64 protein-coding genes, 1 tRNA gene and 1 pseudogene are annotated in these 54145 nt (G+C 58.3%); 48 read left to right on the top strand and 18 right to left on the bottom strand.

The features are described 5' to 3' along the window. Positions 1-86: 86 nt before the first annotated feature. From AC3A5O_RS20955 to AC3A5O_RS20925, 7 genes are all read left to right on the top strand, one after another. Entirely contained in the window at positions 87-248 is a 162-nt protein-coding gene (locus tag AC3A5O_RS20955) for a hypothetical protein (RefSeq protein WP_163006721.1), read from the top strand. A gap of 126 nt (positions 249-374) precedes the next feature. Continuing rightward, positions 375-1319, top strand: a complete 945-nt coding sequence (locus AC3A5O_RS20950) for a SctD/MshK family protein (protein WP_487753668.1) — start codon at positions 375-377, stop codon at positions 1317-1319. Further along, positions 1316-1678: a hypothetical protein gene (locus AC3A5O_RS20945; protein WP_487753667.1), complete on the top strand. Its 363-nt coding sequence runs from the start codon at positions 1316-1318 to the stop codon at positions 1676-1678. Before AC3A5O_RS20950 ends, AC3A5O_RS20945 begins: the two co-directional genes overlap by 4 nt. Then, a complete protein-coding gene (gene sctY, locus AC3A5O_RS20940) occupies positions 1675-2010 on the top strand; it encodes a type III secretion apparatus assembly chaperone SctY (protein WP_047229706.1) in 336 nt (111 codons plus the stop codon). Before AC3A5O_RS20945 ends, sctY begins: the two co-directional genes overlap by 4 nt. Continuing rightward, on the top strand, positions 2007-4145 hold the full coding sequence (sctV, locus tag AC3A5O_RS20935) for a type III secretion system export apparatus subunit SctV (protein WP_122566026.1): 2139 nt from the start codon (positions 2007-2009) through the stop codon (positions 4143-4145). The genes sctY and sctV overlap by 4 nt, the downstream gene beginning before the upstream one ends. 65 nt (positions 4146-4210) lie before the next feature. Next, positions 4211-5479 carry a type II and III secretion system protein family protein gene (locus tag AC3A5O_RS20930; protein ID WP_487753666.1) on the top strand — a complete coding sequence of 423 codons (1269 nt, stop codon included), beginning with the start codon at positions 4211-4213 and terminating at the stop codon, positions 5477-5479. Positions 5480-5492: 13 nt separating this feature from the next. Further along, on the top strand, positions 5493-5918 hold the full coding sequence (locus AC3A5O_RS20925) for a hypothetical protein (protein ID WP_305467704.1): 426 nt from the start codon (positions 5493-5495) through the stop codon (positions 5916-5918). A gap of 11 nt (positions 5919-5929) precedes the next feature. On the opposite strand, the gene AC3A5O_RS20920 is transcribed toward AC3A5O_RS20925, so the two are convergent. Continuing rightward, positions 5930-6709, bottom strand: a complete 780-nt coding sequence (locus tag AC3A5O_RS20920; protein WP_305490826.1) for a tetratricopeptide repeat protein — start codon at positions 6707-6709, stop codon at positions 5930-5932. A gap of 166 nt (positions 6710-6875) precedes the next feature. On the opposite strand from AC3A5O_RS20920, the gene AC3A5O_RS20915 reads away from it, so the two are divergent. From AC3A5O_RS20915 to AC3A5O_RS20850, 14 genes are all read left to right on the top strand, one after another. Next, positions 6876-7481 carry a type III secretion protein gene (locus AC3A5O_RS20915; protein ID WP_305490825.1) on the top strand — a complete coding sequence of 202 codons (606 nt, stop codon included), beginning with the start codon at positions 6876-6878 and terminating at the stop codon, positions 7479-7481. Between the two features lie 65 nt (positions 7482-7546). Further along, positions 7547-7759, top strand: coding sequence for a hypothetical protein (locus tag AC3A5O_RS20910; RefSeq protein WP_122566021.1), 213 nt, complete (start codon positions 7547-7549; stop codon positions 7757-7759). 9 nt (positions 7760-7768) lie between these two features. Beyond that, positions 7769-8218: a hypothetical protein gene (locus AC3A5O_RS20905; RefSeq protein WP_305490824.1), complete on the top strand. Its 450-nt coding sequence runs from the start codon at positions 7769-7771 to the stop codon at positions 8216-8218. A 4-nt stretch (positions 8219-8222) separates the two neighbouring features. After that, on the top strand, positions 8223-9005 hold the full coding sequence (gene sctJ / locus AC3A5O_RS20900; RefSeq protein ID WP_487753665.1) for a type III secretion system inner membrane ring lipoprotein SctJ: 783 nt from the start codon (positions 8223-8225) through the stop codon (positions 9003-9005). Further along, entirely contained in the window at positions 9002-9643 is a 642-nt protein-coding gene (locus tag AC3A5O_RS20895) for a type III secretion protein (RefSeq protein WP_305467699.1), read from the top strand. Before sctJ ends, AC3A5O_RS20895 begins: the two co-directional genes overlap by 4 nt. Further along, positions 9640-10233 carry a type III secretion system stator protein SctL gene (sctL, locus tag AC3A5O_RS20890; protein ID WP_122566017.1) on the top strand — a complete coding sequence of 198 codons (594 nt, stop codon included), beginning with the start codon at positions 9640-9642 and terminating at the stop codon, positions 10231-10233. Before AC3A5O_RS20895 ends, sctL begins: the two co-directional genes overlap by 4 nt. 5 nt (positions 10234-10238) lie before the next feature. Next, entirely contained in the window at positions 10239-11552 is a 1314-nt protein-coding gene (locus AC3A5O_RS20885) for a FliI/YscN family ATPase (RefSeq protein ID WP_487753691.1), read from the top strand. 16 nt (positions 11553-11568) lie between these two features. Continuing rightward, positions 11569-12045, top strand: a complete 477-nt coding sequence (locus AC3A5O_RS20880; RefSeq protein ID WP_122566015.1) for a hypothetical protein — start codon at positions 11569-11571, stop codon at positions 12043-12045. Then, on the top strand, positions 12042-13100 hold the full coding sequence (gene sctQ, locus AC3A5O_RS20875) for a type III secretion system cytoplasmic ring protein SctQ (RefSeq protein WP_460082800.1): 1059 nt from the start codon (positions 12042-12044) through the stop codon (positions 13098-13100). The genes AC3A5O_RS20880 and sctQ overlap by 4 nt, the downstream gene beginning before the upstream one ends. After that, positions 13097-13756 (top strand): type III secretion system export apparatus subunit SctR, encoded by a 660-nt coding sequence (gene sctR / locus AC3A5O_RS20870; RefSeq protein WP_487753664.1) that lies wholly within the window; start codon positions 13097-13099, stop codon positions 13754-13756. The genes sctQ and sctR overlap by 4 nt, the downstream gene beginning before the upstream one ends. Further along, positions 13756-14025: a type III secretion system export apparatus subunit SctS gene (gene sctS / locus AC3A5O_RS20865; RefSeq protein ID WP_122566013.1), complete on the top strand. Its 270-nt coding sequence runs from the start codon at positions 13756-13758 to the stop codon at positions 14023-14025. The genes sctR and sctS overlap by 1 nt, the downstream gene beginning before the upstream one ends. 5 nt (positions 14026-14030) lie before the next feature. Continuing rightward, entirely contained in the window at positions 14031-14843 is an 813-nt protein-coding gene (gene sctT, locus AC3A5O_RS20860; protein ID WP_122566046.1) for a type III secretion system export apparatus subunit SctT, read from the top strand. Positions 14844-14868: 25 nt separating this feature from the next. Next, on the top strand, positions 14869-15915 hold the full coding sequence (locus tag AC3A5O_RS20855; RefSeq protein ID WP_305467695.1) for an EscU/YscU/HrcU family type III secretion system export apparatus switch protein: 1047 nt from the start codon (positions 14869-14871) through the stop codon (positions 15913-15915). A gap of 174 nt (positions 15916-16089) precedes the next feature. Beyond that, on the top strand, positions 16090-19044 hold the full coding sequence (locus tag AC3A5O_RS20850) for a type III effector HrpK domain-containing protein (protein WP_487753663.1): 2955 nt from the start codon (positions 16090-16092) through the stop codon (positions 19042-19044). Between the two features lie 311 nt (positions 19045-19355). On the opposite strand, the gene AC3A5O_RS20845 is transcribed toward AC3A5O_RS20850, so the two are convergent. Next, complete coding sequence (locus AC3A5O_RS20845) at positions 19356-20639, bottom strand: NAD(P)/FAD-dependent oxidoreductase (RefSeq protein WP_305490818.1); 1284 nt, start codon at positions 20637-20639, stop codon at positions 19356-19358. 183 nt (positions 20640-20822) lie between these two features. Between AC3A5O_RS20845 and AC3A5O_RS20840 the strand changes: the two genes are divergently transcribed. The 3 genes from AC3A5O_RS20840 to AC3A5O_RS20830 all read left to right on the top strand — a co-directional run bounded on the left by AC3A5O_RS20840 (position 20823) and on the right by AC3A5O_RS20830 (position 21501). Beyond that, positions 20823-20899: transfer RNA gene (locus tag AC3A5O_RS20840), tRNA-Val, on the top strand. A 200-nt stretch (positions 20900-21099) separates the two neighbouring features. Beyond that, a complete protein-coding gene (locus tag AC3A5O_RS20835; protein ID WP_487753662.1) occupies positions 21100-21345 on the top strand; it encodes a hypothetical protein in 246 nt (81 codons plus the stop codon). A gap of 30 nt (positions 21346-21375) precedes the next feature. Beyond that, positions 21376-21501: a hypothetical protein gene (locus AC3A5O_RS20830; RefSeq protein ID WP_487753661.1), complete on the top strand. Its 126-nt coding sequence runs from the start codon at positions 21376-21378 to the stop codon at positions 21499-21501. A gap of 862 nt (positions 21502-22363) precedes the next feature. Here AC3A5O_RS20830 and AC3A5O_RS20825 read toward each other — a convergent pair. Together AC3A5O_RS20825 and AC3A5O_RS20820 are read right to left on the bottom strand one after the other, a co-directional pair. Continuing rightward, a complete protein-coding gene (locus AC3A5O_RS20825) occupies positions 22364-22897 on the bottom strand; it encodes a histidine phosphatase family protein (protein WP_487753660.1) in 534 nt (177 codons plus the stop codon). Positions 22898-23093: 196 nt separating this feature from the next. Further along, positions 23094-23420: a DUF2388 domain-containing protein gene (locus tag AC3A5O_RS20820; protein WP_122566004.1), complete on the bottom strand. Its 327-nt coding sequence runs from the start codon at positions 23418-23420 to the stop codon at positions 23094-23096. A gap of 106 nt (positions 23421-23526) precedes the next feature. Between AC3A5O_RS20820 and AC3A5O_RS20815 the strand changes: the two genes are divergently transcribed. Then, positions 23527-23712 (top strand): hypothetical protein, encoded by a 186-nt coding sequence (locus tag AC3A5O_RS20815; protein WP_163006719.1) that lies wholly within the window; start codon positions 23527-23529, stop codon positions 23710-23712. Positions 23713-24100: 388 nt separating this feature from the next. Further along, complete coding sequence (locus AC3A5O_RS20810; RefSeq protein WP_003203821.1) at positions 24101-24373, top strand: hypothetical protein; 273 nt, start codon at positions 24101-24103, stop codon at positions 24371-24373. Positions 24374-24497: 124 nt separating this feature from the next. Here AC3A5O_RS20810 and AC3A5O_RS20805 read toward each other — a convergent pair whose 3' ends face one another. The 3 genes and pseudogenes from AC3A5O_RS20805 to AC3A5O_RS20795 form a co-directional block, all read right to left on the bottom strand. Further along, on the bottom strand, positions 24498-24806 hold the full coding sequence (locus AC3A5O_RS20805; protein ID WP_038858737.1) for an addiction module antidote protein: 309 nt from the start codon (positions 24804-24806) through the stop codon (positions 24498-24500). A 2-nt stretch (positions 24807-24808) separates the two neighbouring features. Then, a pseudogene (locus AC3A5O_RS20800) lies at positions 24809-25101 on the bottom strand (type II toxin-antitoxin system RelE/ParE family toxin). Positions 25102-25383: 282 nt separating this feature from the next. Next, complete coding sequence (locus AC3A5O_RS20795) at positions 25384-25809, bottom strand: hypothetical protein (RefSeq protein ID WP_240998435.1); 426 nt, start codon at positions 25807-25809, stop codon at positions 25384-25386. Positions 25810-26138: 329 nt separating this feature from the next. Between AC3A5O_RS20795 and AC3A5O_RS20790 the strand changes: the two genes are divergently transcribed. The 4 genes from AC3A5O_RS20790 to AC3A5O_RS20775 all read left to right on the top strand — a co-directional run bounded on the left by AC3A5O_RS20790 (position 26139) and on the right by AC3A5O_RS20775 (position 28628). After that, positions 26139-26744: a hypothetical protein gene (locus AC3A5O_RS20790; RefSeq protein WP_487753659.1), complete on the top strand. Its 606-nt coding sequence runs from the start codon at positions 26139-26141 to the stop codon at positions 26742-26744. Positions 26745-27387: 643 nt separating this feature from the next. Then, entirely contained in the window at positions 27388-27933 is a 546-nt protein-coding gene (locus AC3A5O_RS20785) for a hypothetical protein (protein ID WP_460082815.1), read from the top strand. A 61-nt stretch (positions 27934-27994) separates the two neighbouring features. Continuing rightward, the gene (locus AC3A5O_RS20780; RefSeq protein ID WP_122565997.1) at positions 27995-28210 is read left to right on the top strand and encodes a hypothetical protein; all 216 of its coding nucleotides are present in this window, start codon (positions 27995-27997) and stop codon (positions 28208-28210) included. Positions 28211-28427: 217 nt separating this feature from the next. Further along, positions 28428-28628, top strand: coding sequence for a hypothetical protein (locus AC3A5O_RS20775; protein ID WP_122565996.1), 201 nt, complete (start codon positions 28428-28430; stop codon positions 28626-28628). A gap of 164 nt (positions 28629-28792) precedes the next feature. On the opposite strand, the gene AC3A5O_RS20770 is transcribed toward AC3A5O_RS20775, so the two are convergent. The 3 genes from AC3A5O_RS20770 to AC3A5O_RS20760 all read right to left on the bottom strand — a co-directional run bounded on the left by AC3A5O_RS20770 (position 28793) and on the right by AC3A5O_RS20760 (position 31270). Continuing rightward, the gene (locus tag AC3A5O_RS20770) at positions 28793-29962 is read right to left on the bottom strand and encodes a hypothetical protein (protein ID WP_487753658.1); all 1170 of its coding nucleotides are present in this window, start codon (positions 29960-29962) and stop codon (positions 28793-28795) included. A gap of 163 nt (positions 29963-30125) precedes the next feature. After that, positions 30126-30383: a DUF6434 domain-containing protein gene (locus AC3A5O_RS20765; protein ID WP_487753657.1), complete on the bottom strand. Its 258-nt coding sequence runs from the start codon at positions 30381-30383 to the stop codon at positions 30126-30128. 29 nt (positions 30384-30412) lie between these two features. Then, on the bottom strand, positions 30413-31270 hold the full coding sequence (locus AC3A5O_RS20760) for an AraC family transcriptional regulator (protein ID WP_487753656.1): 858 nt from the start codon (positions 31268-31270) through the stop codon (positions 30413-30415). Positions 31271-31479: 209 nt separating this feature from the next. Here AC3A5O_RS20760 and AC3A5O_RS20755 point away from each other — a divergent pair, with 209 nt between their 5' ends. Beyond that, the gene (locus tag AC3A5O_RS20755; RefSeq protein ID WP_305481857.1) at positions 31480-31986 is read left to right on the top strand and encodes a P-loop nucleotide/nucleoside kinase family protein; all 507 of its coding nucleotides are present in this window, start codon (positions 31480-31482) and stop codon (positions 31984-31986) included. 157 nt (positions 31987-32143) lie between these two features. Beyond that, positions 32144-32356: a hypothetical protein gene (locus AC3A5O_RS20750; RefSeq protein WP_122568436.1), complete on the top strand. Its 213-nt coding sequence runs from the start codon at positions 32144-32146 to the stop codon at positions 32354-32356. Positions 32357-32446: 90 nt separating this feature from the next. Here the strand turns inward: AC3A5O_RS20750 and AC3A5O_RS20745 are convergent, their stop codons facing one another. Next, complete coding sequence (locus AC3A5O_RS20745) at positions 32447-33385, bottom strand: LysR substrate-binding domain-containing protein (protein ID WP_122568437.1); 939 nt, start codon at positions 33383-33385, stop codon at positions 32447-32449. A gap of 107 nt (positions 33386-33492) precedes the next feature. On the opposite strand from AC3A5O_RS20745, the gene AC3A5O_RS20740 reads away from it, so the two are divergent. Then, positions 33493-33942, top strand: coding sequence for a PACE efflux transporter (locus AC3A5O_RS20740; protein WP_122568438.1), 450 nt, complete (start codon positions 33493-33495; stop codon positions 33940-33942). Positions 33943-33972: 30 nt separating this feature from the next. On the opposite strand, the gene AC3A5O_RS20735 is transcribed toward AC3A5O_RS20740, so the two are convergent. After that, on the bottom strand, positions 33973-34416 hold the full coding sequence (locus AC3A5O_RS20735) for a hypothetical protein (RefSeq protein ID WP_305467687.1): 444 nt from the start codon (positions 34414-34416) through the stop codon (positions 33973-33975). A 181-nt stretch (positions 34417-34597) separates the two neighbouring features. Here AC3A5O_RS20735 and AC3A5O_RS20730 point away from each other — a divergent pair, with 181 nt between their 5' ends. The 3 genes from AC3A5O_RS20730 (at position 34598) to AC3A5O_RS20720 (ending at position 36315) form a co-directional block, all read left to right on the top strand. Beyond that, complete coding sequence (locus AC3A5O_RS20730) at positions 34598-35008, top strand: hypothetical protein (protein WP_122568440.1); 411 nt, start codon at positions 34598-34600, stop codon at positions 35006-35008. A gap of 49 nt (positions 35009-35057) precedes the next feature. After that, the gene (locus tag AC3A5O_RS20725) at positions 35058-35426 is read left to right on the top strand and encodes a hypothetical protein (protein ID WP_305467685.1); all 369 of its coding nucleotides are present in this window, start codon (positions 35058-35060) and stop codon (positions 35424-35426) included. 217 nt (positions 35427-35643) lie between these two features. Next, a complete protein-coding gene (locus tag AC3A5O_RS20720; RefSeq protein ID WP_122568441.1) occupies positions 35644-36315 on the top strand; it encodes a hypothetical protein in 672 nt (223 codons plus the stop codon). 811 nt (positions 36316-37126) lie between these two features. Here the strand turns inward: AC3A5O_RS20720 and AC3A5O_RS20715 are convergent. Further along, entirely contained in the window at positions 37127-37903 is a 777-nt protein-coding gene (locus tag AC3A5O_RS20715; protein WP_122568535.1) for an APH(3')-II family aminoglycoside O-phosphotransferase, read from the bottom strand. Between the two features lie 266 nt (positions 37904-38169). On the opposite strand from AC3A5O_RS20715, the gene AC3A5O_RS20710 reads away from it, so the two are divergent. Then, positions 38170-38322 carry a hypothetical protein gene (locus AC3A5O_RS20710; RefSeq protein WP_305467683.1) on the top strand — a complete coding sequence of 51 codons (153 nt, stop codon included), beginning with the start codon at positions 38170-38172 and terminating at the stop codon, positions 38320-38322. 93 nt (positions 38323-38415) lie between these two features. Here the strand turns inward: AC3A5O_RS20710 and AC3A5O_RS20705 are convergent, their stop codons facing one another. Together AC3A5O_RS20705 and AC3A5O_RS20700 are read right to left on the bottom strand one after the other, a co-directional pair. Beyond that, a complete protein-coding gene (locus AC3A5O_RS20705) occupies positions 38416-38844 on the bottom strand; it encodes a DUF2628 domain-containing protein (RefSeq protein WP_305481856.1) in 429 nt (142 codons plus the stop codon). A 239-nt stretch (positions 38845-39083) separates the two neighbouring features. Next, positions 39084-39998, bottom strand: a complete 915-nt coding sequence (locus AC3A5O_RS20700) for a LysR family transcriptional regulator (RefSeq protein WP_122568444.1) — start codon at positions 39996-39998, stop codon at positions 39084-39086. Between the two features lie 109 nt (positions 39999-40107). Between AC3A5O_RS20700 and AC3A5O_RS20695 the strand changes: the two genes are divergently transcribed. The 4 genes from AC3A5O_RS20695 to AC3A5O_RS20680 all read left to right on the top strand — a co-directional run bounded on the left by AC3A5O_RS20695 (position 40108) and on the right by AC3A5O_RS20680 (position 43152). Beyond that, complete coding sequence (locus AC3A5O_RS20695; RefSeq protein WP_305467678.1) at positions 40108-41193, top strand: TauD/TfdA family dioxygenase; 1086 nt, start codon at positions 40108-40110, stop codon at positions 41191-41193. Positions 41194-41197: 4 nt separating this feature from the next. After that, positions 41198-41962 carry a sulfite exporter TauE/SafE family protein gene (locus AC3A5O_RS20690; protein ID WP_487753655.1) on the top strand — a complete coding sequence of 255 codons (765 nt, stop codon included), beginning with the start codon at positions 41198-41200 and terminating at the stop codon, positions 41960-41962. Positions 41963-42136: 174 nt separating this feature from the next. Further along, complete coding sequence (locus AC3A5O_RS20685) at positions 42137-42847, top strand: AzlC family ABC transporter permease (RefSeq protein WP_122568447.1); 711 nt, start codon at positions 42137-42139, stop codon at positions 42845-42847. Next, a complete protein-coding gene (locus AC3A5O_RS20680; protein ID WP_122568448.1) occupies positions 42844-43152 on the top strand; it encodes an AzlD family protein in 309 nt (102 codons plus the stop codon). Before AC3A5O_RS20685 ends, AC3A5O_RS20680 begins: the two co-directional genes overlap by 4 nt. A 53-nt stretch (positions 43153-43205) precedes the next feature. Here the strand turns inward: AC3A5O_RS20680 and AC3A5O_RS20675 are convergent, their stop codons facing one another. Together AC3A5O_RS20675 and AC3A5O_RS20670 are read right to left on the bottom strand one after the other, a co-directional pair. Beyond that, entirely contained in the window at positions 43206-43412 is a 207-nt protein-coding gene (locus tag AC3A5O_RS20675; RefSeq protein ID WP_122568449.1) for a hypothetical protein, read from the bottom strand. Between the two features lie 233 nt (positions 43413-43645). Then, entirely contained in the window at positions 43646-44857 is a 1212-nt protein-coding gene (locus tag AC3A5O_RS20670) for an MFS transporter (RefSeq protein ID WP_487753654.1), read from the bottom strand. A gap of 129 nt (positions 44858-44986) precedes the next feature. Between AC3A5O_RS20670 and AC3A5O_RS20665 the strand changes: the two genes are divergently transcribed. Further along, positions 44987-45496 carry an anti-virulence regulator CigR family protein gene (locus AC3A5O_RS20665; RefSeq protein WP_122568451.1) on the top strand — a complete coding sequence of 170 codons (510 nt, stop codon included), beginning with the start codon at positions 44987-44989 and terminating at the stop codon, positions 45494-45496. A gap of 232 nt (positions 45497-45728) precedes the next feature. Here AC3A5O_RS20665 and AC3A5O_RS20660 read toward each other — a convergent pair whose 3' ends face one another. Continuing rightward, positions 45729-47573, bottom strand: coding sequence for a sigma-54-dependent Fis family transcriptional regulator (locus AC3A5O_RS20660; protein ID WP_305467673.1), 1845 nt, complete (start codon positions 47571-47573; stop codon positions 45729-45731). Between the two features lie 397 nt (positions 47574-47970). Here AC3A5O_RS20660 and AC3A5O_RS20655 point away from each other — a divergent pair, with 397 nt between their 5' ends. From AC3A5O_RS20655 to AC3A5O_RS20630, 6 genes are read left to right on the top strand one after another with little or no spacing between them, the layout of a single operon-like run. Further along, positions 47971-49065, top strand: coding sequence for an ABC transporter ATP-binding protein (locus AC3A5O_RS20655; protein ID WP_122568453.1), 1095 nt, complete (start codon positions 47971-47973; stop codon positions 49063-49065). Further along, positions 49065-50174 carry an ABC transporter ATP-binding protein gene (locus AC3A5O_RS20650; RefSeq protein WP_305467671.1) on the top strand — a complete coding sequence of 370 codons (1110 nt, stop codon included), beginning with the start codon at positions 49065-49067 and terminating at the stop codon, positions 50172-50174. The genes AC3A5O_RS20655 and AC3A5O_RS20650 overlap by 1 nt, the downstream gene beginning before the upstream one ends. Then, positions 50171-51037: a carbohydrate ABC transporter permease gene (locus AC3A5O_RS20645; protein WP_030142069.1), complete on the top strand. Its 867-nt coding sequence runs from the start codon at positions 50171-50173 to the stop codon at positions 51035-51037. The genes AC3A5O_RS20650 and AC3A5O_RS20645 overlap by 4 nt, the downstream gene beginning before the upstream one ends. A 10-nt stretch (positions 51038-51047) precedes the next feature. Next, the gene (locus AC3A5O_RS20640; protein WP_014337490.1) at positions 51048-51848 is read left to right on the top strand and encodes a carbohydrate ABC transporter permease; all 801 of its coding nucleotides are present in this window, start codon (positions 51048-51050) and stop codon (positions 51846-51848) included. A gap of 10 nt (positions 51849-51858) precedes the next feature. Beyond that, positions 51859-52131, top strand: a complete 273-nt coding sequence (locus AC3A5O_RS20635; protein WP_053184018.1) for a DUF2160 domain-containing protein — start codon at positions 51859-51861, stop codon at positions 52129-52131. A 46-nt stretch (positions 52132-52177) separates the two neighbouring features. Further along, positions 52178-53920, top strand: a complete 1743-nt coding sequence (locus AC3A5O_RS20630) for an ABC transporter substrate-binding protein (RefSeq protein WP_122568455.1) — start codon at positions 52178-52180, stop codon at positions 53918-53920. The last annotated feature ends 225 nt before the right edge of the window (positions 53921-54145 follow it).

Genomic DNA, 54145 nt, shown 5'->3' with positions numbered 1-54145 from the left:
ACTGTAATGTTTGACCCTTACTCTTCGCTTGGCAACATTAGTTGGCCGCTTGGCGGCTCAAATATTCTTATGTTAGGAGAAACAGCATGAGCACGACTCCCCCAGTAAGTTCCGGCAACGCTGACTCGGCTATCGCTAAGATGGAAGCCACCTTCAACATGGCGATCGAGAAATCGGCCAAGATCACCGAGCTGTCCACGGCCAAGAAAGCTGAGCTCGACGCTACCAAACAACGGCCTCAGAACTGATGCCGTCATGCAGGCGGCCCGACGGCTGCCTGCATGCTTGTTGGTTGCGGTGCTAGATCTTGAAAAACGACAGCTTACTTGTGCCTCACAGGTGTCTGTCCGCACGCCTCATTCCGGTAATACACCATGACAGCCCTGACTTTCTTCGCCACGGCTCCAGTCGTCGCTGCCACGGGTAAAGCTCTGCCAGTGCTGGGTATCACCCACGGTCTGCATCAGGGGGTTTGCCTGTCCCTGGACAAGCCCGTCTACATGCTGGGCAGCGCCGCCAATGCTGATCTATTGCTCAGCGACGCAGGCATTGCCGAGCGTCACGTGGCGCTACGTTTCACCGAAGGCCAGGTGGCCGTTGAGGCCATTGGCGGCGATGTGTTCGTGCGTGGTCGCCGCGCCCGGGAAATTCTAATTCCCGCAGGCAAGGGGCATCGAGCGCACCTGCCTGTGGATATCCGCATCGGCGAGGCCCGCCTGACCCTCAGCCACGGCACCGCGAGCGTGGAGCCGATAGCGGCTGCGGTCACATCGCCCCCACAGCGTAGGACGCGGTGGTTCATCGCGCTGCTGCTGATGTTCCTGTGCGTGGGCGCTTTTGCTTTTCGGGATGAATCGGTTGCGCCGTTGGCGTTGAGCACCGCCGCCAAGGTCGCTCCGCCGACCGTGCACCCTGAATCGACGAAGACCGTCGCGCAGGCCAAGGCTTGGCTCGAACAGCAGCTTGGCGCGTTGGGCCTTCACCACATCAAGGTCGGCGAGGTCGATGGTCAACTCAGTGCCCATGGTTTTTACGGTCCAACCCAGAAGAGCCAGTGGCTGGGCCTGCAACAAGCCTTCGATAGCCGCTTTGGCCAGAAGGTCCTGTTGCTCCCCGATGTGGTGGCACGTCACGAAATCGCCAAGCCCCGCGTACGTTTTCAGGCGGTGTGGTTCGGCGATAACCCGTACGTGATCAACGACAACGGTGAGCGCCTGTATCCAGGGGCCGCCCTGAGCGATAACTGGATGCTCGAACGCATCGAGAACCATGAGGTGGTTCTCGCCCGCGGTGAAGAAAGGTTCACGTTGACCTTATGAGAATCGACCCTGGTGCTCCCTTACCGGCAACCGCCGAAAGAACCCCCGCGGTAGAAAGCCTCCAGCCGGCCAAGGCGCGCCAAGATGGACGCTTCGATGCAGTGCTGGGCAAGCGCGCGGTGTCGGCGCGTCGTTCGCTGCGGGCCGACATTGAGCAGTCGGGCGTCGTCGAGGGCATGACCGCAGAGTTGTTCGGCAGTCGCCGCTCAATGGAGATTCTCGAATACGTCTTGGCCAATGTGATCCCCATCCTCGATGCCGAGCCCGAAATCAAAGCGTTGGCCCATGAGCTCATCAGCGAAGAAATCGACCTGCGTCGCTTGTTCGAAGAACAACGTGCCCAGGTGGTCGAGTCATGAATCGCCAGGAGCAAGACTGCGTCGATCTGCTCAAGGGCATGGGCGAGCTGTATCGCCGCAGTGGCCAGTCGCAGCGTGCCTTGGTGCTGCTGTTGATCGCCGTCCAGATGACGCCCGCCGACACCGCGCTGCTGCGCAATCTGGTCATGGCCTTTACCGACAGCGGCCAGGCCGAGCGTGCCCTGTCGGCGCTGGACCGCCTGCTCGAACTGGAAGGCGAGTCCAGCGGCCTGTTGCTGTTGCGCAGTCGTGCGCTGTGGAGCGGTGGGCGCAAGGATGAGGCGCGCCAGTGCTTCAAACGATATCTTACCGCCCGCAGGGCCGCGCAATGATGTTCCTCGACCGCCTCAACGCCTTGGCCCGCATGGCCGCCCAGCGCAGCGACGTGATTGTCGTCGCCTTCATGCTGATGGCCATCGTGATGATGATTATTCCGCTACCCACTTGGCTGGTGGATACACTCATCGGCTTGAACATCTCGCTGAGCATCCTGATCCTCATCGTCGCCTTTTACATCAAGCACTCGGTGGAGTTCTCGGCGCTGCCGCCGCTGATTCTGCTAAGCACCCTGTTTCGCCTGTCCCTGTCGATCACCACCACGCGACTGATCCTGCTCGATGGCAACGCCGGTCACATCGTCAAGGCGTTCGGCGATTTCGTCATCGCCGGCCAGGTCGTGGTCGGTCTGGTGGTGTTTTTGATCATCACCGTGGCCCAGTTCGTGGTGATCACCAAAGGTGCCGAGCGCGTGGCCGAGGTCGCGGCACGTTTCACCCTGGATGCGATGCCAGGCAAGCAGATGAGCATCGACAATGACTTGCGCAACGGTGACATCGATCAGCATGAAGCCCGCCGACGCCGCTCGCGTCTGGAGCGGGAAAGCCAGATGTTCGGTGCGATGGATGGCGCCATGAAATTCGTCAAGGGCGATGCGATTGCCAGCCTGGTCATCCTGGCGGTCAACCTGCTGGGTGGCATGATGATCGGCATGGTCGAGCGCAATATGTCGTTTGCCGATGCGGCGCACACTTACTCGTTGCTGACCGTCGGTGACGGCCTGATCGCGCAAATCCCGGCGCTGTTGATCTCGGTCGCGGCCGGTATGGTGGTCACCCGGGTCAACAGTGGCACGACCGAAGGCAACCTGGGCAACGAGATCTTCCACCAGTTGGGATACAGCCCCCAGGCGTTGGGCTTGACCGCGTTTATCCTGCTGGGCGTGGCGCTGTTGCCGGGCTTTCCGGCCATCGTATTCATCGGGCTGTCGGCGTTGCTGGGCGTTGCGGCGTTCATGATCTATCGCCGCGACGAAGCGCTCCGGGAAGAGGTGGTCGAAGGCGTCAGCGAAGTCGCGACGCCCGAAGACGAACCGCTCGAACAGTACGCAACCCTGGCTAAGCCACTAGACAGCCGCGTGCTGCTGAGTATCGGCCTGGCGTTGGCCCAGGCTGCGCCCGAACTGCCGTTGCGCCAACGCATCGAAGCCTTGTGCCATGAGATTCGCGGCGACCTGGGTATCGAGGTGCCGGTGCCGGACATCTACATCGACCGCAGCCTGCCTGCCAACGGCTTTTCGGTCGAACTCGAAGGCGTGCCCATCAGCGAGGGCGAGATACCGGTTGATTGCCTGATGCTCAAGGACGATCTGGTGCACGTCCAACTGTTGGACATTCATGCGTTGGAGGCGCCGTCGCCGTTGCACAGTCGCCCGGCGCAATGGATCGAGCGCACTCACCAGCCGCTGCTTGAGCAGGCCGGTATCGGTTTTCTCAGCGCCGCTGAAGTCCTGCGGGCCATCCTCGAACGCAACCTGCGTCGCAATGCCGCGACCTTTCTGGGCATTCAGGAAACCCGCAGGATTCTGGAGCGCATGGAAGCCAGCTATGACGAGTTGGTCAAGGAAGTCTCGCGCAACGTGCCCTTGCAGCGTTTGGCTGAAACCCTGCGCTTGTTGATCGCCGAGGGTGTGTCGATTCGCAACCAGCGCGCCTTGCTCGAAGCCATGGTCGAGTGGGGCGCCCGCGAGCCGGATGCGGCGCGCCTGGCCGACCACTTGCGCGCCAGTCTGGCGCGGCAGATCAGCCATCAGTACGCCGATCGCAACCGGGTCATCACGGCCTTCGTGCTGACCCCTGCGGTGGAGGAACAACTGCGTGCTTACCTGCGCCGTGCCGACAACCCGCGCGAGTTGCTCAACGAACATGCCAGCCGTTCATTGCTGATCCAGTTACGTGCCGTTTGCAAGGACTTGGCCGAGGGTGATCGCACTGTCCTGCTGGTGCATCCCGAGTTGCGTCGCAGCCTGCGTCGACTGGTGGTGCGGGGCGAGTTGGAGCTGGCGGTGTTGTCATTTCGCGAGCTGGCCGGCGAATACAACCTGCAGGCCATCGGTTCCATCAGCCTGACCGAAACGACCGGCCGCCGGACAGCCGACGACGCTTCCCTTACTTCAATGGCGACTGCTTGATGATGTGTTTTACGCTGTTTCGCGTCCCTGTCTGCGTCGGCTTCTGGATCGCTGCCGCGTCATCCATGCTGCTGCCGCAGCTGGCCAGCGCAGAGTCCATCGCCCCGGGCAGCCAGGTCACGCTGGACCTGGCCCAGGGCGAAGGGCGGATCCTGCGTTTCCAGGATCCGGTCGAGTCGGTGCTGGTCGCAGAGCCTGGTATCGCTGACCTGCGGGTGGTTTCGCCTGGCGTGATCTACGTGTTCGGCAAGGCGCCCGGACAAACCAACCTGATTGCCTTGGGCGCCGAGGGTGAGGAACTGGCCAGCCTGAGCCTGGCGATCAACAGCGGCACCCAGGCCGTGACGCGGTCCCTGAAAGACCTGCACCCCGCAAGCAATGTCCAGGTGACCGCTGCCGGCAATCGTATGTTGGCCAAGGGCGTGGTCCAGAGTGTCGATGAAGCCACCGACCTCAACAGCCTGCTCACCAGCGACGGCCAAGGCTTGGGCTCGGCCCTCAACACCGCCTCCTACGCGGGCTCGGCCCAGGTGAACCTGCGGGTGCGCTTCGCCGAAGTCTCGCGGTCGGAGTTGTTGCGCTACGGCGTGAATTGGAATGCCCTGTTCGACAACGGTACCTTTTCCTTTGGTCTGTTGACGGGCGGAGCCCTGGCCTCCAGCGCGGCTTCTGGTGCCTCCAATGTGGTCAGCGCCGGGCTGGCCTCGGGCAATGTCAACATCGATGCGATGCTCGAAGCATTGCAAAGTAACGGCATCCTGGAAATCCTCGCCGAACCCAACATCACCGCCATGACCGGCCAGACAGCCAGCTTCCTGGCCGGAGGCGAGGTCGCGGTGCCGGTTCCGGTCAACCGCGACACCGTAGGGATCGAATACAAACCCTTCGGTGTCTCGCTGCTGTTCAACCCGACCTTGCTACCCAACGGTCGCATCGCCCTGCAAGTGCGCCCGGAAGTCAGCAGCCTGATGGGCTCCAGCACTGTGGACGTGAGCGGCTACCAGGTGCCGTCGTTCCGCGTGCGGCGTGCCGATACCCGCGTCGAGGTCGGCAGTGGCCAGACTTTCGCCATTGCCGGGTTGTTTCAGCGCGAGAGCACCCAGGACATCGAGAAAGTGCCGATGCTGGGCGAGATGCCCATCCTCGGCAATCTGTTCCGCTCCAAGCGCTTCCAGCGCAACGAAACCGAACTGGTGATTCTGATCACGCCGTACCTGGTGGAACCGGTTCGCACCCGCAGCGTGGCCACGCCGCTCGATGCCCAGCCCGAGGGCGCGACCCATGCGTCTGGTGGGCCGCGCAACAGCGACATGTTCGGTTTCTACATCAATTGAGCCAGGAGCGAGCATGAACCCTCCATCGTCCCATCTGTCTCTGGTCGCTCTGACGTTCGGCGCGCTCGTGCTGCTGAGCGCCTGCAAGACCCAGCTTGAACCGGTGAGTTATTCACCCGACTACCAGGCGTTCACCCACGCCGATGGTCGCATTGAGTGGGCGCCGGTGGCTTGCCTTGAGCCACCGGTCGAAGACAGCTTTTATACCGATCAAGCGCGCTATGTACGCCTGCTGCCGCCCGGTTGTGCGAATAACCGGACGCTGCTGCAGATGGTTGAGCAACGTTCGGATGTGATCGAGGGGCGGGCTACCGGCCCAACCATGGCCGCGCCGGTGGGGCGGGCGGCCCAGGTTTACATCGAAGGTTATGACCGTGAGGAGCTGCGTCGCCGTCTGGCCGAACAGCAGGCCAAGGCCGACAAGCAGGCGGGCCAATGAACGCGTTTGGCTCAGCGGCTGCCGACCAACCCCAGCTCCCGGGCCTGCATCGCAGGGTCCTGAATGGCCTTGATGCGTCGGGCCTCGGTCAGCAACCGGGTGTATTGCTTGGGCGTGATGTCTTCCAGGTTCTGAGTCTTGAGGTCCTCTTCGCGGCCGGCCAGCACCATGACCAGCAGGGCGTTGCGTTGATGACTGGCTTGGACGCGGGGCGAGTCGCTAACTTCCTTGATGGTTCGCAGCGCCTGTTGCGGCTGGCCGCCCAACGCGTAGGCCAGTGCCAGGTTGCATTGCGTGTCCAGGTTGGTGGGCGCCAGGGCCAGGCTTTGGATGAATGCCACCTGGGCCGCGGATGGCTTGCCCCGCAGCATTTGCGCCACACCCTGGCGATTGAACGCTTCGGGGTGGTTGCCCGCGCTGGCCTGGGTCAGGGAAGTGACTGCGCGCTCCAGTTTGCCCTGACGCAGTTGGGCGGTGCCCACGCCGAGCAACGCCGCGGCATTGTCGGGCTGACGTTCCAACGCTTGCTGGTAGGCGAGCTCGGCGGCCCGCGCATCGCCGTTGGCCAGGCGCGCCTCACCCAGTTTCAACCACGCCTCGATCCGGGCGTCCGGTTCCTGGATGGCTTTTTCGTACAACGCGGCGGCGGATCCCACATCACCGCGCTTTTGCAGGTCGCCGGCCAGTTGCATGTAGCGCTGGTAGCTGCCATCGGAGACCGGTGGGTGGGCGCAGGAGGCCAGGGTGATGCTGGCAAACAACAACGATGTGCAGGCAAAACGATTTGGCATGAACAGGGCTCTTTCGGCGATTTTTGCAGTGGGCAAAACCAAGGAGTGTTGAGCACTCAGGCGGAACAGGGTGACCGACGTTTAAGTCATCTTCTTGACATCATCCATAAGAGTGCCCGTTTTTTGTTCGGGGCGTGCCCTCAGGCCGGCGGCGGGGAGCGCTTCCATGCGTAAGGTCTCGCGGGCGGCGATCGGCGTGGCGCTGGTGTTTATCGCGCTTAACCTGCTGGCCGCCGATCGAACGCAAGTCGACGATGCCAACCCGCAGCCGGACTGGTTCGTTCGGCCCTATGCCTATGTGCTGGTCGAGCAGGACGTGCGCGCCGCGCTGCAAGAGTTTGGCCGAAATATGGACCTGAGCGTCGTCATGTCGGACAAGGTACGCGGCAAATCGCGCAGCCGGATACGTGCCGAGTCCGCCGGCGATTTCCTGACGGCGCTGTGCGACTTCAACGGCCTGACGTGGTACTTCGACGGCAATGTGCTTTACCTCTCCGCCGACTCCGAAACCGATACGCGACGCTTTAAGGCCCAGGGCCGGGAGTTGGAGCAGTTGCAGGATTACGTCACCAGCCGGGATGTCTACGGCACGCATATGTCGGTGCGCACCGGACCCGATGGCGATGAGTTGCTCGTTTCCGGGCCGCCGGCCTGGCTGGCCATGATCGAGCAGCACTTCGACCAACCGCTTACGTCGACCCCGACGCCGATGGCGACGACTCGCGAGCGCGGCGTGCGTGTGTTCAGGGGCGGTGCGGTGACACAAGAGTGAAAGCACTCGCCTGTAGGCTCCATTAACCGATCGATCTTCCATCAACCCCGTCAAGGAGAACCACCATGTCAGTCACCCCCATCAGCGAAAATTCCGCTGTCACTGCCAACTCCGAAGCGCAGTTCAACGCAGCGGTGGACAACGCCAAGAGCGAGCTGAGCGATGGAGAACTCACCGAGGCCCTGATCACCCAGGCCGTCACGATTGGTGGCCAGTTCATCATCATGCCTCGTGCCCAGGAAATCCTGAACGAAGCCCAGTCGGACGATGACGAGTAGGCCCACGCCATGACGGTAAGTCTCGGAACAACAGCCACGGCGGCGCTGCCGCCGTCAGGAGGGCAGGTCGATTTGCAGGCCTCCCAGAACTTGTTCGAACACATGACAAACAGCGCCAAGGGCATGCCTGCCGGCGCCAGTCCGCACCAGATCGGCGAAGGCTTGATGGAGCGCCTGAATGGCTTCATCGACCGTTCGCAAAACTTCGCCAAGCGTGCCGATGCGCTGACCAACGGGCCGACGGCTGGCAACGCTGTGGCGCCCTCCGGTACGCAACGGATCGCGTCACTTCCTGAGGGCGCGGCGGGCGAGTCGGGAAAAAAGGTCGGCGATCAGCAGGTCGACCAGATCGTCCAATCGCTGGGCCGCATGTTCGATTACTCCATTGAAACTCAGATGGTCGTTCGTGGCGCGACGCAGATTTCCGGCGCAGCCAACACGCTCTTGAAAGGTCAATAAAGCCATGTCCCGCCGTTGCCATGCCGTGCGTCTGATGATTGTCCTTGCCTTTGCCAGCATGCTGCAGGGCTGCGATATCGACCTGTACACCAACCTCAGCGAGCGCGAGGCCAATGCCATGGTCGCGGTGCTGCTGCGCGAAGGTGTGCCGGCCTCGCGCAAGGTCCAGGAAAACGGCCAACTCACCTTGGTGGTGGACGAAAAACGCTTTGCCGAGGCCATGAGCCTGCTCGACGAAGCCGGCTTGCCGGGCCAGACCTTTTCCAACATGGGCGCCGTGTTCAAAAGTGGTGGCCTGGTGTCTTCCCCCGTGCAGGAACGGGCCCAGATGGTCTATGCGCTCAGTGAAGAGCTCTCGCACAGCGTCTCGCTGATCGACGGTGTGGTCTCCGCCCGGGTACATGTGGTGCTACCCGACAATGACCTGCTCAAACGGGTGATTTCCCCGTCGTCGGCTTCAGTGCTGGTGCGCTACGACCCCAATACCGACATCAACGCCCTGATCCCGCAGATCAAGACCCTGGTGGCCAACGGCATCTCCGGCTTGAGCTACGAAGGGGTGTCGGTCACGGTAATCAAGGCCACCACCGGCAGCGGTCGGGCCACCGCACAGCCGCGCCTGGCCAGCTTCCTGGGCATATGGATGCTTGAAGACAACCTGCCCCGTGCCTGGATGCTGTTCGGCGTTCTGCTGCTGGTCGCGCTGTCGATGGTCGGTGTGTTGGGCTGGCAGCACTGGCAACGACGCGCCTCCCGTGCCTTGTATGAGCTGGAGGACGTGAAATGAGTGCCGACGCGTTGCAGCAGTGGCACAACTTGATCGAACAGCCGCTGGATTTCGTCGGCACGCCGCCTCTTGCGGCGTGCTTCCCCGACGACCTCGGCAGTGCGCAGCTGAGTGCATTGCGCCAACAGCCGCGCTTCCAGGCGCGATTGATACGCCTGTTGCTCAGCCGCCATGCGCTGCAGGCTCCCGGTCACCTGCCGCTGCCCGATGTGGACGATCTGCCGGTGCTGACGCTGTCTCCCGAGGCCTTCAAGCGCCTGCCGCGTCTGTGTGGCGCGATTGTGCATAGCACCACCCTGAGCCGCGAGATCCGTGGCGATGTGGTCAACCAGTTGCGCGATTCGCTGGGCAGTGACGTGTTTGCCCTGGCCCTGGCAAACCGGGCCCTGGGCGGCGGCGCCGATTTGCTGCGCCAGCCGGCTGAACTGCTTGAAGCCATCGACCATGATGGCGGCCGCTGCATCGCCGTTTGGCTGAGCGCCCAGCCAGTGCCACTTCAGCCCTGGCTGCGCCTGCGGTTTGCCGAGCTGCCGGATGAGAGCGCACCGATAGGCTCCACGTCGGCAGCCAATGCCCAGGCCATCGTGCGCAGCGCCGCCTCGAACCTTCAACAGCTTGACGAGCAGGGGACCCGATGAGAGCGCTTCCGACCCGTCCTGCCGCCCGTATTCTGCGTGCCGAACAGGCAGACCTGTGGATAGACGGCTACGCCTTCCTGCAGGCCGCCCGTGACGAGGCTGAGGCCATCAGGCAAGACAGTGAGCAGTGGTTGCAACAAGCCCACGCCGAAGGCTTTGAAAGCGGACGCCGGGAGGGGGCCGAACAGGTCAGCGCACTGCTGGGCGAAACGTCGTTGAGGATCGATGCCTGGCTGGCCGGGCTGGAAACGTCCCTGGCCGATCTGGCGTTGGGCATTGTGCGCGAAATACTCGATGACATGGACGATGCCGAGCGCGTGATGCGCTGCGCCCGCAAGGCATTGGGGGCGTTCCGCCAGGACCAGGCCCTGACCCTGTTCGTCTCCCGCCAGGACGCCGAAGCGGTGCGTCAGCAGCTCAAACTGCAAGAGGATGGCTTGCCGGCGATTGCCGTGGAGCCAGACGATCGATTGCAAGGCGGTCAGGCACGGCTGAGCAGTCCGGTGGGTTCGGTCGAGCTGGGGCTTGAAGCCCAGTTGCTCAACCTGCGCCGTAACCTGCTGCCGTACGCCGACGAGGCACAGCCGTGACCACTATCCCCCACGACCTGCTGCCGCGCCTGGCCGAGCGTCTGGCCAATGCCCGACCGCGTCCCATGAAGGGCACCATCCGCAGCATCCGTGGGGTGCTGCTGCGCGCCAGCGTCGCCGGTGTGCACATCGGTGAACTGTGCCAGTTGCGCGAACCCGGCAGCGGCCGCAGCCTGGCTGCCGAAGTCATTGGCTTTGAAGATGACGAAGCGATCCTTTCGCCCATCGGCTCGATGGACGGCCTGTCGACTCGCACCGAAATCATCGCCACCGGCGAGACCCTGGGGGTGAGCGTCGGCGATGCGCAGCTGGGCCGAGTGATCAGCCCCATGGGCGAATTTCTCGATGGCAGCCCGCCGCTGGGCGTGTTGCAACGCTACCCCTTGCATGCCGAACCCCCAGCGCCGTTCAGTCGCCAACTGATCGCCCATCCGATGTCCTTGGGGGTGCGCAGCATCGACGGCCTGCTGACCTTGGCCCAGGGCCAGCGCATGGGTATTTTCGGTGAGCCGGGGGTGGGTAAGTCGTCACTGCTGGCGAGCATCGTGCGCAATACCAATGCCGATGTCATCGTGATCGCCCTGATCGGTGAGCGCGGCCGTGAAGTGCGCGAACTGCTGGATGTGCAGTTGGGCGCCGAGGCCCGGGCGCGTACCGTTGCCGTGGTCGCCACCTCCGACCGTCCGGCCGCCGAGCGGGTACGCGCCGCCTTTGTTGCCACGGCACTGGCCGAATACCACCGCGACCAGGGCCGCAACGTACTGCTGTTGATGGACAGCCTGACCCGCTTTGCCCGGGCCCAGCGGGAAATCGGCCTGGCGGTGGGCGAGCCGCCGACCCGACGCGGCTACCCACCCTCCTTTTTCTCCGCCTTGCCGCGCTTGCTTGAACGCGCCGGCCCCGGCGAGACCGGCAGCATCACCGGGTTGTATACCGTGCTCACCGAAGGCGATGCCTCGATGGACCCGGTGGCCGAAGAAACCCGCTCAATCCTCGATGGGCACATCGTGCTCAGCGCCGAACTGGCGCAACGCAACTTTTTCCCGGCGGTGGATGTGCTGCAAAGCCGTAGCCGGTTGATGGACCAGGTGTGTGACGACGAGCAACGCCACCTGGCCATGCGCATGCGCGAGCTGATGGCGCGGCGCAACGAGATCGAAATGCTGATCCGGGTCGGCGAATACGCCGCCGGGAGCGACCTACTGGCCGACGAGGCGATTGAGCGGCATGAGGCCATTGAGGCGTTCTTGCGCCAAGGAGCCAACGAGCCAAGCAGCCCCGATGAAACCCTGCGACACATGCGCAGGGTGATGGCTTGATAACCATGGAGGTCTTATGAAAACCAGTGACATGCGCAGCCTTCAAGCGTTGCGCCAATTGCGTGAGCAACGTGCGTCCAGCCAACTGGTCGCTCAGCAGCGACGCTGCCGGGAAACCAACGTGGCACTGGATGACGCCAAGGAAAAACTGCGCCTGCACCGTGAGACCCTGGCCCGTGAAGCTGAGCGTATCTACGGCTCGATCAGCGAAGGCATGTCGATCAGTGACTGGCGTATGGCCCAGGAGCACCTGGAGGCGCTGTACGAGGGCGGACAGCGACAGCTGGAAGTGAGCGTCAGTGAAGTGGCGCGCACCTTGGAAATCCACGAGCATCAGCGCGAAGTGTTCCGGGTTGCCCATGTGGCTCGACAGCGCCAGGCGCAGGCCTGCGACACCTTGCTCGAAGGCCGCGAGCGTGTCGAGCGCCTTATCGACGAACACCGGTTGGAAGCCGACGAAATTCCTCGCGCTGCCCTCGGAGGCCGTGCGTGAGCTGTCACCAACCCCCACTCTGGACACCTTTTGCCGAGTCATTGGCGCCTGTCGATCCCCAATGGGTGGACCTGCACAACCGCCTGCATCGTAGCCGCGAAACCTGGAAGGGCGAATGTGCAGGTCAGGCCATTGCTGTGCGCTGGGGTTGCGTTGCCGAAGCTGACGTCACGGCGGTTGAGCTGTTGCTGGGGCTGGGCGAGGAGGGCGACGCGTCGGCCATCAGGCTGCACCTGCCAGCGCAGGCACTGCACGCCCTGGGTATGCCCGTCGCCCTGGACTTTCAAACCTTGCCTGGCGCGATGCTGCTGGAGCTGGCCCTGCTGAGCCTGATCGAACCGTTGGAGCGCCTGACCGGGCAATCGATGCGTTTCATTGACCACGCCGACCCGGCTCACGCCGCCCTGGCCGCGCAACCTTGCCCGTTGCGCCTGGCCACTCAAGTCCAGCTCGATGGCTCGTCCATGCCCGTTGCGCTGCACTTGAGCGCTAACGCTGGCGAGCGGGTCGCGCAGTGGCTCGGTCGATATGCGCCGCCGGCTCCCCATGCGCTGACAGACCTGCGCCTGTGGCTGGTGGTCGAGGCCGGCGAAGCCGAGCTGAGCGTCGGCGAGCTGCGCAGCCTCAACCCGGGCGACGTGGTGATGCTCGACCCTTGGCCCATGGGCCAAGTGCGGCTGGTGGTGGCCCATCGTCTGCACACCCGGGCCCGCCAGGACGGCACCAGGCTGACGCTGCTTGAAACACCGATGATCATCAATTTTTCCAAGGAATTTTCCGTGAACGAAGCACCCTCCATGAGTGAAACCCCTGACGGGCGAAATCTGGATTCGCGCCTGGACGAACTGCCACTGAAAATGGTTTGCCAGGCCGGCAGCGTCGAGTTGACCCTGGCGCAACTGCGCGAACTGGGGGAGGGCAGCCTGCTGTCGTTCACCGAGCAACGCCAGGACAACGTCGACCTGATGATCAACGGGCGTCGCGTCGGCCTGGGGCAATTGGTCAGGATCGGTCCAGGCCTGGGCGTGCGTGTGTTGAGCATCGCCGCGTCATGAACGGCTACCAGCCAAACCTGATTGAAATCATTGTTGTCGTCGCCACCATCGGTCTTATCCCGCTGGCAGTGGTGACCCTGACCGGTTTCATGAAAATCTCCGTGGTGCTGTTTCTGATTCGCAACGCTCTGGGCGTGCAACAGACGCCGCCCAACATGGTGCTGTACGGCATCGCCCTGATCCTGTCGGTCTATGTCACTACGCCGTTGCTGGGCGACATGTACCGGCAGGTGCAGGGCCGCGATCTCAACATCGAGAGCATCGAGCAGTTGACCGCGTTCGGTGATGCACTGAGGCCGCCATTGCAGGCGCACCTTTCGCGCTTCGCCAACGAAAGCGAGCGTGGTTTTTTCATCCAGGCCACGGAGACCATCTGGTCCCCTGAAGCCCGGGCCGATCTGCGCGAAGATGACTTGGTGGTACTGGTGCCGGCGTTCGTCAGCTCCGAGCTGACCCGTGCTTTCGAAATCGGTTTCCTGCTGTACGTCCCCTTTCTGGTGGTGGACTTGCTGGTGGCGAACGTATTGATGGCCATGGGCATGTCCATGGTCTCACCTACGTTGATTTCAATACCGCTGAAGCTCTTTCTGTTCGTCGCCTTGAGCGGCTGGTCGCGCTTGATGCATGGCTTGATTCTTAGCTACGGGGGTACCTGATGGGCCAGGATGTATTTCTTTCGTTGATGAATCAGGCGCTGATGACGGTGCTGCTGTTGTCCGCCCCGGCACTGGCTGTTGCGATCATCGTCGGTCTGGGAGTGGGGTTGCTGCAGGCACTGACCCAGATCCAGGACCAGACCCTGCCGCAGGCGGTCAAGCTGGTGGCAGTGCTGCTGACGATCGTGTTCGTGGGGCCGCTGCTGGCCAGCCAGGTGCTTGAGCTGGGTAACCAGGTGCTCGACAACTTCCCGTTGTGGACGCGCTGAATGGCATGAATACCGAGCTTGCCAACCAGTTCATCGAAGTCGCCTACCCGGTCATCAGCTCGGCGGCGCTGTCTGCCAGCCGCGCCATGGGCGTGGTGGTGATCACCCCAGCCTTCAACCGCCTGGGCCTGACCGGCATGATCCGCAGCTGCGTCGCGGTATCCATTTCCATCCCCATGTTTGTTCCGGTGTATGGCGCTTTCACGGCACTGCCAGAGCATGGTGGGTTTTTCCTGGCCGGCCTACTGATCAAGGAATTTCTGATCGGTATCCTCATCGGGCTGCTGTTCGGCATTCCGTTCTGGGCGGCGGAAGTCGCGGGCGAGTTGGTCGATCTGCAACGCGGCTCGACCATGGCCCAGTTGGTCGATCCCTTGTCGTCGGCAGAGTCCAGTGTCATGGCCACCTTGCTGACGGTGATGTTGATCGCCCTGTTCTTCATGTCCAGCGGCTTCATCATGATGGTCGACGGCTATTACCACAGCTATCTGTTATGGCCGGTGACCGAGTTCACACCGTTGTTTGCCAGCTCGGCGTTGATGGCGGTGCTGCAGATTCTCGACCAGGTGACCCGCATCGGCGTCATCATGGTCGGGCCGCTGATCATCTGCATGCTGGTCACGGACCTGATGCTCGCCTACTTGTCGCGCATGGCGCCCAACCTGCACATTTTCGATCTGTCGCTGCCGGTGAAAAATCTGTTCTTCACTGTGTTGATGGTGGTCTACATCAGCTTCCTGATTCCGGTGATGATCGAGCAACTCGGCGAATTCCGCGGTACGGTGGAGCTCCTGAAGACGCTGGCCGATTCGGTATGACTTCCCTGTTTCGGGCGAAGCGTCCATGAGCGATAGCAGCGAAGAGAAATCACAGCCGGCCACCAGCAAGAAGCTCAGCGAGGCGCGCAAGAAAGGCCAGGTGTCCAAGAGTCAGGACCTGGTCTCGGGCATGGTCATCCTGTTTTGCACGCTCTGCATCTCGATCATGGTGCCCAAGGCCCAGGCACAGATCACCGCGTTGCTGGACCTGATCGCGCTGATCTACATCGAACCTTTTCACACCGTCTGGCCACGGGTGCTGGACATCGCGGGGCAGTTGCTGATCAACCTCACCCTGCCGGTGGTGGCCGTGACGGTGGGGGCGGTGATCCTGACCAACATCATCAGCATGCGCGGCGTGGTGTTCTCGGTCGAACCCCTCAAACCGGACATCAAACGTATCAATCCGATCGACGGCTTCAAGCGCATTTTTTCGATGCGCAGTTTCGTCGAATTCCTCAAAGGCGTGATCAAGGTCGTACTGCTGGGGCTGGCGTTCTACGTGATCGGGCGCGGAGCTTTGCAGGCGCTGATGGAGTCCTCGCGCTGCGGCGCCGGTTGCATCGAATCAACCTTCTACCTGGTCCTCAAGCCTCTGGTGTTCACCGTGCTAGCTGCCTTTCTGCTGGTCGGGGCGGCAGACGTGATGATGCAACGCTGGCTGTTCGGCCGTGACATGAAAATGACCCGCAGCGAACAGAAGCGTGAGCGCAAGGACAGTGACGGCGATCCGCTGATCAAGCAGGAACGCCAGCGCCAACGTCGGGAAATGCAAGCCCTGGCCACCAAGCTGGGCGTGGGGCGTGCATCGTTGATGGTCGGCTCCGACCCTGGTTGGGTGGTGGGTATACGTTACGTACGCGGTGAAACCCCGGTGCCGGTGGTGGTGTGCAAGGCCGAACTCGAAGAGGCGGCGCAGATGCTCGTGCAGGCCAGGGGCCTGGGGATCGCCCATAGCCTTGATGCCGTCCTGGCCAAGGACATCGCCCGACGAGCAGTACCGGGGGACCCTGTGCCGGATAATACCTTCCAGGCTGTGGCGGATATCCTGGTGGCCGCGCGGTTGATTTAAGAGTGGCTGCCGGGTGGTGCGGTACAACGAGGCAAGTGTCATGAAATGGAGAGCAGCGCTGCTTTATAGGGGTTGTAGGGCCAGTTGTCTGCCTGGGTACATCCCCCTGTAACGTTCAACGGTAATAGTTGATTCCCCTAGCGCTATCGGTGCCATGATCAGGAGGATGTCCCCTTGCGAATCGACAGCAATGCACGCCCCACAGATACCCAATTCCCTGATTCTGAAGCGGGTCAGCGCTTCGAGAAAATTCTTGGCGCGGCCCGCAAGCAAGTCAGCGATAAAACGCCTGACCCACGCGGTGCGGCAGACAAAGAGGCTTCGCCGTCCCAGCCTGACAAGGTGCTCCAGGCGTTGCGAGAAGCGGGCGGCACCATAGCTGAAGCGCTGAAGCCGCCTTATGGACGCACGCTGCGCGACGACGAAACCGTGCCGCTCCAGGATCTCGAGATTTTCATGGGATGGTGGACAGATGGCGAGGTGACGGCATACTCGGCTCGGGACAAGGAGGGCAATGAATTCACCATCAGCAAAGAGGCGACGCCTGATTACTTCGCCAAGGTTGATGCGTTGCAAAAGGGCAACGACGAAGGCTTTTTGTTGCGCGCAGATGGCGCGCTTCTATCAGCAGAAGCACTGGCGAGCGCAGAAATCTTGCCCCCGGATGAACACACTGGCTTTATCCGCCTGACGATCAACGGCGAAAAGATCAATGTCTCGAAGGATGTGACGCCCGACCTCTACAACCAATTGGTCTGGAAACAGGAAGGCTACCAGAGCAAGTTCTACGAGCAGAACAGTGAGGTCATCGATACGATCCGTGATCGATGGGACGACTGGAACGCCTCCGACAGCATTGTCAGTGACAAGGATTTGAGGAAGTACGCGGCCGATGAAAATCGAAGCGCGGAAGATCGCGAGGCGGCGCAGTTCCTGCTCGATAACAAAGGATTTTTTGACCTGCTTGATACCAAGGCACACAACAACAAGGCCGACGGCAAAATCAGCAGCAACGACCTGAATGCATGGCTACGACCTGTTGCCTCTAAAGCCGAAGATATCGGCGCCTATAACGACTTTCTGAAAGCCTCCCCGAATGCTGACGCAACCTCCCTGGAACTTGCGAAGCATTCGGCGCTGCTGCTGGAGAACTTCGACGAGATCAGCGAGCGGACCGATAGCGGTAAACACCTGACGCGTGAGGCCCTGCAGAAATACCTGGATGAAAACCCGAACATCAGTGATGACTTGAAGCAAGCCCTGACTTTTTGGTCGCAGGCGGGTGCGTTCGAAACGCTTGAAACCAGTGGGAAACCATTGGAGAGCAAACCCGATGGTAAGCTCGACAAGCGCGACATCCAGAACTGGCTGAAGACCTCCAGCCCCAAGACCGCAGGGGACGCTCTGCTGTTCATCAACCAGATAGCGAATGCCAGCGGGGTCTCCGGCATTGATACCGGTGACCTGGGTAAGGACGTCTTCGAAAACCCTGGCAACTATTCCGCCGAACAGCGGGCTGCGGTGTTACAGGATCTGCTCAAGGCGCGACAGTTGATCATCGACGGTGCGGCTGCCGGTCTGTGGAGTGATGATTACGGTAAGGTTTCCATCGCCAACGCTGTGCGCAGCCATCCAGATCCCAACAAGCTGCTTGCCGATGTCAATAGCCACATTGACCAGCTACAAAGTGATCCCGAGGTGGTCAAGTTTCTTAATGAAACCACCTCGACGCAGATGGCCAATCTATTTGAGGCAGTACCTGGGTTAAAGGACTCGGTGCAAAAAAACTACGAAGACATCAAGTCCGGTGCAGCTCTTGATGCGCTATGGGACAAGCATACGAAAGACGGCAGCACTGACCAACAGGCGGTGCTGGCCGAATACTTCTCCAGTGCAACGCTTTATCAGGAAGCGCTCGGCATCAATGATCGGGCAGAGATTCAAAAGGGCGTCGGCGCCTCTCAGCATGCCCAAGCGTTCCAGGATTATTACGAGCACTCGCTTGCTTCCGGGACACGACTGGAAGAACTGATGCAAACCGGCACCTTCGAAGAAGCGGTCAGCACTTTCTCCGCGGAGGTCGCGCTCTACAACGCGGCACTGGACCCTACCGTCACCGCACGTTTCGACACGCAGTTGAACGACAATTTCAGCAGGATCGGGCGCGACAACGCCATGAAAGACGGCACCTTTGATGACCTCAAGCAAGCCTTGGGTATCAATGGCGGCGACGAACTTGACGAGGCAAAAGTCAGGACGATGGCCGAGACGCTTATCCAGTCCAATCCGGAGCTCGTGACCAACCCGGATGGTACCGTCGCAACGGCCGACCAGATCGTCGCGGGCATCCGTTCTAATTGGGACATCCTGCGCCAAGGCACCAAGTCGCTTGCGGAATTGAAGTCGTCCTGGCTCAACCCCGACCTCAAGAACTTGTCCGACAAAGGCGTACTGCATGGCGTTAGCGGCATCTTCATGGCTGGCGTTACGATCGCCAAAGGCGCTCAGAATGGCGCAAACCTGACCGAACGAAACATCATAGACATCACCACTGGATCGGTCATGACGACGACCCTGCTCACCGAGGGTGGTGCCAAGAACCTGAAAAGCTATCTGAAAAACATAGGCAACGCTGATCTTGATCCCAACATCAAAGCCTTTTTCGACGACCCCATAAAATCTCTCACCAGCATCGCCGACAAATTTGAAAGCGGTGCCAAGGGTATCGGCGGTTTGGCCGGCATGGTTGCGGGTGCGTACGGAATCTTTGATGGCGTTCAGTCGATTCGCAAGGGCGACCCCGTCAGTGGTGGTATCAGCATCACTTCAGGCGCACTGGCGTCATTGTCAGGCCTGGCATCCGCGATTGAGGGCGGCGCAGGCCTTTTTGGCCATCTGGCAGTCAGGGCGGCGATGGCCCCGCTGGCTGGAGTCCTAGGCACCGTGGCGGCGGGCGTCGGCGCGGTTGCCCTGTTGCTCCCGGGCCTTATTGCGGAGGGCAAACGGCAGACGCAGCAAGACCACTTTGGTGATCTGCTCGGCGACTATCTGACGCAGTACGAAATCGATGGCGTGCAGGGCGGTGATTTCAGTGACATTCCCGATGAGGACTGGCCGCAAACCGACTAAAGCCTGTTCCCAGGCTTGCCCGGTGAGCCCTTGCCCTCCATCGGAACCCGTGTCGGATGGAGGGCTCAGCCCAACTAAAGTGCACACCATGTTTGGCTTTGCAGGGCTGGGCAGATGACTTGGTCGAAGGGAGACTCACTTTTTCCCCTCGCACGTTAAGTGTTATCAGGAATCGAGAGGAGTACTCCCCCGACGGCAGCAGGACTCAGTTCTTGCCTTTAATAGTGGATTCCAGCATTTCCCTGCTGCGTCTGTGGCATACCCGCGGAAGATCGGTAATGCGCAACCAACCGCGGGTGGCCAATGCCATCTTAGAACCCGAGCCTATCCCGCAGCCCGTAATACCAAGCCCCCATCGCCGCAAACGGTGTACGCAACAACTGACCGCCAGGGAAGGGGTAGTGCGGCAGGTCTGCAAACGCATCAAAACGCTCAGCCTGACCGCGCAGCGCCTCGGCCAGGACCTTGCCCGCCAGGTGCGTATACGTCACGCCATGGCCGCTGCAGCCCTGGGAATAATAAATGTTATCCCCCAGCCGCCCGACCTGCGGAAGACGCGACAGTGTCAGCAGGAAGTTTCCGGTCCAGGCGTAATCGATCTTCACATCCTTGAGCTGCGGGAAGGCCTTGAGCATCTTCGGCCGAATGATCGCCTCAATGTTCGCCGGATCCCTTGCGCCATACACCACGCCACCGCCGAAGATCAGCCGCTTGTCCCCCGTCAGCCGGTAGTAATCGAGCAAGTAATTGCAGTCTTCAACGCAATAATCCTGAGGCAACAGGCTGCGAGCCAACTCATCGCCCAAGGGCTCGGTAGCGATCACCTGGGTGCCACAAGGCATGGACTTGGCCGCCAGCTCCGGCACCAGATTGCCCAAGTAGGCATTGCCGGCCACGATAATGAACTTGGCCCTGACCTTGCCCTGCGGCGTATGCACAACCGGGCTGGCGCCACGCTCGATGCGCACCGCCGGCGATTGCTCATAAATCACCCCACCCAGGGACTCCACCGCCGCCGCTTCGCCCAGCGCGAGGTTGAGCGGATGAATATGCCCGCCACTCATATCGAGCATGCCGCCCACATACTCATCACAAGCCACCACTTCGCGAATACGCCGCTGATCCAGCAACTCCAGCTGGGTATGCCCGAAACGCTCCCATAAACGCTTCTGCGACTCCAGGTGGCCCATCTGTTTAGTGGTGAGGGCAGCGAATACACCGCCGTCCTTCAAGTCGCACTGAATCTGATACTTCTCCACCCGCTCGCGAATAATCCGCCCGCCCTCGAACGCCATGTTGCCCAGCAACTGCGCCTGCTGAGGACCGACACTGCGTTCGATTACATCAATGTCGCGGCTATAACTGTTAACGATCTGCCCACCGTTGCGACCCGAAGCACCAAAGCCGACCTTAGCTGCCTCCAGCACGGTGACCTTGAAACCGTTCTCCAGCAAAAACAGCGCAGAAGACAGCCCGGTGTAACCGGCCCCGATCACGCACACATCAGTCTCGACATCGTCCTGCAGAGCCGGGCGCGCCGGAACCGGGTTGGCCGATGCGGCGTAATAGGACGCTGGGTAGGATGTGTTCGTCATTCTGGAACCTCTGTTTTATATTTTTTACGAATGCAGCGATCCTACCCGAGATAAAAATCGGCCGCCAGCCACCTCCAAATCTTCGTTGCCCCGGTGAAATTAAATATTTTGCATATTCATAGGGTTAGGTGAAAAAAAGGTGTTGACACCCCTCCGGAATTCCGTAGAATGCCGCCTCACAGCAGGCACGTAGCTCAGTTGGTTAGAGCACCACCTTGACATGGTGGGGGTCGTTGGTTCGAGTCCAATCGCGCCTACCAAACAAAATCCGCTCTGCTGGGCGGTCTAGAAGGGTCAACCGAGAGGTTGGCCCTTTTTTGCGTCTGGGGTTTGCAAAGCTGCGACGTAGGAGGTTTCTGAAAATCTCTTCAAAGGCACTAATCTGGCCCCAAGTCCCTCGCCGGAGGTTTTTTATCGCATTACGCTCTGAGCGTTTTCAGGAAAGAGGCTTGGTAAGGCGATGGATAGGCTTATCGGTGGCGTTAATGTGCAGTTTCTTGTGAAACGTGTTGTTGCCGATCTGAGCAAGCTCGATACCGACATGAGTCAATGCACCAAGATTTTATGCGAGAAAAACGTTCCCGAACGTTATCTGGAAGGCCACCCTTTTGGCCTGGTGGCAGATAACCTGAGGTTTGCAGAGAAGAAGCTCCGTGAAGTTGACGCTCCGCTTGGGCGCGAAAAAGAGCTCAATACGCTGCTTTGAGCTGTAGCGAAGGCACGCTCGGTTGCGGCGATGAATGATTCCCTGATACGCCAACGCACCATCGTTCCGAATATCATCGAGAGCGATATCGACTTGGAAGGGCTGAAAGCTCTGACGGCCCGCAACACACAGCGTCTGATCGATCAAGTCGGATAGTGGCGATGATAACCTACGAGTTCTTCTATAAATGATAATTGGATACAGTTATGAAAAGCTGTTTGAGGACGCTCGGAGCTAGCCTCGCTAACAGAATAGTGATTCCCGCCGCTTGGGTATCGGGGCTTGCGATGATAGGACTCTTGTGGGGCATGATAGAGTTTTCGCCCGGTAAGCTTACAGTCGAAGGACGTCAGCTCTTCCTGGCTTCTGTTTCTATTTTTTGCCTCGCCATATGGTACTTGATATGGCGCAAGAGACGAGCAAAAGCACTTGTAGCATCTATCAACCTAAAAGAAGGTTTGAGTTTTGATGATACTCAGTTGCTCGGCTTTCCAAGCCCTCTATTTTTTGCCTTTGACCCTTCCAACAAGAAACTCGCTCAATGCCAAAGCGCCACCGGCGATTATCAAGTTCGAGATTTCACGTGGGTAACAGGCTGGCAGTGTGAGTGGAAACAGATTGACACCAGGGTGTCGGGCGGGGTTCTTCAAATAGTCGATGGGGCGGGCATGAGTGTTCCAGCCGACGAGATTCGGCGTAGATTCATAGGATTCTCACTGGTTTTGACGGTTGCCGATACAAGTCATCCTCCCCTCCGTTTTCCAATGAACCGGAGCGTAGCTGAAGGGTGGTGTGCCCGGTGCAATGTACTTTTCAAGTGCTAAACACAAAGCATCACACCGGGGGTAACAGGGACAGACCACGATTGTGGGAAGAGCCAGGTACAAGTGAGTTCAGTTCTTGGTCTGTTCTCCGGTTTCCCCGTACGGCACTGATCTTCAGTTCCACGAAGAAGACATACCTGACTGGTTTATGAATACGTATGTAGACAAAATTATAGGCGCCAGCGATAGGTGCATCACACTAGAGGCAGCGAGCCTCTCAGAGTGACGGTATCAAGCGTTGGAATTTCGAAGTCCTCCAGGACCAGCATGTTCCCGTTTGAGAGCTGCCATTGGTAAAAATCTGAAAAGTCCCCTTTAGCCAACGCGCGGATTACCTTCGCAACGAAGCCGTGCGCGACGAGCAAAATAGTTTTTGACGGGTATTTCGATCCCAGTTCAACCAAACCGTCCCGCACTCGCTTCACAACATCAGAGATCGACTCGCCACCGGTTGGCCCGGCATCCCAACGTCGGGTGATATTTTGTGACCAAAGCTGTGGATATCGCTCTCTAGCGTCAGCTTGAGTCAAACCCTCAAAAACCCCGACATCCCGCTCTCGGAAGCACTCCATTATCTCGGGCGGGAGCTTCAGCCCTTCGTTAAGAATGTTCGCAGTTTCTACGTAAGCGTCCGCCAAACACACCTTGCGCAATTGGCCGGGCGACCATCTAACGAGAAAAAAGGGGACAGATTTATTTTTTTGCTTCGCTGTGCTGCGAGCTTCCATCGAATGGATTCGCTTGGATCAACTAGCTGCTGGCTAGAAAATAAATCCGTCCCATTTCCCCCTAAAGATATTTTTTTGCTTCGCTGCGCTGCGAGCTTCTATCGAATGGATTCGCTTGGATCAACTGGCAGCCGAGCTCGAATCAAGATCTGTCCCTAATTCACATGGGAGTGTTGATGCGTCAGTCTGGTCCAATTCAATACTTAGCTACGATTGCGTGGGCCAGTTGCATGTCATTCATCAGCGGTGAGTTGTAGGCCGAGCGATAGTAGCGAGACGCCTGCTCAAACTGTGCTCCGCGGATCTCACCATCAGAGCCTATGAATGCGAGAGCATCGTCCTTCGCTTTTTTCATTATTGCTGGGCCGTTGACTGTAAGTGCCGTTGTTGCGCCGAGGATCATGGTCGGAGCAAGTGTAGTTACGGTCAGCGCGCGCTCCACTGGATTTTCGACATACCACGCCGTCGCGTCAGCACTGATCGTTACAGTGATGATGGTTGTCAGCGCCTTCCAGAGATCCATTCTTCGTTGCTTCCATTGCGATCAAAGGGCGCCAACATAGCAGAGTAGGGTACTGCCATAAACAAGAAGCACAGCACTGGGCCGGGCTTCTAAGCTTGCAGGTGACATGCCGCCAGTCGTTCGTGAGCTGGTCGTTCGTCATGTCGCCTTCGGCGCCACAATAAACGTGGTCGGGCATATCCTGGTCAGCCTCGGTGCCGCCATCCCACGGGTAGAGGTGAATCGCGCGCTTGCTCATGGCGTCACCTCGCGCCGTGCCCACCAGCAGACCGGACCGTCGTCAGTATCGTGAATCGCCAGGCAGAACCAGCCGTCGCCTTCAGGCCGATGCGGCTCCCAGTGTCGGCATATTCCAAGAAAAGGGGACGGATTTATTTTTGCCCCGTGTCTCTGAGAGTGCCCATCAATGGATTCGCTTGGGTCAACTGGCAGCCGGCTAATGGGTGTCCCCTTTTCCATGTCTATAAGTCCCTTCGCTATGCCTTATGAACGCTCAACCGTGCGCCGCCCGCGGCATTGACGCAAATTCCTACGCAAACCTCGGAAACCAGCGCATTGCGGCATCTGGATGGGCGGCTTATTGTCTCTCTGTCGCCCAGATGGCGATTCGGGTTTGGCGACTCGATTGAATGAAGCGCAGAAGCTCCTGCTCCTAAATCAATTGAATGAAGGTACTGCTCATGACCCGATACATGCCCATCACCGGCATCGACTGCATCCCCGCAACCCTGCTCATCGACACCGAAGCGCCTCTGGACGTCCTTTTCGAAACCGCCGATTACCGCATCCGCACTGTGACCCAAGTCTTGGAAAATATCGCGTTCCGCTCGGACATCAGCTCAGACACGGTGGTACTGACTGATTTTTGTAAATTGCTGACCACATCGTTACGCGATGGTTGTGATGTCATGGATGTGATTGGAAGACGATTGCGGGCGCAGGCGGCGGAATAATGAAGACGGGCGACTTATGAGCCGCCCGTTTCATAAGAGGAGAACGGGACCGACTACGATTATGAGACGGTCGATTACAAGTGAACTCAAAATCGTGGTGTGTCCCCGGTATCTAATCCGATCGTCAGGCAGGTGAATGATTAGCCGCATGCCCAGGCTGAGCATGAAGATCAATGCCTAGCGCATGAATGACCTTGAGTACGGTATCAAATCTCGGCTTTGATCCGGGTGCGAACGCCTTGTACAAGCTTTCTCGCCCCATGCCAGAGTCCTTAGCGATTTGCGCCATGCCTCGGGCCTTGGCGACATAGCCGATCGCTCGGAGAAACTCCTCGCTATCACCATCAGCTAGCACCTGAGAAAGGTACTCACTGATTGCTTCGTCGCTATCGAGTAGTGCCGCCATGTCAAATGTCGTCAGGTGTTGGCTCATGTTCAAATCTCTTTGGCCAATTTCTTCGCTCGCCGGATATCAGCACTCTGTGAAGACTTGTCACCACCCGCCAGTAGCACGATGACCACTCCACCGCGCATGGTGAATAGACCCGGTAGCCAGCGCCTACATCCACACGCAACTCTGAAATACCATCACCGACAGGTTTCACATCGCCCAGGTTACCTGCTGCGGCGCGATCAATGCGGCGGGCAATAGCGATTTTTGCTCGCAGATCACGGACCGATGAATGCCAAGCAGTGAACGTCTGCGTTTGCTGGATGAGATAATTCATGAGTGGACCGTATCCAGTTGGATACTGGAGGTCAAGATGCTGATGCTGGTCGTCCCCCTGTATTCTCGATCCGGGGGGGCTGGGGGGAAACGAGGACAGACCACGATCTGATGATGAGTGAACTCAAAACCGTGGTCTCTCCCCAGTCTTTGCGTAGCAGCAAAAAGGAATCAGTGGGATGTATTCGAGGGCTTGTTACGGACTGCGCGGAAACGTCGAGAGGGCGGGTACGGCACGCATAAAAAAGCCCGCGAGAGAGGCGGGCTTATTCAGGGCTGACCTTCAAAGGCAATCGGACTTGTCTATCTGAAAGTCTGTGATCGGAGCACTGCTTGAGTCATTGATCGTGTATTTGATCAAGAGCCCTGACTTCACGAACTGTCCTAGACCTTTTTCATCGCAGGATACTGAGGCCGCAAGGGCCTTTTTGTCTTTCGTAAATGCGTCGGAATCGATTTCATCTTTCGAGGTTTTTGTAAGTGTGTAGGAGATACGCATGATCCCGTCGTTATAGGTTACCGAATCAAGACGTGTGTCATCGATCATCTTCGGGGACTGGGCATTCATGATGAGCGCGGTCCCTTTAAGCTGGCGTTCTCGCTCCTCCTTTTTGTCTTCCGAAGCAGACCGTGCATGCCAGAGTTGAAGCAGTACAAAGAGTGAGATCATTGCTGAAAAAAATAGGATGGGGCCGCGGTATTGCTTCAATTGGAATATCCATATCAAACTGCTATCAGTTATTTGACCATGCCGTTCCCCTCATCTCAAGCTGGAAAAAATGCTGATGATTCGTGTGGGTAAAAAAGGGATCGTGGTCTGTCCTCAGCGCCGCCCTGTTCCCTCACAGGGCGTGCACTGGGCACGCTCGATGACCCGTGTGGCAATTGCCGGACACGTCAGCAGCTCCGCGAGCAGTCGCCAGAAGAAATTGAGCATTGGTAATCCTGACCTGATAGCGTTGCGTGAACGGGTCATGGATGGGGACAGCGAATGGGCAAAGCATGTGTTCCGATGTCTATTCGGAATGAGGACCCTTAATGCCGTACAACTACACAAACGGTCGCTACCTGGTCTTCAAAGGCCGGGGCAGTGATGGGGCGCCCTTTGGCCGGATTCACCAGGACGGAAAAGTTCGAAACCTCCTGGGTGAGCCGCTGTACTACATAGACATGGACGAACGTGCGTTCATTTCGGGCGATTTTGTCTTTCAGGGTGAAATACAAAAATGTCGCGACACGTTTTGTGTGCTCAGCGACAAAACGCTTTTCACATTTTCCGAGATGAAGGTTAAACCACTGGGAAACGAGACCGAGGAGCAGGCGCTTCACAGGGAGTTCAAAAGAAGGGCGCTAAGTTTGGCAGGGCAGATCGTTCAGGCGAAGAGTGAGATGGTGCAGGCACGCTTGGATATGACCTGGTCCAATTTAAACCCTTGCCGTCGTTTCGGTGCCTTCTTCACGAGCCGAGCCCGCAGGGAGCGAGCATCGCTAGGGTGGCCTTACAGTGGGCTGGAAAGTGATCATGAGTTCAAATCGGGTCTGTCCCCGTCTCCTCATCCTCGCTCGCGACAATGGTTTTGTGGGCTGCGGATGCAAGGAAAGCGCGGGCAGACCACGATTATGAGGCGATTCGATTACACGTGAATTCAAATCGCGGTCTGCCCTCAGCTTTCTGGTTTCCGCCGATCGAGGTGGGTTCTATAGCGGCACTTGCAGGAAGTCCTCGTCGTAGCTCGCGCTGGGAAAACATCCAGTCAATCTATACTCCGCGTTTTGCCCGGACACTCGCCAAATTAATTGGGACTTAAATGAAAAAGGTAGTTTTGGCTCTCTCGCTGGTCACCCTAGTAGCCTGCATGCCTTATCAATCAGTCAGCTCGCCAGATCCAAATTGGATGCGTCTGGGTGGAGAAAAGCCTGAGGGCTATCCAAGGACGTTTGTTGAGAACCTGAGCGGCCATTGCGCTCTGGTTACCGAGTCATGGACTGATGGAAGAATCAACGGTCGTCTTCTGTGGACCAAGAAGCAGTCTCGAAAAGCTATTACCTGCCCATAGGCGCCTGTGTAGGGGCTGATTTCGCGCCGGGAAGAACGGACAAGACACGACTGTGAGACCGCCAAATAATGTACGCAATATCGCGGGCTGTCCCAGTTTTTGCTGACCCCACCCTTGGCTCGTAGCAGCGAAGTAATGGTGCTAAATTCTGCGCGTCCAGCGTGTGGGCCCATCTGGCTCGGCGGGATATTAACGCCTCTCTCAACCGATTTTGTGGATATGGAAATTCAATGAACACACCCAAGCTTTCGATTGCGCTGTCCTGTGCTGTTGCTGTTTTGATGTTGAGCGGATGCGCTGCCTCTGTAAAAAGCGGCGGGACTGAAACGCTCGTCATTCAGGAGTCAGCCAAGCAGAACCTGGTCGTGAACTTTGAAGGAAATAGCAAGGTTCAACAAAATGAGGACTGGCCTCGCTTGAAGCGGGAGTGGAATGATGCCCTGCAAGTCGAAGCGACTCGCGCCGGCTACAGCCTTACAGAGACTCAGGCATCAAGCCAAGCGGGCAAGGACGGTGTCGGTATCAAGATCAACGTGACCAATTTCCGTTACCTGACCCCAGGCGCTCGCTACGGAGCGGGGGTCATGGTGGGGAATGCGTGGGTCAATTCCAGTGCAGATTACTCGGACTTGAAATCAGGCCGCCTGATTGGAACTCGAACGTATGACACCTCGTCGTCTGCTTGGGAAGGTGTCATGTCGGCCATGACCCAAGAGCAGGTTCAGGCTATTTCTCAGAAAATCATAAGTGACATCAAGGGCGCAAAGGCCAAGTAATGCGATCTTGGTTAACCGGCGTCATGAGTAGATGAATAAAGCGGGTTGCGGAAGAGCACGGATGACTCAATGGAAAACACAGGGATTCTGGAGCAGGGCGTGGATCTATACGCTGTTGCTATTTCTCATAGGGTTTATCACTGATTCCGATGCGACCTGGTTGGGCGACGGCTCATCCAAGCCCAAGCGGGTCTTCAGCCTTGGCTTCATCGCGTTCTGTGCGTTGGTGGCTGTGTTTGAGCTGATAGTGCTGAATCACTTCTATGGTGTGAAGTAGGTGAGGCGAGGGTTAAAGGATTGAGGGGAGGCGGGGCAGATCACGATGATGAGGCGAACTGATTACAGATGAACTCAAAATCGTGATTTGTCCCCAGTTCTCTCACTGATTGGGGGGCATCGGCGGCGGAATAGGTATGGAACCCTGCATAGCGTTCTGCCGTGCGATGCATTCGCATCGAAGCCGATGAAGCAACGCGCCCGAGGACGATTAATCAATGCCCAAGAAACTTCAGGAAAGCAAAACAGCGACGGCTGCTGACATTGAGCGCTCTATCCAGGCACTGAACAAAATGGCTGAACGCCTCTGGGGTGATGGTCGGGAGGCTGAGGCGAAAGCCCTGCTCGATGCCTTGGATGCTTTAAACAGGGCGCTCGACAGGATCAGGGTTGGGGAGAGCCGCAGGGTTCTTCATTAATGCTTGAAGGGAAATGGGGGCGCTCACGATGTGACACGGACCTATTACAAGGGGCCCAAATCGTGGTCTGTCCCCGGTTTACTCTTACAAGGGGCCCAAATCGTGGTCTGTCCCCGGTTTACTCCCCGGTTTACTCCCGGTTTACTGACGCTCCAGTCCAATTTTTAAAGCCTGAATCCAGTGACAACCTGCTGGGTGGGGGCACTGGATGACGTCCCATAACACTCTTGCCAAGCAGCGTTAAATTCATTGATTAAACTATAGGTTCCAAGCTCATAGACATCTATGGAGTCCGGGTCGGTCTTGGACTTTCTCATGGGTTGAACAATCATGCCCCGCACTGGAATGCCTGGATTAATCAGGGCAAGCAAGATTTTATTAACCAACGCTTTCTTTGCGTATACGTCTGAAGTTGATGTGCTTGCCAGGTTTCCGTTGCTTCCAAGCAGGCCGAGCAAGCAATAAAAGACCCAGCGTGTAGACATTTGTCGACCATAACTGGCATCGCCGAGATGGGCGTCCACACTTCCTTTACATTCGACAATGAGGTACTCCTCCACCGCGCCTGTTCGCAAATTTCGCTTGACCCATATTTGGTCTATCCCATTGGTTCGCCCTGATGAGGCTTTGCCAATTTTCAGCTGATAGTGGGTACCCATAACGGTTACCATTAGTTTGGCAGCGCCATATTCTCCTCTGTTCTCCGATGCGTAGTGTTTGGCATTTGAATCTCTTAAATTTGTATAATGGTTGTTAAGTCTATTGCCAGACTTTACGTCGTTTTTGCGAAATTTTAACCAGCCGGAAACCTCAGAATACGCGGCCGGATCTTTAGATAACGCATGCACGCACTGTTTTATATTTGGATGGTTAGGGCCGAGTAGATGAAGGTTTTTGGCGATGTAATCGCCAGCACTCTTTGATACGGGGTTGGAGAAGTTGAAGTTTGGCTGAATAGAGCTGCCCGAGGTGAAATATGCATCGGCGTTCAAGGCATTCTTTATTTGTTGAACATCATCCGTGTCGAGGAGAACTAATTGATCGGTACGCCAAGAAGCGTATTGAGCGTGAGGGTTGTAGGGGACGCAGTGCCTGTTTTGGAGCTGATTTATTGCCACGCTCTCTTGGCGCGAAGAACTCAGGTAGAACCCACCTAATTGACCGAGCGAGGTAAACGGATAGCCGCCACTATGGATGGCTGGGGACGGATTGCTCGATTTAGGTCCGCCAAAAAATACGGTATTGCGTTCTTGTATGATAACGTTGTTTGGTGCAAGTGATAGTATTGTGCTGTTTAAGATTTCACTCGGATCATAGCTGTTAAGATAGTTCATCGGATTCCATCCCGAAATTTAATTTTGCATTTTAATATAGTCGAGAAAACGTAGTCGTCAAATCGCAATCCGATTGTCGGGAGATATTTGAGCGCGCATTCCGAACAGATGAATCAAGAAGCTCAGGCATTGGAATTTGTGAGGGCTGGGTCTGTTCCCGGTTTCAAGTGGCCCCCGTTTGAGCATCTACAGTGTTTGGCCTGTGTTCAATGCCATCACCATTCCGCTGCCGCCACTCATCGACAACTTCTCGCAGTGTTTTAGGTACGCCATCACGTATCCAGGCCATAAAGCCTCTATCAAATTTAAACTTCGCGCCGCAGTGCTCCACCATGAATCTGCGGACGTTCTGTGTGTTTCGGTAATGCTTGCAAACTGGCGTCTCTCTTGTGAGCTGATCGCTGTGCCAATTAAAACTCATGGGGCAGGCTCCATGCTGAGTGGTCTGATTCATGAGTCCATGGCATGGGATGCTTGGCGTTTTGCAAGCGGTATCCACACGTCCACGTAACCCGTCCCTCGGGAAGGTTCGAAATCCGGACTGTACTGCTCGAACTCAGGCGCGTCGGCAAGTTCGTATTCGGATTCAGGCAACCAGTGATTGAAAATGGTGAAGAACGTCTGATGGATCGTCGAGATATGGCCTTGGTGTCGAAACACCACATAGTCTTGCCGTGGCACCCTGAAATACCGAAAAGCCGGAGGCAGAGCGTCGACGCAGGACACCTCTGTGCCAGCAATGTACTCAAAACTACCGTCCAGTTCAGGATTGCAGCACAAGCCATAGCTCCAGTTGTTTACCTGATCGGGTACCTGTCCCAAGTAGGGGGAGAACGCTTGCCATAAGCCGACGATGCCTTCGTTCTTATCGAAGGTAAAACGCTCCCCCAGACCTGCGATGAAAAATGCTGCTTTCGTTTCAAAGCGAGGTTCAGAGAGTGTTGTGAGCTTCCTTTCTTTCATACGTAATGGCTCCACCAGCGAGAGATGTACGTCCTCGTGCCCACGCACCTGCTTCGGAGTGAAGCCAAACAGATCGCAGAAGGCGCGCGTAAAAGCTTCATGGGAGCTGTAGCCTGCATCCAGCGCTACTTGCAGGATATCCGGCGCACCTCGACGCAAGGTCAGTGCTGCTTGGCTCAAACGCCGTGCGCGGATGTAACGCATCACCGACCAGCCCGTCGACAGTGCAAACAAACGGGCCAAGGCAAAGGGAGACAGGTTGCAATGGCGCGCGACACGTCCCAGATCGAGTTGGGATCCCAGCTCCAACTCGATGTACCACAGGGCCCTTTCGATACTCAGCATGACGAATCTCCATGAATGCTGAAGCGACGTTATCAAATGAATGGGGACAGCATTTGATCGTTCTTGCGGTTTCTGCTTTCCATGCTGGAGCGTATGAACGACCCTCACGTCTCTTCGCTATGGTTTACGAAGGCTCATTGGTGCCTATCAAGAACGAGTCATAAGGCTACTGCCTACACTGGATTAACTCACTTATCGAAGGACACCGAATGCTCATCGTCTTCAGCGGCCTTCCCGGCACCGGAAAAACGACTATCGCCAATGATCTCGCCGCTACAACAGGCGCCGTGTATCTGCGGATCGATACGATTGAGCAGGCGATTCGAAACTCGGGCGCGCTTGCGCACGATGTGGGGCGCAGTGGCTATATGGTTGCCAATGAGCTCGCCCTGAGTAATCTTCGTTTGGGTCGCACAGTCATCGTTGATTGTGTCAATCCCGTCCTCGAAAGCCGAATCGCGTGGAGCGAAGTTGCCTCACGGGCGGGTAGTCGGTTGGCAAATATCCAAGTGATCTGCTCCGATAAACATGAACATCAGTGCCGGGTAGAAACCAGGAGAGGTGACATTCCTGGGCTGACGCCACCCACCTGGCAGTCTGTACTGGATCATGAATATGAGCCGTGGGATGAAGTTCCGTTTTGCGTAGACACAGCCCTGGTCTCTTCAATGCAAGCGGTCTCGATGATCATCAACCGATTCCTGCCTAATGAGTAGCGCAATTCCAAGGACAGACCCCAGCAGGTTGTGAGCATCGCCTCGTAAAGAATTGACCGGCGGTCCGACCCTTTGGAATTACTGCCGCCCGGGGGACTCAACTCATCGAGGAATATGTATTCCCCAATGGCGGTGAACACCGCCCGAGGTAAATGGAATGACGTCGTTCGAAGAATTCAGGGCCACATCCCATGAGCTTCTCAAAGAGCTGGATGCCGCAACGATAAAAATGATGATGCTGGTTTCTGCGAAAGAGGTATCCGGTCCTTCTTGGGAGGATGCTACCCAGCGGCATCATGACGCTGTAGATGCTTGGCATGCCTTTCTCAATATCCCTACGAATTTCTCGGCGAATCCGCCTCTTCCCTGAGGGCGCGGAAGGAAGAGGGCGGATCGAGCTTCGTTGTTCTTCTGTACGGAAGAGGCTACAGGGATCAGTTAGGCTCGTACGGCCACAGATTCAGGGGATAGATTTCCCTTCTTGGTTCGGGGTGAGGCGGGCAGGCGCATCCGGTTCTGCGATGCGCCGCCCCAACAACCACTCACTAAACACCCGCACCTCCACCTGCCGCTCCCGCCCCGGCACGCACACCACCGTATACCGCGCACCCGCCAAGCGGACCTCAGGGCGATAATCAACCAACTGCCCATTCGCAACAGCCTCAGCAACCAGCACATTGCTGGCGAGCACCAGCCCGTGCCCGGCGATTGCCGCCTGCAGGGCATGCTGCTCTTCGTCATAACGCCGGAAACGCGCGTTCTCCAGCCAGTCGAGGGTGTCGGCCTTGGCGCACCATGCCGGCCAGTCAACCGCTACGTTCGCGCTACTCAGCCACGGCACGTCGATCAGTTCGATAGGTGAGCTCGCTGTGGGCGGTTGCCACCCGGGGCGGCAGTAAACGCCGAAGTGCTCATCCAGCAAAGGCTGTTCGAACAGCTGTGGGTCCGGCCTGAACAGGGCGCGGATTGCCAGGTCGATGCTGGCGTCTCGTCGCAGGTCGACCACGTCGTTGCTGCTGTGCAGGCTGACGTCGATCTCCGGGTGCAACCGATGAAAGTCCCCGAGTCGGGGTATCAGCCACAGGCTGGCGAACGCTGGCGTTGTGCTCACCACCAGGGACTGCGCGGTACACGATGGCGACAGTATTTGCAGACCCTGCTGGATATCGAGCAGAGCGCGGTGCATGTAAGGGTGAAGGCGCTCGCCGTCGGCGCTCAGGCGCACGTTTTGGCTGGAGCGCTCGAACAGACGCACGCCAAGGAAGGCTTCAAGGCTTTTGACCTGATGGGAGATCGCCGCCGGGCTGATGTTCAGTTCCTGGGCCGCCGCCTTGAAGCTGCCCAGCCGTGCGGCGGACTCGAAGCCGCGCAAGGCGGTGAGGGGCAGTTTGGCGAACATGGCGGGTAGGTTACTCAGGTTGAGCGTGGCTCAATTTAGCTCAATTGTGCGCAGGGGCTCAACTTGCCAGGCTGTGGTCTCCCAACCCCCTCTTAAGGAACCTGCCGATGCAAGGCACGCCCCGTAAAATCCTCCAGGCCATCCTCTACGAAGCCGGCGGTGTGCTGTTCGTGGCACCGGCGCTGGCACTGACCTACGAACAAGGGATGGGCTATTCAACCCTGCTGTCGCTGGTGATTTCTGCCGTCGCGCTGGCCTGGAATATGCTTTTCAACGGTCTGTTCGAGTGGTGGGAGCGCCGCCAACCCAGCCGTCAGCGCAACTGGCAGCGACGGTTGCTTCACTCCCTGGGATTTGAAGGCGGCTTGACGTTGATTCTTACCCCGGTGATTGGGGCCTGGTTGGGCATCAGCTTGTGGCTGGCGCTGGTGACTAATCTGGGGCTGTTCGTATTTTTCTTTTTTTACGCGCTGGTTTTTCAATGGGTGTTCGATCGAGTGTTTGATGTTCCGCTTTCGGCGCAGGCTGATCAGGGTTCTGTCTCTAGCGCCCGCTGAGGCAGGCGCATGATTTGCCCTGGCGAAACGTTATCGGGGATCCAGGCAGGCACCTGCCTGGCTCTCTCTTATGGTTTTTCGAGTCGCTAATAGCACCAGCCATAAAAAAGAGGACAGCCATACGTAGAATCCGTAGCTGTAGCCCGTGACGGTCACTCGTCCGTCTCCATCATTCCACATGCTCGTGTACAGGTACGACGATAGACCGAGGAGGGTGGCGCACAAGGCGCTGATCAGGCGTCGTCTCGCACTCTTGTGTGAGAAAAATGCCACGATGAAGAAGGGATTGGCCAACCAAGCAGCACTATCACCCAGTAGTGCTAGAAACCCGAAGCAAAGAGCTTCGTAGCCGTAGGTGACGCTCTCAAATTCCCATACTTCGTTTCGCGTGTTGATGGCTGGCAGCATGAGGCTGACGGCAAAAAGGGCCAGGCTCAAGTCTCGAGCTTCTAATCGAAGTGGGTGGAATTTCATCAGCTCTCCCTGCTGTATAAAAGTCATCGTCTGGCAAAGGCTACTCCAAGGACGCCCTTGCTTACATCAGAGCCAGGGACCGTTCACCAGGCGAGCCATTCCTGGCCGAAAGTCGTTACAATTTGGCTCGACGCGGGGTATTCGCAACGCGCTGCATTTCATTTGAATAAGGAAGTATTACGTGAAACGGAGTTTCTCCCTGGCTCTTGTCATCCTGGCTGCCACTCTCGGTGGCTGCGCCGCCAACAAGCCGGCCAATGATCCATCCTTGATTGGTTCATGGAAAGGCCTGCGGACAGAAAACGGCAAATGCCAGTTCCTCTCCTGGAAAAATGACTTCAAGCCCGACGGTCGTTTCACCATCACCTTTTTCCGGGATGCCCAGCAGACTCAGCCGATTCAAGCCGAACATGGCACCTGGTCAGCTGCCAATGGCAAGAACGAATTGAGAACCGATGGCGTGCGTATGCCAGATGTCTATACGTACAAGTTGATCGATGCCGACACGGTGCATTACGTCAGTGTGGCGTCAGACCCTTCCGGCGATTGCCAGGAAGATTATGACTTCACAGAGCGCCGCATTCGCGGTTGAACCCATTTTTGGGCACCTCGTTTAAATCAGCATTCTAGAGGGATCTCTTATGCACTCATTTTTCGCCAAGACTTTTGGCGGTCTTACGACCAGCTACTACATCCGCCAGTTTCTTTTTGGGCTGGTGTTCACCGTGATGATCATCTCTCTGGCGGCCAACGGCCCTGGTGGAATCGACGCGAAGCCTGGGCTGATCGTATTGGCGATCATCAACACATTACTATATCCGTATTCTCGATTCGTCTACGAAAGCGTTGTCGGCTACATCATGGGCAACAATGTTTTTTTCGTGAACGCACTGTTCATGCTGATCGTGAAGGTTTTCACCATGGCCATGTGCTGGTCGTTCGCGATTTTCGTAGCACCGGTTGGGTTGGCGTACCTGTTCTGGCGCAACAGCCGTTCGGCCGTTGAATAGGTCAATAGCTCAACGCGTTTGCAATTGAAAATTGGCGTGAACAGGGCAAACCTGAACAGACCACGATTATAGGTAAACTTTAATCGTGGTTTTTGCGCATTTCCCTCTTGATGGTCTGTTCGAGTGGTAGGAGCGCAAACAGCTCGGGCGAAGGCCGCAGTTCTCCCAGATAGTGGCGATTAAGTGGCATGATTAGCGCTCACCTAAGGAGAGGCGCATGCAATTTTTACAAAAGGAAAAACGCCATTACTTGACTGACGAGTTCATCGGCACGGACCAGGGGTGTGGCATATTCATACCAGCCAACAAAGCGCTCTACAGCTTCGTGCGAGAAAATCCCAGCCATACCGATCATGCGCAGGTGGCTTCAAAGGCGCTGATCATCGGTCGCAGTCTGGCGGCATCGGTCGAGCGCCGCACCAAGGATGAGGAGGATGGCTATGAGGGCTCCACAGGAGGCTTCTATTCGCGGTTGGCTAAATCTATTTGCAGCTCAGACGTAGGGTTGGAAGCGTCCCTTCTTCCAGTCGGGGAAAGGCTGGCCGGATCTGTCTGTACCGCCGTGGATAAGGTGCATTCCCGGCTCTGCGAGGCCATCAGTGCCGTCACGAACAAGGACGCGAGCAGCTTCGCTTCGAAGTATTTGCATTTTCATTATCCGACGTTGTTTCCAATGGTTGATTCGCGAGCCAGGGAAGCGCTGAAGTGGATCGTGGATGAGGAGGGGCTGGTTTTCGCTCCGACCACGGCGGGCATGTCAAAAAACTACGCGACCTACGTAGGCTTCTACATACGCGTTCGTAGCCTGTTTGAAGAGGAACTTGGCCGGGAAATCAGCCTCAGGCAGATGGATAATATTCTGCTTAATCGCTACGACAATTGGGTTTAGGAGACAGCATGATACGGACTGTGGTCGTTGCGTTCGCAATCGCGATTCTGAGCGGGTGCACGACGGGGCCCGCCTGGAAGATATCCAGTGAGAGTGAAGTATTCCCCAAAAGAACCAGTTTGATTGTCACAACTGGAAATTACACAGCGGGTAACTCGTTTCTTAATACTTCGAACATATTTCCAGTTGTACGTAAAGAGGGCGAAGAGATCTACGTCGGACTGATGTCCAATGGAGATGTTCGGATTCCGATCGTAACGGCTCAAATATGGATTGATCAGAACGAGGTATGGACAATCTCGTCTCAGGAGACCCCTATGATCTTGGGGAAGCCATCTCTGGAATATGTGTTGAGGCCACGTTCGGAGCTCACAAGGCAAGCCCAGGCGCAGGGTTTGAATATTCACAAAATATTGGGTGGTTGCGCAGTGACTGGAGGGGACAGAGCCAAGGCAATTCTTAAACAGATGCTCCAGGGCAGCGTTTTAAGATTCAGGACGATTGGTATCGATAAAAACGTATCTCCGACCCAGGAGGTAGTCTTGGACGAGTCGTTTTCTCAATCGCTCGGATGGGCTGGGATTGATCAGAAGAGTTTATAAACCTCTGCATTGCGTCTGGCGTGGGCTGTATCTAGCGTCAGCACTAGCGGTCCCGATGGTCATTAGCCGATTCCAATCGAATGCGTAGACCGGAAATAAAAGGGGATGGATTCTAGTGCTGTGCTGACGCGTTTCTTGAAGGGAGAGCGGTTTTGCTTGGATCAGTTGAGACTGCCTGGGAAATAAATCCGCCCCCCTTGTTACAGGTGCTAGAAGAACTCATCCAGAAGCCGATAAAAATAAATTCGGTCCTGATCGACTTCCAGCACTGCGTATCGCCGCAGAAATGGCGCTACCCATTGTTCTCCCAGTTCCTCGGCAATGTCCCGAGTTGTCAACGCCAGGTCCTGATATCGATCCGCAACGCCCAGCCGACCGCAATCAATGAAACCCGTAAAACGACCGTTGTCGACAATGATATTGGGCAGGCAAGCGTCGCCGTGGGTCACGACGAGGTTTTGTTCGGCTGGTTGGCGGTTTAGCAATTTTTCAAAGAGTAAGTCGGGGGCGAGTCCCTGGTGCTCTTCGTCCAATTCCTCCTGATCGACAAGCCCGGCTTCCATTCGGGCTCGGGCCTTGGCAATGCGATGGCTGGGGCTATGGTCGAAGGGGCAATCGACCGGGTCGAGTTGATGGAGTTGGCGCAGGGCGTCGGCCATGATGTTGACCTTGACCACCGCGTCGATGGGGGCCGACAGCAGGTCAACCCCCGGCACCGCGCTTAACAACAGCCAGTCCCTGTCCGTGTCGTGGGCTTCATCGAGGACATGGGCGCAAGGGGTGCCGGTAGAGGCCAGCCAACGCAGTCTAGCCGCTTCGTCGCGTAGCTCGCTTAACGGTCCGGCGGGTTCTGTCTTGATGAACAGGGCGGGTGCGCCGAAAGCATTCAGGCGAAAGACTGCGGCATCCGAACAGCCGACGGTCATTTGCTGCCAGCTGTGATGCTTGAAGCGCTGCCGCCAGCTGCTCGGGAGTTTCGCGATCATTTCTTCGTGTAGCGGGGTGGTGGTGGATTCGTCCTTGGTGTTCACCACAGCTCCTTGGAGGGTCTGGACCGACCGTTATGAAACCACACATTGGCCCGCCGGGGCAGGGTGTCATTGGTCGGCGACTGGTCTAGACCGGGGGTTGTACGGGGATAAAGGGTTGTCACGCAGGTTGATGACGACTACCCTGAAAATGTTCGGATTGTTACGAGAGATTTCGAGCGTGGCGATTTTCGGTCCACCCACTTAAGGACGAGGTGAGCACAATGTTTTCTCATGAAGGTACTGCAATAGAAGTGTTGCTCTTCATTTTTGGCTTTGCCGGGTTTGCCCTGGCTTTGTGGTTTGTTCATGCCTATTTCGAGCGAAAGGCTAGGGATGGTGTAAAAAAACAACATTTAGGTCATCGGGATAGTTGAGCATCGGCTGATTTTGCTCAAATTCCACCTTCAGAAACAACAAGCCCGCACACTCATGACGAGGCGCGGGCTGTTGATGACCCAAGCCTGCAATCAGAGACGCATGCCTTTGAACGGGTTCCAGCCTTGCTCGCCTTTCACTTCCTTGAGGTAGTACGCGTAGTTGGCCATGAGTGCATACATCATCGACATGGCGATGCTCAGGCCAGTGCTCAATGGCCGAGGAAACTCCATGCCGATGATGGCGAAAATCACGCTCAATGCGATGTGGATCGCCAGAAAAATACCAAACAGGGCCAGGTTTTTCTTCCACAGACCCAGGACGAACAGGTAGATAGGGCCGAAGAAAAACGCAATCACGTTGGCGTTGATGAGGATCTTCTTCTTGACGCCAGGCAACGTCTTGACGGCTTCCTTGTAGCGCGGGTCGTTTGGCGCACCGTAGGTGTCAAAGAAGTCGAAGCGCTCCTGCCATTTGGCGCTGTATTTACCGGTGCTTTGTACTTGTTCAGTCGTGCTCATTTTGCAAGGCTCCTGCTTTCCATAAGTAACTTTTCTTTCTTCCAAGAAATCCTGTGCTCTGTTTCTAGCGCATTGATTGCTTTGATCTTTGACGAAGGGCTCGAATGAGTCCCTGAAGTGCTTATTTTGCCGTTTTATGGCCCTTGGTGTGGAACATTCCGCACTGGCCCGCTTGAGCGGTCGTCTGGTCTGTGACGTGCTTCACTCTATTTTTTCAATTGGGGGGCGCCGGCCGAGCTTCAGGAGCGACTGACGCTGTCACCGTAGACACGGATCATGTCCAGCAGGTTCTTGACCCGCAACGGCAGGTTGCCGGCTGGATAGACCGCATGCATGCGCGGGTCTTCACCCGTGCTGGAGGTCAGCTTGTACTCGGGAAACACCCGCGCCAGGCGTCCCGCCGCCACTTCCGGCTCCGCCAGCCAGTCGGCCAGACGGGCAATCCCGGCACCGGCCAGCGCAGCCTGGAACACCGCCGCGCCGGAACTGAAACGAAACTTGGGGTGCACGCGAAAGCTGCCGGCCTGGCCCGGCCCACGAAAATTCCATTCCTTGAGAATCCGCGGCGCCGTGTGCAGGATCAATGCGTGCTGTTCCAGCGCCTCGATGGACGCTGGCAGCCCGCATCGCTCCAGATAGCCAGGGCTGGCGTAGAGGTAGCGCGAATAGCTCCACAGCGGGTAGCCGATCAGGTCGCTGGATTGTGGAAAGGCGCCGCGAATCGAAAAGTCCAGCTTGCCCTTGACCGGATCGACCGCTGCATCGGTGAAGATCACATCCACGCTGACATCGGGATAACGCTGGCTGTACTGGGCGATCAACCCGGGGACCACTGTGTGGGCCAAGGATTCCGGTGCGGAAAAGCGGATCCAGCCGGTGGCCAGGCCGTTGAGCCCGGCCAGATCCTCGTCCGCCTCACGTTGCAGATCGAGCATTCTGTAGGAGTGGGGCAGTAGCCGCTCGCCGGCCTCGGTCAGCGTCACGGCATTGGCCGAGCGATTGAACAGCTTGACCCCGCTACGTTCTTCCAGCCCTTGAATGGCGCGGGTCAGCGAGCTAGGGGAGCGCCCCAGGCTCCGGGCTGCGACGACAAAGCTGCGCTTGCGGGCCACCGTCGCAAAGGCTTCAAGATCAGCCAACATATCCAGTGCCATCGGCCACCTCATTGCACTTTTCACAATATGACATTGCAACACAAAAAAGCCCCTTCCGTTAGCCTTCCCGCTCTCACCACAAGGACGTAGCTAAATAGGAGCGATGGATATGTCAACGCTGGATGAAACACTTAGAAAAGCAACCGCCCTTGCGGGCGAAGCGACCCACGAATGGCTGGTGCCAAAAGCCCCCCTCTCGACAGAACTGCCTTTGGTCGAATTACAGATTTCCTACGAAGAAAAAAGAAAACTCCACGCCGAACTCAAGCATTTCGCAATCGGCGACAGCGCCTGCGGCCTGCGGCAGATGCCGGCCCTCGGACGCTGCCTGGAACAACTGCTGGCTCCGGAAAAATCCCGCTTGCTGCGTGACTTCCAGCACTGCGACGAGGTGGCGCTGGTGATCCGTGGCCTGCCGGTCGATGCGCAGTTGCCGGCGACGCCCTACGGCGGCGACCCGGATATTGCCGAACTGCCGGTGGTCGCAGGGGCGATCCTCGCGGTACTCGCCGTGCTCGGCACCTGCCCGGTGGGTTACCAGGGAGAGAGCGAGGACAGCGTATTTCGCCATGTCTCGCCCAGGCAGCAGCGGGAAACCGAGAAGAGTTCTTACGGCTCGCTCCTGGACCTGGGCATGCATGTCGACAACCCACACCTGCCGCTCAGCTGCGAGGCCGTGCAGCAGTTGTCCGCCTGTCCCGAGTACCTGAGCCTGACCGGCTTGCGCTGCGAACTGACGGTGCCGACACGGATCGTCGCGATTGCCGACGTGCTCAACATGCTGCCGGACTTCGTCGAGCAGGAGCTGCTGCGCCCGAGCTTTTCGGTACGCCGGCCGGACTCGTTCGACCACCAGGGCAAGGTCCTGGAACATGTCCCGCTGCTCTACCGGCCCAGCAGCGGCGGCCTGCACTGTCGCTACAACATGGCCAGCGTCAGCGCTCACTGCGAGCACTCGCGACTGGCCCTGCAACTGTTCGCCGCCGCCGCCAGTCACCCTGACGTGGTCCGCTCGGTACTGCTGCAGCCCGGCGACATGCTGATCTTCAAGAACCAGCAGACCTTGCACGCGCGCGATGGCTTCGCGCCGCGCTACGACGGTCTGGACCGCTGGATGCTGCGGGTCTTCGGCGTCAACGACCGCAAGCGTCTGCTCCCGATCTCAACCACCCACCCCTTTATCGCCAGAGCCTGATTCAATGTTCGATATCGTCCTGCTATGTGTCTTCGCCTTCGCCGCCGGTCTGATCGATGCGGCCGTCGGCGGCGGCGGCCTGATCCAGATCCCGGCACTGTTCAATGTGCTACCCAGCGCCCAGCCCGCCGCCCTGCTCGGAACCAACAAGGTCGCGGCGGCCTGCGGCACGGCCTTTGCCGCACGCTCGTTCGTGCGCAAGGTGGTGATCGACTGGAGCCTGGTAGTTCCTGCCGCCGGCGCGGCTTTTGTCATGGCCTTCGCTGGCGCGGCGACGGTATCGGTCGTGCCGCAGGCACTGATGCGCCCGGCGGTATTGGTGCTAATCATGCTGATGGCGATCTACACCTTCTGGAAAAAGGACTTCGGCAGCCTGCACAAGCCCATGCACATCGGCACCAAGGAGAAGCTGCTGGCGGTACTGGTCGGTGGTGCCATCGGCTTCTACGACGGTTTGTTCGGACCGGGCACCGGCAGCTTCCTGATCTTCCTGTTCATTCGCTGCTTCGCCTTCGACTTCCTGCACGCCTCGGCATCGGCCAAGCTGGTGAATATCGCCACCAATGTCGCAGCGCTGCTGTTCTTTATACCGAGCGGCAACGTTCTCTACTTGGTAGCGCTGCCGATGGCGCTGTTCAATATCCTCGGCGCGCTGACTGGCACCTGGCTGGCGGTGCGCAAGGGAGTGCCCTTTGTCCGCGCGCTGTTCCTGGTGCTGCTGGTGATCCTGATCAGCAAGCTGTCCTATGACCTGATCCTCCAAGGCTGATCTGGAAGGACTATGCAAGGATTTGACGTTTACCCACTTTGGCGGTTTGCCACGCGCAATCTCTAAGGCTCGGCGGGTTGAGTTGCCCATTGACCCGCCAAAAAGTGTTCGACAAGCAGATTCAGCCCCATACTCTCGGTTTTTGCACCGCAGATATTCAGAAGAGGCCCTGTTTTGTCGAATGTTGAATCCCACCTGCACGCGCTGACGTTGAATCACATCTACGACGGTTTCAAGCAACTGATCCCCATCTCTCTTTTCGTCGTCGTGTTCGGCGTTGCTTTCGGCCTGGCGGCTGCGCAAACGGGCTTGAGTGATACGTCCGCTGTGCTCATGAGCACCCTGGTTTTTGCCGGCGCTTCTCAATTTGCCGCGCTGGATCTGTGGGGACAGCAAGTTCCGGTCGTTCCGCTGATGATCACGGTCTTCGCCATCAACGCCCGGCACTTGTTGATGGGCGCGACGCTTTACCCCTGGCTGCGGGAGTTGCCCGTTGCCAAACGCTACGGTGTGATGCTGGTTGTGTCGGACGCCAACTGGGCAATGGCGATGCAGGCGTTCAGTCGGGGCAAGCCGGGGCTCGGGCTTTTATTCGGCGGCGGCATTGCACTCTGGGTCGCTTGGATCCTGGGCAGTTGGCTGGGGCTTCATTTTGGCAGCGCCATCGAGAACCCGGTCAGTTTCGGGCTCGATATGGTGATGGGCTGTTTCTTGTTGGCGATGGTTGTCGGCGGGAAAAAGAACCTGCGCATGTTCATCATCTGGACCGTGGCGGCCTGCTCATCGCTGTTGGCCTACTGGTATTTGCCGGCGAACAGTCATGTCGTAGTGGGGGCTTTGGCGGGAGGCGTTCTGGGTGCACTATGGATGGAGAAACAACAATGAACATCGAAACGGCGGGTTATGGCACCTTGCTGATCATCTTGATAATGGCCGCGGTGACATTGGCGACTCGGTGGGGCGGTGTTTTCGTGATGTCGTTCGTGCCGATCAACTATCGGGTGCAGCAGTTCATCACGGCCATGTCCGGTTCGGTGCTGGTGGCGGTGCTGGCTCCGCTGGCGGTTAAAGGTGACAACGGCGCACGCCTGGCTTTGCTGACCACGGCAATCGTCATGTTGACATTGAAAAAACCGCTGCCAGCCATTGCGGCCGGCATACTTGCAGCAGCTTTAGCCAGACAGTTCTGAACGGCCAAGTCGCCCGCTTACAAACGGGCGACGGGGCCTCCTCAACACCCAGGTCAAAAACTCAGCGCAGATGCGTCCCCAAACGAGTGATCCTGTACACCCGTCATGAAGTGCAGCGACATTTCCTGTGGCGCCTCGATGGGTGGAATTTCAAAACTCCCCACCACCTGGCCCTGAAGCGCGCTCAGCCGCATCGACTCTTCTTCCTTTAACTTTGCCATTCTCGCGTGGTTCGCTGCGATTTCGTTGAGAGTTGACACGGTACATCTCCGTTTGCTGACCAAGCATTGATTAATTTGCCGCCGCGTCAGAATTACGTCGTTCTTGGCTGCTGAGACAGACCAGTGCAAGCCCTGAGCCAGACAGGGCCGCTGGGTGGTAACGCCATTTGACAGCTGACGAATGGCGAGGCAGACGTACCTCGACGCTGCCAACGTTTCAACCATGCCTCAACAATAAGTCACTGATAATACAAACCGACCCTCGGACTGGGTCAGTCGGTTTCGGTGTTGTAGACGCTGGATGCATGTATTGAATGCCTGTTCAGCACGCCCACTGCGATTCCGATCAGGCTGGTGGCAACCGCCAGCAGCAGAATCACTTTTTGCGTCCCAACAGGCGCGGCCAGCACCGCGACGAGCAGGCCTGCGAGCGGTTGCGACAGGTTGTTAAGCAGCGTGATGACGCCGACGGTCTTGCCGAAGTCCTGGGGTGGAATGACTTGTTGGCGCAGGGTGCGGAAGTAGACGTTGAACATTTTGTCGAAACCGACGATCAGCAAGAAACCGACGACGTAGCCCCCTGTGTTCGGGCTGAGGGCGGTGATGAAGGCGCCGACGGCGATCAGCGTGTAGGAGAGGGCCCCCAGCAGTTTCAACGGCAAGGTCACCCGGGCCAGGATAAACAGGATGACGATGGTGGTCACCGCACCGGCCGCCTGCAACCCGGCGTAATCATCCTTGCCAGCGCCGTAGTGGCCGATGACCATGGCCGCCGACGTGGCGAGGGTGACACCGATGATCAGGTTGACGCCCACCGCCAGGCTGATAATTTTTTTCAGTTCCGCCAGGTTGCGAATGTGACCGAAGGCAACGCGCAGCGGGTTCAGCCAGAGGTCGTGATGTTGCTCGAAGGTTTCCAGGGTGACCGAGCTGGTGCGTTGCCAGTACCCCATGGCCAGGTCCGCCAGCAGGAACAGCCCGGCAATCGCCAGCACCACCCAGTGCCATGCCCACACCTCCAGCAGCAGTGCAGCGATCAGTGGGCCGAGTACCAAGCCGGTCTGGTCGGCGATTTGCGAGTAGGACAGGGTCTTGGTGTAGGTGTAGTGCTTGAAGATGTAAGGCATCAACACTTCGCGGGCCATGATGCCCTGGGTGGTCAACACGCCGCAGAGGGCCGAGAGCGCCACGATCCAATAGATGCCGCCGAAGACGCCATACAGCACGACCGCCACGCCGCAGGCCACGGCGCGATAGACCTGGCTGATGTGCAGGATGCGAATCGGCGGGAACTTGTCGCACAGTGCGCCGCAGATCGGGAACGCCAAATAGCGTGGCAAGGATTCGACGAAAAAGGCCAGGCCTGCCCAGGCGACGCTGTTAGTGGTTTGGAAAACAATCAGCGGGACGATGAACAGCAAGATCTGGTCGGCCAACCGGGAGAGGAACATCGAGGCGAAAAAAGCCAGGTAATCCTTGCGCATGGCGCTCCTTGATTGTTGTGTTCTGGTGTTATCCGGTTCAGGCACGCGGCGCGCAGTGTGATATGGAACTAATATCACGGTGAGTCTCTATATCTTTACAGGGGACATCCCTTTTTTGAGAGAACTGCCATGTTCAAATCGCGCTCGTTGATTGCTGCAGTGACCTGTTTCGCCCTGGTGGCGGGCCCTGGCATTGTTGTCGCAGACCCGGGCAACGGCAAGGGAAACGCTCAATTCGATCAAGGCCCCGGTCATGGACAGGGAGGTAAAGGCGGGCAGGGCAACAAGGGCGGTCAAGGAAACCCCGGTAACAAGGGCAATCAGGGCGGCAAGGGAAACCAAGGCGGTGGCGGCGATTGGCATAACGGTCCGAGCATCGACCGTGGCGGTATTTTGGGTGTGATTGGTGGCTATCGCGATTATTGGAGCCCCGGTCCGGCATTGCCGCCGGGCATCCAGAAAAACCTCGCCCGCGGCAAACCGTTGCCACCTGGCATCGCCAAGAAGCTCGACGGCCGGTTGCTGGGGCGGTTGCCGCACTATGACGGTTATGAATGGCAGCAGGTTGGCACGGACCTGATCCTGGTGGCGATCGCCACTGGCATCATCTATGAAGTGCTCAATGGCGCGTTCGACTGACCTGGTGCTTCAATAAAAGTAAAGGGTGGCCTCTTCGGAGTGGTGCCCGTCAGTGAAACGAACCTCCTGTGGGAGCGAGCTTGCTCGCGATAGCGTCAGTTCAGCCGATGATGAAGTGACTGACAAGACGCCATCGCGAGCAAGCTCGCTCCCACAGTTGTCACGGGTGTCAAGCCATCGGCATTCACCACAAATCCCCTGTGGGAGCGAGCCTGCTCCCACAGGTCTTGTATCAGCTTTCGAGTTGTCGCAGGCGCTTGTACAAGGTGTTGCGGCTGACCCCCAGTCGGCGCGCCAGGTGGGAAATATTGCCGCCCACTGCCTGCAATTGACGGTTCAGGTCTTCGGCATCGTTGAGGTCCACGGTCAGCGGCTCTGGTGTTTCCACCGGTTCCATTTCCAGGTCGACAAAAAAATCATCGGGCAGGTGCTCCGGGCGGATCGGCTGTTCCTCGGCCATCGCCAAGGCCACTTGCAGCACGCTGCTGACCTGTCGCAGGTTGCCCGGCCACGGATGACGTTCGAACAGGTCCAGCACCTCACGGCTCAGGCCGGCCCATTGGGTCGGTTCGCGGTGGTGTTCCCACAGGCGTTTGAACAGCGCCTGCTTGTCGCTGCGTTCGCGCAGGGGCGGCAGCTCCAGGGTCAGGCCGCCGATGCGGTAGTACAGATCTTCGCGAAACCGCCCCAACTGCACCTGTTCACGCAGCGAGCGGTTGGTGGCGGAGATGATGCGGATGTCCACCGGGAACAGCTCGGCGCTGCCCACCGGTTGCACGCAACGCTCCTGCAGGACCCGCAGCAGTCGGGCCTGGGTCGGCAGGGGCATGTCGCCGATTTCGTCGAGGAACAGCGTACCGCGGTCGGCCTTGCGGATCAGGCCTATGCTGCCTTTCTGGTTGGCGCCGGTGAACGCGCCTTTTTCATAACCGAACAGTTCCGATTCCACCAACTCGGCGGGGATCGCGGCGCAGTTGACGGCAATGAACGGCTGTTTGCAGCGCGAACTGGCCTGGTGCAGGGCTTTGACGAACACTTCCTTGCCGACGCCGGTCTCGCCATGGATCAGCAGCGGAATGTCCTTCTCCAGCAAACGCTCGGCCTGGCGCACGGCTTTCTCCACACGGCTGTCACCGAAGTGCAGGGTGTTGAGGCTGATGGCATTGCTGGCGGGCGCTGGCGCAGGCGTCGCCTCGGTGAAGACGCGGGCCCTGATAGACACCTGGCTCGGGCGCCTGAGCAAGCACTGGAATCGATTGCTGCCGGACGCTTGCAGGGCGAACGGCAGGCCGTCGGGTTGGTTCAGCAGTTCCAGCAGCGAGACCTTGAACAGGCTTTCGATACTCACCCGTGACAGGCTCAGGCCCAGCAGGTTGTCGGCCCGGCGGTTGGCGGACAGGACCTGGCCGCTCTCGTCGAAGATCAGCAGCCCGGCCCACTGGCTGTCGAGGTTGTTCAAGCCGGTATTGAACGTCAACTGGAAGTGTTCACCGCGAAACAGGTTGAGGATCAGCCGGTTCTCCACGGTCTGGCTCATCATCTTGACCATGCCCAGGGTGTGGGACGGCGGCAGGTAGCTGTCGCTGGAGACGTCCAGCACGGCGATGACCTTGCGCTCGGCATCGAAGATCGGCGCGGCGGAGCCGGTCATGAAGCGGTTGGCCTTGAGGAAGTGTTCATCGTGTTCGATGTGCACCGCCTGTTCGCAGGCCAGCGCGGTGCCGATGGCGTTGGTGCCGGTACAGCGCTCCATCCAGCTCGCCCCGGCGCTGAAGCCATGGGCCAGTTTCGGCTCGATGAAGCGCTGGGTGCCCCAGGAGGTCAGCACCTGGCCCTGGTTGTCGGCCAGCATGATCAAGCAGTTGGAGTTGCTCAGGATGTTCTCGTAATACGGCAAGACCTCCTGATGAGTGGTCTGCACCAGCGAATGCTGGCTCTCCAGCAATTGGGCGATGCCTTGGGCGGGCAACTGATCGAAGGCCGGCACGCTCTGGTGATTCAGGCCAAAGGCGCGGCAACGGGACCAGGAGGCCTGGATGATGGCCTCGTGGGACAAGGCAGGAGCTGGTGCGGCCATGGGGCACTCTCGCAGGAGCTGTTTTTATTGTTGTGGCAAGTCTCGCACAGACTCCTTGTGCTGGGGCAGATCCAGGCACTACTTAATATGCACCGATCCTGTGGGAGCGAGCTTGCTCGCGATAGCGGTGGATCAGTCACATTGATTCAACTGACCCACCGCTATCGCGAGCAAGCTCGCTCCCACAGGTCCTATTCAGTGTTGTTCAAAATTGTTCATTGTCAACCCGCGAATTGTTCAGTTGTTCAGTCATGGTTGTTCACTTGTGTTCATCAACGAACGTATTTTTCTGAAGGATTTTATAAAAAACCAATAAGATCAAAGGCTTTTGATTTCTGGCACGGCTTTCGCTTTTAGATTCGGGTCGCTTGACTCCAAATAATAAAAAGGCCGAGCCATGTCATTAAAGCTTGAGCACATCTGTCGCACCGTCGAAGGCCAGACCTGGATCGACGATGCCAATCTGAGTTTCGAACCCGGATCCTTCAACGTCCTGTTGGGCCGCACGCTGTCCGGCAAGACCAGCCTCATGCGCCTGATGGCCGGTCTGGACAAGCCCGACAGCGGCCGCATCCTGATGAACGGCGTCGATGTCACCAACCGCCCGGTGCGGTTGCGCAACGTGTCGATGGTTTACCAGCAGTTCATCAACTACCCGACCATGACCGTTTTCGAAAACATCGCCTCGCCGTTGCGCCAGGGCGGGGTGTCCGAAGAGGTCATCCAGAGCAAGGTCCTGGAAACCGCAAAAATGTTGCGGATCGAGAAATTCCTCAAGCGTCATCCACTGGAATTGTCCGGCGGCCAGCAGCAGCGCACGGCCATGGCCCGGGCGCTGGTCAAGGACGCCGAGCTGATTCTGTTCGACGAGCCACTGGTGAACCTGGACTACAAGCTGCGTGAAGAGCTGCGTCAGGAAATGCGCGAGCTGTTCCAGGCCCGCCACACCATCGCCGTCTACGCCACCACCGAGCCTAACGAAGCGCTGGCTTTGGGCGGCACCACGACGATCCTGCATGAGGGTCGGGTGATTCAGAGCGGCAAGTCGTCCTCGGTCTATCACCAGCCACAAACCGTGTTGGCCGCCGAGTTGTTTTCCGAACCACCGATCAACCTCATGCCAGGGCGTATCGCCGGCAATGAAGTCAGCTTCGCCAACTTTGTCCACTTTCCGTTAAACGTCGACCTGCGCCCGGTGGGCGAGGGTGAGTTCCGCTTCGGCGTGCGCCCCAGCCATATTTCCCTGGTGCCGAGCAACGATGACGACCTCGAACTGGCGGTGACCGTCGAGGTGGCCGAGATCAGCGGCTCGGAGACGTTCCTGCACGTGCGCAACGAGCATTTCCTGCTGGTGCTGCACTTGCCAGGGGTGCATGAGTACGACGTGGACACGCCGATTCGCATCTACATTCCGACCCATAAACTGTTTGTCTTCGACGCCCAGGGCAAGTTGGTCCAAGCCCCTGGCCAGCGTATCGCGAGGGTTGCCTGATGGCCGAAATTCGTTTGCAGAACCTCGCCCACAGCTACACCAGTACCCCGGCGGGCCCCGAGGACTACGCGATCCGCGAGATGAACCACATCTGGGAGCAGGGCGGCGCCTATGCGCTGCTCGGGCCTTCGGGTTGCGGCAAATCCACCTTGCTCAACATCATTTCCGGCTTGCTCAGCCCCTCCGAAGGGCAGGTGATGTTCGACAGCAAAGTCGTCAACGACCTGACCCCGGAACACCGCAACATCGCCCAGGTGTTCCAGTTCCCGGTGGTGTACGACACCATGACGGTGTTCGACAACCTGGCGTTCCCGCTGCGCAACCAGGGCATGGCCGAAGCGCGGATCCACACCAAGGTGCAGGAAATCGCCGAGGTCCTGGACCTGCAGAACCTGCTGGACAAAAAAGCCCGCAACCTCACCGCCGATGAGAAGCAGAAAGTCTCCATGGGCCGCGGGCTGGTGCGCGACGATGTGTCGGCGATCCTGTTCGACGAACCGCTGACGGTGATCGACCCGCACCTGAAATGGAAACTGCGGCGCAAGCTCAAGCAGATCCATGAGCAGTTCAACATCACCATGGTCTACGTCACCCACGACCAGTTGGAAGCCTCGACGTTCGCCGACAAGATCGCGGTGATGTACGGCGGCCAGATCGTGCAGTTCGGCACGCCTCGGGATTTGTTCGAGCGCCCGAGCCACACCTTTGTCGGCTACTTCATCGGCAGCCCGGGGATGAACCTGATCGAGGTCACGGCGCAGCCCGGTGGCGTCGGTTTCGCCTCGACTCACTTGCCGCTGTCGGACGCCTTGCAACGTCGGGTCGCCGAAGCCGAAGGCAAAAGCCTGAAGGTCGGTATCCGTCCCGAGTTCGTGCATGTCTGGGATGGCCCTTACGACGACGCGATGCGGGCTGACGTGGTTCACGTCGAAGACCTGGGCACCTACAAGATCCTGACCCTCAACCTCGATGGCGCACCGCTGAAGGTCCGCCTGGCCGAAGACAAGCCGGTGCCAGAAGGCACGGCGTATATCAGTTTTCCGGCCCAATGGCTGATGGTCTATGCCGATGAGTATTTGCTGGAACCGTTGAGCGAGGTGCAGCCATGAACAAGGTGCAGAACAACAAGGCCTGGTGGCTGGTGTTGCCGGTGTTCCTGCTGGTGGCTTTCAGCGCCGTGATCCCGATGATGACCGTGGTCAACTATTCGGTGCAGGACATCTTCGACCAGTCCAGCCGCTACTTCGTCGGCGCCGACTGGTACAAGCAGGTGCTGCTCGATCCACGTTTGCACGACTCGTTGCTGCGCCAGTTCATCTACTCGGCGTGCGTGCTGCTGATTGAGATTCCCTTGGGCATCGCCATCGCCCTGACCATGCCGACCAAGGGCAAATGGTCGTCCCTGGTGCTGATCATCCTCGCCATTCCGCTGCTGATCCCGTGGAACGTGGTGGGCACCATCTGGCAGATCTTCGGCCGCGCCGACATCGGTTTGCTGGGCTCGACCCTCAACGGTCTGGGCATCAACTACAACTATGCGGCCAACACCATGGACGCCTGGGTCACCGTGCTGGTGATGGACGTCTGGCACTGGACGTCGTTGGTGGCGCTGCTGTGCTATTCGGGGCTGCGGGCAATTCCCGACGTGTACTACCAGGCCGCGCGGATCGACCGGGCATCGAACTGGGCAGTGTTCCGTCACATCCAGTTGCCGAAGATGAAGAGCGTGCTGCTGATCGCCGTGATGCTGCGCTTCATGGACAGCTTCATGATCTACACCGAGCCGTTCGTACTCACCGGCGGCGGCCCGGGCAACGCCACCACGTTCCTCAGCCAGACCCTGACGCAGATGGCAATCGGCCAATTCGACCTGGGCCCGGCGGCGGCGTTTTCCCTGGTGTATTTCCTGATCATTCTGTTGGTGTCCTGGCTGTTCTACACCGCCATGACGCACTCCGACGCCAACCGTTGAGGCCCGCACGATGAGCAAGAGAAAGCTGATTCCGTTGCTGATCTACATTCTGTTCCTGCTGGTGCCGATCTACTGGCTGCTGAACATGTCGTTCAAGAGCAACACCGAGATCCTTGGCGGCCTGACCCTGTGGCCGCACGATTTCACCTTCCACAACTACAAGGTGATCTTCACCGACCCGAGCTGGTACACCGGTTACCTGAACTCGCTGTACTACGTGAGCCTGAACACGGTGATTTCCCTGGGCGTCGCGCTGCCGGCGGCCTATGCGTTCTCCCGCTATCGGTTCCTGGGGGACAAGCACCTGTTCTTCTGGCTGCTGACCAACCGCATGGCGCCACCGGCGGTGTTCCTGTTGCCGTTCTTCCAGCTGTACTCGTCGATTGGGCTGTTCGACACCCATATCGCCGTGGCCCTGGCCCACTGTCTGTTCAACGTGCCGCTGGCGGTGTGGATCCTCGAAGGGTTCATGTCCGGGGTGCCGAAAGAAATTGACGAGACCGCCTACATTGACGGCTACAGTTTCCCCAAGTTCTTCGCCAAGATCTTCATTCCGTTGATCGGCTCCGGCATCGGTGTCACGGCATTTTTCTGCTTCATGTTTTCCTGGGTCGAACTGTTGCTGGCGCGCACGCTCACCTCGGTGAATGCCAAGCCGATCGCGGCGGTCATGACCCGCACGGTGTCGGCGTCCGGTATCGACTGGGGTGTGCTGGCGGCGGCGGGGGTGTTGACCATCCTGCCGGGCATGCTGGTGATCTGGTTCGTTCGCAACCACGTGGCCAAGGGCTTTGCCCTGGGCCGGGTCTGAGGAGTCGATGATGGAATGGATGAACTGGACCGGCCCGACGGCGGCTTTTTTTGCGGTCATCGCCTTGCTGCTGGCGGGCATGACCACCTGGGAACTGCGTTCGCCGAGCATCCCTCGGCGCGGTTTCCTGCCGATTGCCACCACCCGTGGCGATCGGTTGTTTATCGGTCTTCTCGGTAGCGCCTACCTGCATCTGCTGGTGATCGGCGCCACCGACTGGAGCATCTGGATAGCGTTCGCGTTGTCTTGGGTGTGGCTGTTGGCAGTGATGCGGTGGGGCTAGTCGCAAAGGTTCGACGAAAGCTCTTAAACCCAAACAGGAGGTCTCTATGTTCGATAAAAACAATAAGCTGCGACATAGCGTTTCATTGGCAGCCATGCTGGCACTCAGCGGGCTGAGCGCTACGGCCTGGGCCGACGCCTATGAAGACGCCGCTAAAAAATGGATCGGCAGTGAATTCAAGCCGTCGACCCTGACAGCCGAGCAGCAGCTCGAAGAACTCAAGTGGTTCATCAAGGCCGCCCAGCCGTTTCGCGGGATGAAAATCAACGTGGTGTCGGAAACCATCGCCACCCACGAATATGAATCCAAAGTGCTGGCCAAGGCCTTCAGCGAAATCACTGGGATCCAGCTGACCCACGACCTGCTCCAGGAAGGCGACGTGGTGGAGAAGCTGCAGACCCAGATGCAATCGGACAAGAATATCTATGACGGCTGGGTCAACGACTCGGACTTGATCGGTACGCATTTCCGCTACGGCAAGACCGAATCGATCACTGACCTGATGGCCAATGAAGGCAAGGATTACACCTCGCCGACCCTCGACCTGAAGGATTTCATCGGCATTTCCTTCACCACCGCGCCGGACGGCAAGATCTATCAACTGCCTGACCAGCAATTCGCCAACTTGTACTGGTTCCGCGCCGACTGGTTCGAGCGTGCGGACCTGAAGGCCAAGTTCAAGGAGAAGTACGGCTACGAGTTGGGTGTGCCGGTGAACTGGTCGGCTTATGAAGACATCGCCAAGTTCTTCTCCGAAGACGTCAAGGAGATCGACGGCAAGCGCGTCTACGGTCACATGGACTACGGCAAGAAAGACCCGTCCCTGGGCTGGCGCTTTACCGATGCCTGGTTCTCCATGGCCGGTGGCGGCGACAAGGGCCTGCCCAACGGTTTGCCGGTGGACGAGTGGGGCATTCGCGTCGAAGACTGCCATCCGGTCGGTTCCAGCGTGACCCGTGGCGGCGACACCAACGGTCCCGCGGCCGTGTTCGCCACCACCAAATACGTGGACTGGATGAAGAAATACGCGCCACCGGAAGCGGCGGGCATGACCTTCTCCGAGTCCGGTCCGGTGCCGTCCCAGGGCAACATCGCCCAGCAGATCTTCTGGTACACCGCTTTCACTGCCGACATGACCAAGCCGGGCCTGCCGGTGATGAACGCCGATGGCACGCCGAAATGGCGCATGGCACCTTCGCCACGCGGTCCGTATTGGGAAGAGGGCATGAAGCTGGGGTATCAGGACGTGGGTTCCTGGACGTTCATGAAGTCCACGCCTGAGAAGCAAAAACTCGCGGCCTGGCTCTATGCGCAGTTCGTGACGTCCAAGACCGTGTCGCTGAAGAAGACCATCGTGGGCCTGACGCCGATTCGTGAGTCGGACATCAACTCCCAGGCGCTGACCGACCTGGCGCCGAAACTCGGTGGCCTGGTGGAGTTCTACCGCAGCCCGGCCCGCGTGCAATGGACCCCGACCGGGACCAACGTGCCGGACTACCCACGCCTGGCGCAACTGTGGTGGAGCCACATCGCCGAAGCCGCCAGTGGCGAGAAGACCCCGCAGCAGGCCCTCGACGGTTTGGCCAAGGATCAGGACGCGATCATGACCCGTCTGGAACGCTCCAAGGCCCAAGCCACTTGCGCACCTAAGATGAACCCTGAGCGCGACGCGCAATACTGGTTCGATCAGCCGGGCGCACCGAAGCCGAAACTGGCGAACGAGAAGCCTAAAGGCGAAACCGTGAGCTACACCGAGCTGTTGAAATCATGGGAGGCGGCACGCAAGTAAAGCCCCGAGTGTGAAAACGAACGGCACCGAAAGGTGCCGTTTTTTTGTCTGGGCTTACCGCGGCAGACAGACCCGCCGCCATCGCGAGCAAGCTCGGCTCCCACAGGGTTTTGTGGCGAGCATAGAGGTTGTGTACCCCCTGGCCCCCTGTGGGAGCGGGCTTGCTCGCGAAAGCGGTGTATCTGTCACTGGGAGGCTGAATGTACCGCCGCCATCGCGGGCAAG

This window comes from Pseudomonas sp. Soil_N_39 (assembly GCF_057655955.1).
This window is presented reverse-complemented; position numbering and strand designations above follow the sequence as displayed.

Bases quoted from the DNA above. Each gene is read 5' to 3' on its own strand.
- AC3A5O_RS20770 (WP_487753658.1), bottom strand. From the start codon at position 29,962: ATGAACTATCTTAACAGCTATGATCCGAGTGAAATCTTAAACAGCACA.
- AC3A5O_RS20925 (WP_305467704.1), top strand. From the start codon at position 5,493: ATGAACCCTCCATCGTCCCATCTGTCTCTGGTCGCTCTGACGTTCGGC.
- sctL (WP_122566017.1), top strand. From the start codon at position 9,640: ATGAGAGCGCTTCCGACCCGTCCTGCCGCCCGTATTCTGCGTGCCGAA.
- AC3A5O_RS20630 (WP_122568455.1), top strand. From the start codon at position 52,178: ATGTTCGATAAAAACAATAAGCTGCGACATAGCGTTTCATTGGCAGCC.
- AC3A5O_RS20645 (WP_030142069.1), top strand. From the start codon at position 50,171: ATGAACAAGGTGCAGAACAACAAGGCCTGGTGGCTGGTGTTGCCGGTG.
- AC3A5O_RS20830 (WP_487753661.1), top strand. From the start codon at position 21,376: ATGAATGATTCCCTGATACGCCAACGCACCATCGTTCCGAATATCATC.
- sctY (WP_047229706.1), top strand. From the start codon at position 1,675: ATGAATCGCCAGGAGCAAGACTGCGTCGATCTGCTCAAGGGCATGGGC.
- sctR (WP_487753664.1), top strand. From the start codon at position 13,097: ATGAACGGCTACCAGCCAAACCTGATTGAAATCATTGTTGTCGTCGCC.
- AC3A5O_RS20695 (WP_305467678.1), top strand. From the start codon at position 40,108: ATGTCAACGCTGGATGAAACACTTAGAAAAGCAACCGCCCTTGCGGGC.
- sctT (WP_122566046.1), top strand. From the start codon at position 14,031: ATGAATACCGAGCTTGCCAACCAGTTCATCGAAGTCGCCTACCCGGTC.
- AC3A5O_RS20680 (WP_122568448.1), top strand. From the start codon at position 42,844: ATGAACATCGAAACGGCGGGTTATGGCACCTTGCTGATCATCTTGATA.
- AC3A5O_RS20915 (WP_305490825.1), top strand. From the start codon at position 6,876: ATGCGTAAGGTCTCGCGGGCGGCGATCGGCGTGGCGCTGGTGTTTATC.
- AC3A5O_RS20715 (WP_122568535.1), bottom strand. From the start codon at position 37,903: ATGATCGCGAAACTCCCGAGCAGCTGGCGGCAGCGCTTCAAGCATCAC.
- AC3A5O_RS20815 (WP_163006719.1), top strand. From the start codon at position 23,527: ATGCCGCCAGTCGTTCGTGAGCTGGTCGTTCGTCATGTCGCCTTCGGC.
- AC3A5O_RS20745 (WP_122568437.1), bottom strand. From the start codon at position 33,385: ATGTTCGCCAAACTGCCCCTCACCGCCTTGCGCGGCTTCGAGTCCGCC.
- AC3A5O_RS20775 (WP_122565996.1), top strand. From the start codon at position 28,428: ATGCCCAAGAAACTTCAGGAAAGCAAAACAGCGACGGCTGCTGACATT.
- AC3A5O_RS20825 (WP_487753660.1), bottom strand. From the start codon at position 22,897: ATGGAAGCTCGCAGCACAGCGAAGCAAAAAAATAAATCTGTCCCCTTT.
- AC3A5O_RS20895 (WP_305467699.1), top strand. From the start codon at position 9,002: ATGAGTGCCGACGCGTTGCAGCAGTGGCACAACTTGATCGAACAGCCG.
- AC3A5O_RS20660 (WP_305467673.1), bottom strand. From the start codon at position 47,573: ATGGCCGCACCAGCTCCTGCCTTGTCCCACGAGGCCATCATCCAGGCC.
- AC3A5O_RS20670 (WP_487753654.1), bottom strand. From the start codon at position 44,857: ATGCGCAAGGATTACCTGGCTTTTTTCGCCTCGATGTTCCTCTCCCGG.
- AC3A5O_RS20750 (WP_122568436.1), top strand. From the start codon at position 32,144: ATGACGTCGTTCGAAGAATTCAGGGCCACATCCCATGAGCTTCTCAAA.
- AC3A5O_RS20710 (WP_305467683.1), top strand. From the start codon at position 38,170: ATGTTTTCTCATGAAGGTACTGCAATAGAAGTGTTGCTCTTCATTTTT.
- AC3A5O_RS20785 (WP_460082815.1), top strand. From the start codon at position 27,388: ATGAACACACCCAAGCTTTCGATTGCGCTGTCCTGTGCTGTTGCTGTT.
- AC3A5O_RS20820 (WP_122566004.1), bottom strand. From the start codon at position 23,420: ATGGATCTCTGGAAGGCGCTGACAACCATCATCACTGTAACGATCAGT.
- AC3A5O_RS20655 (WP_122568453.1), top strand. From the start codon at position 47,971: ATGTCATTAAAGCTTGAGCACATCTGTCGCACCGTCGAAGGCCAGACC.
- sctS (WP_122566013.1), top strand. From the start codon at position 13,756: ATGGGCCAGGATGTATTTCTTTCGTTGATGAATCAGGCGCTGATGACG.
- AC3A5O_RS20650 (WP_305467671.1), top strand. From the start codon at position 49,065: ATGGCCGAAATTCGTTTGCAGAACCTCGCCCACAGCTACACCAGTACC.
- AC3A5O_RS20845 (WP_305490818.1), bottom strand. From the start codon at position 20,639: ATGACGAACACATCCTACCCAGCGTCCTATTACGCCGCATCGGCCAAC.
- AC3A5O_RS20640 (WP_014337490.1), top strand. From the start codon at position 51,048: ATGAGCAAGAGAAAGCTGATTCCGTTGCTGATCTACATTCTGTTCCTG.
- AC3A5O_RS20755 (WP_305481857.1), top strand. From the start codon at position 31,480: ATGCTCATCGTCTTCAGCGGCCTTCCCGGCACCGGAAAAACGACTATC.
- AC3A5O_RS20880 (WP_122566015.1), top strand. From the start codon at position 11,569: ATGAAAACCAGTGACATGCGCAGCCTTCAAGCGTTGCGCCAATTGCGT.
- AC3A5O_RS20735 (WP_305467687.1), bottom strand. From the start codon at position 34,416: ATGAAATTCCACCCACTTCGATTAGAAGCTCGAGACTTGAGCCTGGCC.
- AC3A5O_RS20725 (WP_305467685.1), top strand. From the start codon at position 35,058: ATGCACTCATTTTTCGCCAAGACTTTTGGCGGTCTTACGACCAGCTAC.
- AC3A5O_RS20765 (WP_487753657.1), bottom strand. From the start codon at position 30,383: ATGAGTTTTAATTGGCACAGCGATCAGCTCACAAGAGAGACGCCAGTT.
- AC3A5O_RS20835 (WP_487753662.1), top strand. From the start codon at position 21,100: ATGGATAGGCTTATCGGTGGCGTTAATGTGCAGTTTCTTGTGAAACGT.
- sctV (WP_122566026.1), top strand. From the start codon at position 2,007: ATGATGTTCCTCGACCGCCTCAACGCCTTGGCCCGCATGGCCGCCCAG.
- AC3A5O_RS20705 (WP_305481856.1), bottom strand. From the start codon at position 38,844: ATGAGCACGACTGAACAAGTACAAAGCACCGGTAAATACAGCGCCAAA.
- AC3A5O_RS20810 (WP_003203821.1), top strand. From the start codon at position 24,101: ATGACCCGATACATGCCCATCACCGGCATCGACTGCATCCCCGCAACC.
- AC3A5O_RS20855 (WP_305467695.1), top strand. From the start codon at position 14,869: ATGAGCGATAGCAGCGAAGAGAAATCACAGCCGGCCACCAGCAAGAAG.
- AC3A5O_RS20700 (WP_122568444.1), bottom strand. From the start codon at position 39,998: ATGGCACTGGATATGTTGGCTGATCTTGAAGCCTTTGCGACGGTGGCC.
- AC3A5O_RS20740 (WP_122568438.1), top strand. From the start codon at position 33,493: ATGCAAGGCACGCCCCGTAAAATCCTCCAGGCCATCCTCTACGAAGCC.
- AC3A5O_RS20950 (WP_487753668.1), top strand. From the start codon at position 375: ATGACAGCCCTGACTTTCTTCGCCACGGCTCCAGTCGTCGCTGCCACG.
- AC3A5O_RS20790 (WP_487753659.1), top strand. From the start codon at position 26,139: ATGCCGTACAACTACACAAACGGTCGCTACCTGGTCTTCAAAGGCCGG.
- AC3A5O_RS20955 (WP_163006721.1), top strand. From the start codon at position 87: ATGAGCACGACTCCCCCAGTAAGTTCCGGCAACGCTGACTCGGCTATC.
- sctJ (WP_487753665.1), top strand. From the start codon at position 8,223: ATGTCCCGCCGTTGCCATGCCGTGCGTCTGATGATTGTCCTTGCCTTT.
- AC3A5O_RS20945 (WP_487753667.1), top strand. From the start codon at position 1,316: ATGAGAATCGACCCTGGTGCTCCCTTACCGGCAACCGCCGAAAGAACC.
- AC3A5O_RS20690 (WP_487753655.1), top strand. From the start codon at position 41,198: ATGTTCGATATCGTCCTGCTATGTGTCTTCGCCTTCGCCGCCGGTCTG.
- AC3A5O_RS20720 (WP_122568441.1), top strand. From the start codon at position 35,644: ATGCAATTTTTACAAAAGGAAAAACGCCATTACTTGACTGACGAGTTC.
- AC3A5O_RS20905 (WP_305490824.1), top strand. From the start codon at position 7,769: ATGACGGTAAGTCTCGGAACAACAGCCACGGCGGCGCTGCCGCCGTCA.
- AC3A5O_RS20910 (WP_122566021.1), top strand. From the start codon at position 7,547: ATGTCAGTCACCCCCATCAGCGAAAATTCCGCTGTCACTGCCAACTCC.
- AC3A5O_RS20930 (WP_487753666.1), top strand. From the start codon at position 4,211: ATGCTGCTGCCGCAGCTGGCCAGCGCAGAGTCCATCGCCCCGGGCAGC.
- AC3A5O_RS20920 (WP_305490826.1), bottom strand. From the start codon at position 6,709: ATGCCAAATCGTTTTGCCTGCACATCGTTGTTGTTTGCCAGCATCACC.
- AC3A5O_RS20780 (WP_122565997.1), top strand. From the start codon at position 27,995: ATGACTCAATGGAAAACACAGGGATTCTGGAGCAGGGCGTGGATCTAT.
- AC3A5O_RS20665 (WP_122568451.1), top strand. From the start codon at position 44,987: ATGTTCAAATCGCGCTCGTTGATTGCTGCAGTGACCTGTTTCGCCCTG.
- AC3A5O_RS20635 (WP_053184018.1), top strand. From the start codon at position 51,859: ATGGAATGGATGAACTGGACCGGCCCGACGGCGGCTTTTTTTGCGGTC.
- AC3A5O_RS20760 (WP_487753656.1), bottom strand. From the start codon at position 31,270: ATGCTGAGTATCGAAAGGGCCCTGTGGTACATCGAGTTGGAGCTGGGA.
- AC3A5O_RS20805 (WP_038858737.1), bottom strand. From the start codon at position 24,806: ATGAGCCAACACCTGACGACATTTGACATGGCGGCACTACTCGATAGC.